Here is a 57541-nt window from a genome sequence, read left to right as displayed (position 1 = left end):
GCCCGGACGTCGAGTTCGCGCATGCCGTCGACGGGGTCGCCGCAGCGGACCGTGACGTTCGGGGTGGCGCCGACCAGGCGTACGGCCAGCGCCGTGTGCACGACCCCCGCGGCGCCGTAGTGGTCGCCCGCCACGGCGGCCGCGTCGACCAGCGGGCCGCGTGGTGTGCCGTCGACGGGTACGCCCGACCGCACCGGCCCCAGCAGGGCCAACGGGTGCGGCTCGGCGTCGACCCGGCCGAGCAGCAGGCAGGCCGCCCCGGCGCGCAGCGGGCGGGCGGCGGTGGCGCCGTCCCGGGCGGCGTGCAGGGCCTGGGCCTGCGGGTCGTCCGGCTCGGTGCCGACCACGACGGCCCGGTCGGCGCGGCCGGTACGCAGCAGCAGCCCGGCCAGCCAGATCGCGTCCAGGCCGGCGGTGGCCCCGGAACAGACGGTGAGGTTGGGGCCTCCGAAGCGGAACCAGATGGCGATCGCGCCGGCGATGACGTTGCTGGAGGCGTTCGGCGCCTCCAACGGGCCGACCTCGCGCGGGCCGCCCTCGCGCAGTCGGCGGGCGATGTCGCCGACGGTGGCGACGTTGCCCAGGTTGGAGCTGACCACCACGGCGGTACGCGGATCCGCCGGCCCGCTCGGGCGGGGCGCCTTCGGCGCGCGGCCCAGCGCCCGGTGCACGGCGCAGAGGGCGAGCCGGGTGGCCGGCTCCTTGGCCAGCAGACCCTTGCGTCCCAGCAGGTCGGCGGCCCGCTCGGGTGGGCAGGCGGGTTCCTCGTCGGCGACCCACGCCCCGCCGACACCCGCCGGCAGGTCGACTCCGCGCAGGCTTGCTCCCGGCAGGTGCAGTGCCGCCGCGAGAACGGCGGCCACCGGTCGATCCGGGTCGGCCCCGGGCGGCGTGTCCGCCGTGGACCGTCCCGGCCGGGTCACCTGGCCCGGCCGGCGGGACGCGGGCGGCGGCACGCTGCGATCCGGCGTCGGGGCGAGGTGCCCGGCGTGGGCGCGGCCGGTCATCGCACCGCCTCCAGGAGGGTGACGGCGTTGAGACCGCCGAAGCCGAACGCGTCCACCTGCGCCACCCGGACGTCCGCCCGCACGGCCGCGTCGCGGACCAGGCGCAGCGCGGCCGCCTCGGGCGCCGGCCGGGTCAGCCCGACCACCGGCGGCACCCGGCCGGTGCGCAGGATCTCGACGGCGACAGCGACGCTGAGCAGCGCCGATCCTCCCGACGTGTGGCCGACGGCGCCCTTGAGGGCGGTGACCAGGGGGCCGGGCTCGCAACCGGCGAACACCTCGGCGATGACCCGCGCCTCGGTCTCGTCGTTCAGCGTCGTGCCGGTGCCGTGCGCCAGCACCAGGTCGACCTGGTCGGGCCGGCGCGCGGCGCGGTGGTGAGCGTCGTGGACCGCCCGCAGGATGCCCGCCGGATCGGGCGCTGTCTCGTGTCCGGCGTCGCAGGACAGCCCGGTGGCGAGCAGCCGGGCCAGCCCGCCGGGTCGTTCCGGCTCGACCACCAGCACCGCCGCGCCGTCGCCGAGCAGCACACCGGCCCGGTCGGCGTCGAAGGGCTGCACCCGGCTGGTCGGGCGGGCGGCCACCCGGCCGATCATCGCGAGCATGGAGGCGCTGCTGCCGTCGGTGCCGCCGACCAGCACGGCGTCCGCCTCGCCGGTCTCCACCAGGTCCTGTGCCAGGGCGAGGGCGGAACCGCCGGCGCTGCACGCGTTGGCCAGGGTGACCACCTGCCGCACGCCGGACGCCGCGCTGGCGACGGCGTCGGCGAAGTGCAGCCGCTCGGCGGGGAAGTCGACCGTGCCCGCCAGCGCCGCCCGTTCCACCTCGGCCGACTCGCGCAGCCCGGTGCCGACGAGACCGACCACCCGCTGTCGACGGGGATCGAGGCCGGCGGCGGCGACGGCCTCGGCCACGCAGTCGGTCAGCCAGCGGCTCGGGCCGAACGGCGCGTCGTCGTCGATCGGGTAGCCGTGGCCGACCCCCACCCGGGCCGGGTCCGACCGCCGCAGCCCGGCGGCGCCGCACGCGCCGCGCAGCAGCGCCGCGACGGTGGCCGGGCCGTCGCCGAAGCAGGTACGGACCGCTGTGGCGGTGATGGTGGCGGACATGTCCTACCCCCGCACCACGGCCGCGGCGACCGCGCCGTCGCGGGACCGCCCGACGATCAGCGCGGGCCGACCGCGCGCGTCCGGGTCCTCGGCGTAGCGGCCCAGCAGCACGCCCAGCGCCAGCGCGCCGGTGGCGGACTGACAGTCACCGAGCGCCGGACGCACCGACAACCGCTGCGCGGCCGCCGGCACCACCTCGGACAGGCTGTCGGCGTCGAGATCGCCGCTGGCGATCGCCCACACGTCGGCCGGGCGGACCTTCGCCGTGGCCAGCGCCCGACGTACGCAGCCGGCGAGCCCGTCGACGCTGGGCTCCGGCTGGAAACCGGTGGCCACCGCGAGCACCTGGGCGCGCGGCGCCCCGGTGCGGCCGGGCGTCGGGCGGCAGAGCAGGTAGACCGCCGCGGCCTCACCGGCCGGGCCGGCGCCGGTCAGCTGCGCCGCCCACGCCGTGTTCGGCGTGTACTCCTCGACCCCGCCGACCAGCAGGGCGTCGACGTACCCCCGGCGCAGGGCGTTGAGCGCGTAGCGCAGCGCGTACAGGAAGGCGAGCGGGCCGCCGGCCACTGTGGCGTTGACGCCGCGCAGCCCGTAGCGGATCGCGGCCTGGCCGCTGGCGCAGTTCATCACCGTGTTCGGAAACAACACCGGGTTGACCAGGTACGGCTTGTCCTGCACCAGCGTCTCGCGGGAGAAGTCCATCGTCGACTTCAGGCTGCCGGTGGTGGTGCCCAGCACCACGCCGACGCGGTGCCGGTTGTCGTCGTCGGGGGTGAGGCCCCCGTCGGCCAGCGCCCGCCCGCAGGCCACCATGGCCAGCGCGGTCGCCCGGTCCAGGAAGCTGGTGCCCTTGCGGCCCAGCAGCCGGCGTACGTCGAAGTCGGCGATCGCCGGCGCCTGCTCGGTGGGCAGCGGCTCGTCGAAGCGGTCGCGCACGTCGACGCCGACGACCGTGCCGGCGCGGACGGCGGCCAGCAGCTCGGTGACCGAGTCCCCGGCCGCGCTGAGCACTCCCCAGCCGGTCACCAGGCCGGTCACCGGATCGCCCCGAAGATCGTGATGGCGTTGTTGCCGCCGAACGCGAAGCCGTTGTTCTGCGCGACCCGCACCGTGGCCGGCCGGGCCGTGTTCGGCACCGGGTCGATCCACGACAGCTCCGGGTCGGGGGTGGCCCAGTTGATGGTCGGGGGCAGGAACCCGTGCCGGATGCCCAGCGTGGTGGCGATCGCGCCGAACCCGCTCGCCGCGCCCATCGTGTGGCCGAGCATCGACTTGATCGAGCTGACCGGCGGCACCCGGTCGCCGAACACCGCCCGGATGGCCCGCGCCTCGCACAGGTCGTTGGCGGGTGTGCCGGTGCCGTGCGTGCTGATGTAGTCGATGTCCTCCGGTTTGACGCCGGCGTTCTCCTGGGCCAGCCGCATGCACGCCGCGACGCTCTCCTCGTTGGGCGCGACCATGTGGTGGGCGTCGCAGTTGACGCCGTACCCGAGCACCTCGGCGTAGATCCGGGCGCCCCGGTCCTGCGCGTGCTCCAGGGTCTCCAGCACCAGGGCCGCGCCGCCCTCACCGGTGAGGATGCCGGAGCGGTCCCGGTCGAACGGCCGGCAGGCCCGCTCGGTCAGTGCGCCGAGCCGGTAGAAGCCGGCGTGCGCCCACCGGCACACCGAATCGGCGCCGCCGGCCACCATCACGTCCGCCTCACCCCAGCACAACAGGTCGTACGCGTACCCGATGGCGTAGTTGCTGGCCGAACAGGCGGTGGTGAGGGTGACCGACTCCCCGGCCAGCCCCAGCTCCGCGCTCACCGCATAGGACAGCCGCTCGGCCGGCGCCTGCCGCAGCGCCTCGGCGGACATGGCCGGGTAGCCGCCGGCCACCAGCTCGGCGGTCAGCTGCTCCACCACCGTGGACTCACCGCTGGTGGTGCCGACGACCGCGCCGACGCGCGCCGGGTCGGTGGCCGGCAGCGACAGACCCGCGTCCATCGCGGCCAGCCGGGCAGCCGCCGCCGCGAACAGCGCCGAGCGGCCCCAGTCGGCGACCCGCAGCCTCCGCAGCAGCGCCTCCGGCCGGAACGCGGGCACCTCACCGGCGAAGTGGTGCGGGAATCCGCTCGCGTCGAAGCTCGTGATGGGCGCGGCGGCCGACCGGCCGGAGCGCAGCCCGGCGGTGAACTCGTTCACGCCGATGCCGATGCCGGACACCGGCCCGAGCCCGGTGACGACCACGCGGTGCACGGTCAGTCCTGCCAGCCGGCGTGTCGCGCCACCACCTCGTGGACGGCCTTGAGGCTGCGCATCTCGTTCAACTCGGCCTGCGGGATCTCCACCTTGTACTTCTTCTCGATCCGGGCCAGGATCTCGATCGCCCGCAACGAGTCCGCCTCGTACTCCTCGACGAAGTCGGCGGTGTCGGCGACCTCCTCGGGTTCCAACTCGAGCACCTCCGCCACGATCTCCCGCAGCTCCGCCATGTGCTTGTCGCGTTCACTCATCGGGGTTCCCTCTTCCTCTCATCGTTTCCGCTCCGCGATGGCGTCGACCGGTCGGACGACCGCCATCATCGAGCCGAACTCCGCCACCTGGTCGGTCCCCACCCAGCTGGATCCGGCGGCGAACGCGGCACCGTGCACGACCTGTTCCAGTCGAACCCGGTGCCGGATCACGTCGCCCGGGTACACCGGGCGCAGCAGCACGCAGTCCCGGGCCGCGGTGAACATCGGCAGCCCGGTCGTGCCCGGCCCGCGCGACAGCAGCCAGAGCACCGCCGCGCCCTGACCGAACGACTCGATCAGCAGCGAGGCCGGGTAGGCGTACCGGTCGGGGGCCTGCCCCTCGGCGATCCCCCGATAGCAGGGCTCGCAGCCGGTGACCGCCTTCACGGCCTCCAGGCTCACTCCCGGCTCGACGCTGTCGACCCGGTCGAGCAGCAGCATCGGGTACCGGTGCGGCAGCAGGGCCCGCAGCTCGCCATGGTCGAGTCTCATCAGGCGTTCCCGCCGTCCGCGCTCGGCCAGCGGTAGACGGCGCGCACCGTCGCCGCGTGGACCCCGTCGCCGCGTACGCACCGGGCGGCGACGTCGAAGGACTGGTCGTCGCCGACCGGGCCGACCGACGCCTCGACGATGAGCGTGTCGCCGGCCAGCAGCGGGGCGAGGAACCGGGCGGATCGCAACCGGTGCAGCTGGGGCAGCCGGCCGGCGCAGTAGCCGACCGCCGACGTCACGGCCTGCCCGATCGTCTCCAGGGTGAACACGCCCGGATAGACGGTCAGCTCGGGGAAGTGCCCGGCCAGGTAGACGTCCGCGGCGTCGACGGTGGTGCCGGCGCGCAGGCTGATCCCGCCACGCGGCCCGGCGGACACCTCGACCCAGTCGATGGCCGGCAGAGGCGCCGCCGCGGCCTCGTACGTGTCGACGGGGCGGGTCGCGGCGCTGAACGCGGGTGCGGCGGTCACAGCACGATCCCCCCGTCCACCCGGATCACCTGGCCGGTGACGTAGCCGGCGCGGTCGGAGAGCAGGAACTCGACCAGGTCGGCGACGTCGGCGGGCGCACCGAAGCGGCCCAGCGGGATCTGCCCCAACGCCTGCTCGCGCAGCTTCGCCGGCAGCGCGGCGGTCATGTCGGTCTCGATGAAACCGGGGGCGACGACGTTGACCCGTACGCCGTACCCGGCGACCTCCTTGGCCAGCGACAGGCTGAGCCCGATGATGCCGGCCTTGCTGGCGGCGTAGTTGGTCTGCCCGGTGTTGCCGGTGATCCCGGCCACCGAGGACAGGTTGACGATGGCGCCGCGGCGTCGCTTGAGGAAGCGGAACGCGACGGTCCGGCAGGTGTTCCAGGTGCCGGTGAGGTTGGTGCCGATCACGTCGTGCCACTCGTCCGGGGCCATCAGCACCAGCGGCCGGTCCCGGGTGATGCCGGCGTTGTTGACCAGCGCGGTGAGCGGCCCGAGGTGCTGCTCGGCGGCGGTGACGAACGCGTCGACCGCGTTCGGGTCGGTCACGTCGCACGGCCCGAACCACGACCCGACCCCGTACGCCTCGACCTCCGCCCGGGTCTTGTCCGCGGCCTCGCTCGGCGCGCTGTAGCAGCCCGCCACCGCATACCCCTGCGCCGCGAGTCGCAGCGCGACGGCCCGGCCGATTCCCCGGGACACCCCGGTCACCAGCGCGCAGCGCGGCGCGTCGCCTGCCGTTGTCATGTCACCCCCTGCTCATCCGATGGCCCGTTGCGCGCGCAGCCGGTCACGCGTGGCCGCGTCGACGCCCACCTCGTCGAGAACCCGGTCGGTGTCCGCGCCGGGCTCGGGGGCGCCGGAGCGGACGGCGGTCGGTGTCCGGGAGAACTTGACCGCCGGCCCGGTCAGCGGCGCGGTGCTGCCGTTGGACAGCACCGTCTCCTGCACCATGGCCCGGGCGTGCACCTGCGGGTCGGTCGCGGCCTCGGCGAAGGTCCGCACCCGCTCGGCGGTGATCCCGTTGGCGTCGAGGATGTCGACCACCTCGGCGCAACTCCGCCCGGCGCACCAGTCGGCGAGGACCGCGTTGACCGTGGCGCGGTTGTCGCGGCGTTCCTCGTTCGTCGCGTACCCCGGCGCGCGGGCCAGTTCCGGGCGGCCGACGACCTCGGCCAGGCGACGCCAGGAGCGGTCCAGGGCGACCGCCACGTAGACGTGGCCGTCGGCGCACCGGAAGCAGCCGGCCGGCACCACGAAGTCGGCCTGGTCGCCCCAGCGGCGCAGCGGCACCCCGGTCGCGCCGAGGGTGAGGTAGCCGTTGCTGGAGAACAGCAGCGAGTCGAGCATGCTCACGTCGACGTGCTGACCCTCGCCGGTGCGGTCGCGGTGGCGCAGCGCGGCGAGCGCGCCGATCACCGCGTGCAGCCCGGCGAGGTCGTCGGCGAGGAAGGTGGGCGCCTTCAGCGGAGCGCCGTCGGGGTCGCCGTTGAGCGCCATCCAGCCGGCGGCCGCCTGGGTGGTCGGGTCGTACCCGGGTCGCTGCGCGTCGGGGCCGTACTGGCCGTAGCCGGAGACGGAGACCAGCACCACGTCCGGCCGGACCGCACGGCACGCCTGGTAGCCGACGCCCCAGGCGTCCAGCGTGCCGGGCTTGTAGTTCTCCACCACCACGTCCGCGGTGGCGACGAGCCGCAGGAAGACCGCGGCCGCGCCGGGGCGGCGCAGGTCGAGCCCGATGCTGCGCTTGTTGCGGTGCACGCTCTGCCGGAACCAGGACAGGCCGGTGCCGGGAATGTCCGGGGGCATCAACCCCTCCCGGTTGCCGGGCATCTCCACGCGCAGGACGTCCGCGCCGAGGTCGGCCAGGACGCAACTCGCGATCGGGCCGGACCAGACCTTCGTGACGTCCAGGACCCGTACGCCGTGCAACGGCCCGGTCAGGTCGTGGCGGGCGTCGGCGTAGAAGGCCGCGGCGTCGCGGGCCGGCGCGGTGCGCGTCTCGGTGTCCATGCCGCCTACTCCCGCACCAGCAGCGACGCCGTGCCGAGCGAGCCGCCGCAGCACATGGTGACCAGGGCGGCCTCGCCGTCGGCGCGTTCCAGCTCGTGCAGGGCGGTCACCAGCAGCCGGGTGCCGCTGCTGCCCAGCGGGTGCCCGAGCGAGATGGCGCCGCCGTTGACGTTGACCCGGTCCAGGTCGGCGTCGTGGTGCGCGGCCCAGGACAGCACGACCGCGGCGAACGCCTCGTTGACCTCCACGACGTCGATGTCGTCGAGGGTCCTGCCGGCGCGCTTGAGCAGCTTGCGGGTGGCCACCGTGGGGCCGTCGAGCAGGTAGTAGGGGTCGGCGCCGGTGACGACCTGGTGCGCCAGCCGGGCCCGGGGCCGCAGGCCGTGCGCGTCGGCCCGCTCCCGCGACATCCACAGGATCGCCGCGGCGCCGTCGGAGATCTGCGAGGTGGTGCCGGCGGTGTGGATGCCGTCCGGGAGCACCGGACGCAGGGCGGCCAGCCCGTCGGCGGTGGTGTCGCGGATGCCCTCGTCGGCGTCGACCGACCTGCCGTCGGGCAGCGGCACGGGCGTGATCTCCCGGTCGAAGCGGCCCTCGTCGCGGGCCCGCGCCGCGCGCTGCTGCGAGCGCAGCCCGTAGGCGTCGGCGTCCGCGCGGGTCAGCCCCTGCCGGGCCGCGATCCGCTCGGCGCCGCCGAACTGCGCCTTCGGCGGATCGTCGTACGGGTAGTCGGGTGTCTTGTAGTGGCCGGGCCCCTGGTAGAGGTTGGTGCCGACGGGCACCCGGCTCATCGATTCCACGCCGCAGGCGATGCCCACGTCGATGGCGCCGGCGGTGATGAGCGCCGCGACCAGGTGGTTGGCCTGCTGCGCGGAGCCGCAGGAGGCGTCGACGGTGCTCGCCGCGACCTCGTAGTCGAGTCCACTGTTGAGCCAGGCGTTGCGGGTGACGTTGAGGCTCTGCTCGCCGACCTGCGTGACGCAACCGCCGATGATCTGCTCCACCTCGCCGGGTGCGATGCCGGAGCGGCGCAGCACCTCGACCTGCACGTGCCGCAGCAGCTGCACGGCCTTGAGGCCGGACAGCGCACCCTCGCGCCGGCCGATCGGCGTCCGCACCGCCTCGACGATCACCGCCTCCGGCATGGACTCCCCCTCCTGGTCGGCGCGTGGTGGTTCGCTGGTGCTCAGGCCGGGACGAGCCGGACGCGCAGCTCCTCCAGGCCCCGGAACGTGCTGCTGTGCCGCCATTCGAGGTCGATCTCGTCGGCGTCCGGGTCGGCCAGCTCGATGACCGCGAACCGGTCCACCAGGCGGCGGAAGGCGATCTGCCCCTCGGCGCGGGCGAGCTGCGCGCCGAGGCAGTGGTGCGGGCCCCAGGCGAACGACAGCGGCGTCTCCGGCGGTTCGGCGCCGGCGAAACGGGCGATGTCGAGCCGGTCCGGGTCGGCGTAGCGGGCCGGGTCACGGTTGGCCGCGCCGATCAGGGTGATGACGTGTTCGCCGCTCTTGAGCGGGGTGCCGTCGACGAAGGTGGTGTCCTCGAAGGCGGCCCGGCCCAGCACGTGCACCGGGGAGTCGAAACGCAGCAGCTCCTCGACCGCGGAGCGGGTCAGCTCCGGTTCGGTGCGCAGCCGCTGCAACTGGTCGGGGTTGCGGCACAGCGCGTGCGTGCCGAGCCCGATCAGGTCGGTCATGGTCTGGAAGCCGGCGCCGAAGAGCAGCACGATCACCTGGATCAGCTCGTCGACCGAGAGCCGGTCACCGTCGATCTCGACCTGGCCGAGCGCGGAGGCGAGGTCGTCGCGGGGATCCTCGCGGCGCTTGCGGACCAGGTCGGCGAAGTACTCCTCCATCTCGCCGAGCGCCTGATCGGATGCCTTGAGCACCTCCTCCGGGGCGAAGATCTCCAGCCCGCCGGACGCGGCGCGGGTGAGCCGGCGCAGCAGCGGCCAGTCCTCCGGCGGCACGCCGACCAGCTCGCCGATCACCATGACCGGCAGCGGGAAGCCGAACGAGCCGACGATGTCGACCTCGCCGCCGCCGGGGCCGATGCGGGCGGTGATGTCGTCGAGCAGCCCGTCGACGAAGGCGGTCAGTCGGGGGCGCAGGGTCTCGGTACGCCGCGGGGTGAACACCCGGCTGACCAGCCCGCGCAGCCGGGTGTGCTCCGGCCCGTCGAGGAACAGCAGGGTGCGGGCGCCCTCGCGGCCACGGGAGTCGCCCATCCGGGGGCGTTGCGCGGACTTGTCCAGCGACGGGTTGCGCAGCGCGGCCCGGCAGTCGTCGTACGCGGTGAGCACCCAACCCACACCCTGACCGGGCTGTTCCATCCGGTACTTGGGCGCTGCGGTCCGCAGCGCGTGGTAGTGCGGGTACGGGCTGCTGACGGTGGCCGGGGCCTTCATCAGCAACTCCATCGCGATGATCCGGGGGTCAGCGCTCACCACGGTCTCGGTCATGGCTCGGAAGCCTAATAGTGTTTCGCGTATCTCGGAAGTACTTGTTTCTCGTATCTTTGGTTGAGCATACTGGCGGGCATGACCTCGGCCCGTACCGGCATGCCGCCGAGATTCGACGCCCGTGATCCCGCGGTGGTGGCCGACCCCTATCCCACCTACGCGGCGCTGCGGGCGGCCGGCCCGCTGTGCCGGATGGGCCCCGGCAGCTGGGGTGTCACCCGCTACGCCGACGTCGCCCGGCTGGTCCGCGACCCGCGCCTGGGCAGCGAGTTCCCGGTCGCCTACCACCGGATGTCGGCCGGCGACGGCGCGGCCGGCGACTTCTTCGGCAGCATCATCCTCTACCGCGACCCGCCCGAGCACGGCCGGCTGCGGCGGCTGATGGCCAAGGCGTTCAGCCCCGCCCTGGTCCGCCGGCTGCGCCCCCGCATCGAGCAGATGGTCACCGAGCTGCTGGCCCCGGCGACCCGCACCGGACGTTTCGACGCGGTCTCGGATCTCGCTTTTCCCCTGCCGGTGATGGTGGTCTGCGCCCTGATGGGCATCCCGCCGGCCGACCACGAGCGCATCCGCCCGTACGCGCTGGACCTGAGCAAGGCGTTCGCCGCGATCGTGCCCGACGACGACCGCCCGGCCGCCGACCGGGCGGTCGAGTGGCTGCGCGGCTACCTCGGTGAGATCCTTCAGCGGCGTCGCGCCGAACCCGGTGAGGACCTGCTGTCCCGGATGCTGGCCGCGACCGACGACGACGGCGCCATGCTCGGCGACGACGAGATCGTGGACAACGCGGTGTTCGCCTTCTTCGCCGGCTTCGAGACCACCACCAACCTGATCGCCACCGGGGTGGCCGCCCTGCTCGATCACCCCGACCAGCTCGCCCTGCTCCGGTCGGACCCGACCCTGACCCCCCGGGCCGTCGAGGAGTTCCTGCGCTACGACGCCCCGATCCAGGGCGTCGCCCGCCTCGCCCGGGAGGATCTGGACGTCGGCGAGCGCACCATCCGCGCCGGCCGGGTGCTGATCCTGCTGCTGGGCAGCGCCAACCGCGACCCCGACCAGTTCGCCGCCCCGGACCGCCTCGACATCACCCGCGCGGAGAACCCGCACCTGTCCTTCGGCGGCGGCATCCACCACTGCCTCGGCGGCTACCTGGCCCGGGTGGAGGCGCAGGTCGCGTTCGAGACCCTGCTGCGCACCTTCGGCACGCTGACCCCGGCCGGCCCGGCCCGCCGGCAGACCGACGGGACGCTGCGCTCGTACGCCAGCGTGCCCGTGGCGGTGCGGCCGTGAGCCCCGCCGGCCGCGTCCTGCCGGCGCGGATGGACCCGCTCGCGCCCGAGGTCGTCGCCGACCCCTACCCGACGTACGCGCGGATGCGGGCGGCCGGCCCGCTGTGCCGCTTCGGGCCGGCGAGCTGGGGCGTGACCCGGCACCGGGACGTGGCCGCGCTGCTGCGCGACCGCCGGCTGAGCAACACCTTCCCGGAGGACGACCCGCAGTTCCGGATGGCACAGGATCTCTCCCGCGAGGTGTTCCGCCGCATCATTCCCACCCGCGATCCGGACGACCACAGCCGGCTGCACCAGCAGATCGTCCGCGCGTTCAGCCCCGGCGTGGCCCGGCGCACCGCGAGCCGCGTCGGTGACCTCGTCGACGAGCTGCTCGCCCCGGCGCTGGACGCCGGCCGCCTGGACGCCGTCGCCGACCTGGCGTTCCCGGTCGCCGCGACAGTCGTGTGCGAACTCATCGGCCTGCCGGCGGCGCGGACCCGGGCCGAGGTCTGGCCCCGCTCGGCGGCGCTGGGCCGGGCCTTCACGCCGTTCCTGCCCGAGGCCGACCGCGCGGCGGCCGACGAGGCCCTCGCGTGGCTGCGCGGGTACGTCCGCGACCTGCTCGCCGACCGGCACGCCGATCCGAACGGCGACCTGCTCGACCGGATGCTCGCCGTGGCGGACCCCGCCGAGGGGATCGACGAGGTCGTCGACAACATCGTCTTCCTCTGCTTCACCGGCTACGAGACGACCATGAACATGGTCTGCACCGGCAGCATCGCCCTGGCCGACCGGCCCGACGAGTGGCGTCGGCTGCGCGCCGACCCGTCGCTGGCCGCCACCGCGGCCGAGGAGTTCGTCCGGTTCGACGCCCCGATCCAGTACACCGCGCGGCTGGCGTTGGCCCCGATCCCGGTCGGCGACCGGGTGATCCGGCCCGGCCGGTCGGTCTTCCTCCTGCTCGGCTGCGCCAACCACGACGAGGACGTCTTCGCCGACCCCGCTCGCGTCGACATCGGCCGGCACCCCAACCCGCACGTCGGCTTCGGCGGGGGCGTACGCGGCTGCCTCGGCGCCGCGCTGGCCCGCATCGAGGGAGCTGTCGTCTTCGAGCGGCTCGCGCACCGGCTCACCGACATCGACCTGGCCGCCGACCCGGTCCGCGAGCCCAGCGCCCTCTTCCGGTCGTACGCGTCGATCCCGCTCGCCGTCACCCCCGCCTGAGCGGGCGCCGGGCCGCAGCAACCAGGAGTCGCAGATGTCACTGATCGGCCGACCGGTCCGGCGTACCGAGGACCGCGCCCTGCTCACCACCGGCGGCACGTACGTCGACGACGTGCGGGTGCCCGACTCGCTGGAGCTGGTCGTCGTCCGCTCGACGGTGGCCCACGGCCGGTTGCGGGGCGTGGACACCGACGCCGCCCGCCGGGCGCCCGGCGTGGTCGCGGTGTTCACGGCGGCGGACGTGGACCTGCCGCCGCTGCCCCCCGAGGCCGGGGTGTTGAACCAGAAGATGACCACCCCGGTGCTCGCCGACGGCGTGGTGCGCTTCGTCGGCGAACCCGTCGCCGCGGTGCTGGCGACCAGCCGCGCCGAGGCGGTCGACGCCGCCGCCCTCGTCGCGGCCGACATCGCGCCCCTGCCGGTGCTGGTCGACGTCGAGGAGGCCCTCGCCGACGAGCTGGTGCTGCACCCCGAGGCCGGCACGAACATGGTGCTCAAACTGGGCTTTCGGCGCCCGGCCGGACGCGCCGAGCTGCACGAGGGCGCCGAGGTGGTCGTCCGGCAGCGGATGCGCAACCCCCGGGTCGCGCCCTGCCCCCTGGAGGCCCGCGCCGGGCAGGCCGAGTGGGGGCCGGACGGGCTGCGCTACCGCGCCGGCAGTCAGGCCGTGCACCTGTGGCGCGGCCAGCTCGCGGCGGCCCTCGGTGAGCCGGAGGACCGGGTCCAGGTCGTCAACGGCGACGTCGGCGGGGCGTTCGGCTCCAAGGCGTTCGCCAGCCGGGAGGACGTCCTCGTCGCCTGGGCCAGCCGTCGGCTCGGCCGCCCGGTGCGCTGGGCGGAGACCCGCAGCGAGAGCATGACCGCCGCCGGGCACGGCCGGGCCCAGCACCAGAGCGCCGAGCTGGGCGGCACCCGCGACGGGCGGATCGTGTCGTACGCGCTGGAGGTCGTGCAGGACGCCGGGGCGTACCCGCGCATCGGCGCGATCCTGCCGTTCTGGACCCGGACGATGCTCACCGGCCCGTACGCGATCAGCCGGGCGAAGTTCAGCTCGTCCAGCGTCACCACCACGACCACACCCGTGGTGTCGTACCGGGGCGCCGGGCAGCCGGAGGCCGTCGCCGCGCTGGAGCGGATGGTCGACGTGTACGCGGCGGAGATCGGCCTGGACCCGGCCGAGGTGCGTCGGCGCAACCTGCTGCCGCCGGAGAGCTTCCCGGTCACCACGATCACCCGTGCCCGCTACGACACCGGCGACTACCCGGCGGCGCTGGAGCGGGTGCTCGCCGAGGCCGACTACCCGGCGTTACGCGCCGAGCAGGCGGCCCGCCGCGAGCGCGGCGACGTCCAGCAGCTCGGCATCGGCCTGTCCACCTTCGTGGAGATCACCGGCGCGGACACCCGCAGCGAGTACGCCTCGATCCGCGTCGACACCACCGGTCGGTTCACCGTCGGATCAGGCACCTGCCCGCACGGGCAGGGTCATGTCACCGCGTGGGCGATGCTCGCCGCCGACGTGCTCGCCGTGGCGCTGGACCGCGTCGACGTACGCCACTCCGACACCGCGACGATCCCCGCAGGCGGCGGCACCGGAGGGTCCCGGTCGTTGCAGACCGGCGGCATGGCGGTCCGCGAAGCGGCCCTGGCCCTGGTGGAGCGGGGCCGGGACGCGGCGGCCGGACACCTGGGCGTGGCCCGCGACGAGGTGGAGTACACCGAGGGACGGTTCCGCTCGACCACCGGGCACGTCGTCCACTGGACCGAGCTGGCCACCGCCGACGGGCCTGGCGGTGGGCTGTCGGCCGAGGCGACCTTCCAGCCGACGGCGGCGACCTGCCCGTTCGGCGCGCACCTGGCGGTGGTGCTGGTCGACACCGAGACCGGTCAGGTGACCCTGCGCCGGGTGGTGGCCGTCGACGACGCGGGCGTGCTGCTCAACCCGCTGCTGGCCGAGGGGCAGGTGCACGGCGGCCTGGCGCAGGGCGCCGGTCAGGCGCTGGTGGAGGAGGTCCGCTTCGCCGCCGACGGCACGCCCCTGCACGGTGACCTGCACCGGTACGCCATGATCGGCGCGGCCGAGCTGCCCTCGTTCGAGACGGTGGCGACGCAGACCCCCACTCCGGTGAACGCGCTGGGCGCCAAGGGCCTGGGCGAGTCGGGGGCTGTCGGGTTCCCGCCGGCGGTGCAGAACGCCGTGGTCGACGCCGTCCGCCACCTCGGCGTGCGGCACATCGACATGCCGGTCACCGCCGAGCGGGTCTGGACGGCCATCCGGGAGGCGTACGCCGTCCGCTAGCTCCGACGCCACCGCGCTCCGCGGGCGGCGGGCGGCGGGGGATGTTTAGGCCCGTCCTTTGCTCTGCTTCAACCCACGCAACACCACGCGTCCGTTATCCGGACACCGGGTGTTGCCTCCGTTGAAGCAGAGCAAAGGATCCGATGCGCAGGCGTAGCCCCTACGTCCTCGACCCGGTGCAGGCACGGGCGTGCCGGGATCGGGTACGTCGTCAGTCGTCCACGACGGACAGCGCCTGCTTCGGGCAGCGGCGGGCGGCCTCGCGCACCCGGTTGGCCAGCGAGCCTTCCAACGGCTGTTCGGTGATGTGCAGACGGTCGTCCTCACCGACGTCGAACACCTCCGGCGCCTGCCCCACACAGACCGCGTTGCTCTCGCAGCGGGAGAAGTCCACGACCAGTCGCATCGCTCACGCCTCCGTCTTCGCGACGATCTCGAGGATGGGGAACATCATGGTGGGCACGCTGCGCGCCAGCCGCAGGTCGGCGGCGTCCAGCAGCCGTTCGATGTGCTCGCGGGAGCGGGCGCCGCCGCCGACCATGGCCAGCAGGAGCAGGTCGTAGAGGCGGCCCACGTCGAAGCGGTCGCCGGCCTCGACCACCGGCTCCAGCACCAGCAGCCGACTGTCGGGCCGCATCGCCGCCCGCACGGCGCTCAGCAGTCGTACGGCGTTGTCGTCGTCCCAGCCGTAGAGGATCCGCTTGAGCAGGTACGCGTCCGCGCCGGCCGGGATGGTCTCGAAGAAGCTGCCGCCGGTCACCGTGCACCGCTGGGCCACGCCGAGCTTCTGCAGCACCGGTTCGGCCTCGGCGACCACGTGCGGCAGGTCGAACAGGGTGCCCTGCAACTGCGAAAAGCGGGCCATGATGCCGCCGAGGAAGGCGCCGTTGCCGCCGCCGACGTCGACGACTGTGGTCAGCTCACCCCACGGGTACGCGGGCAGCGCGGCCCGCAGCTCCAGCCGCGTGGCCGCCTGCTGGGAGGCGTCGAAGCGGGCGCTGTCGTGCGGATGGGCGGCCATGTACGGCCAGTAGCCCTCGGGGTGGACCTGGTCGAACGACGCCTCTCCGGTGCGGATGCTGTGGTCGAAGTGGGCCCACGCCTCGATGTCGGGCTCCAGCAGCGGGTACGCGTCGCGCAGCGACAGCGGGTGGTCGGTGCGCAGCGGCTCGGCGAGCTTGGTCAGGCCGAACACCTCGGGTTCGACCTCGGTGAAGATGCCCTTGCCGGCGAGCGCCCGCAGGGCGCGCAGCAGCGACGGGGCGTGCGCGCCGGTGGCCTCGGCCAGTTCGGCCACCGGCCGTGGCCCGTCGACGAGCTGGTCGGCGACGCCCAGCTCGGCGACCGCGCGCACGGTGAACGGCACGATGTAGTCGGCCAGCTCGGTCAGTCGGAACACCGACTCGATGTCGATCCGGGGTCGGCTCGGGGCCATCGATACCTCCTAGGGGGATGTCAGCTGCGGCCCGGCGGGACCGGCGGCGATCACGGTGAGCGTGGGCGTGGCGACGACCCGGTCCAGCCGCAGGCCGGCGCCGGCCAACAGGTCGACGAGGTCGTCGCGGGTGCGGTGCCGACCGCCGGTGAGCACCAGGGTGTGCAGGTCGACGAGCTTCGCGACGTCGAAGACATCGCCGGTGGGGATGATCGCTTCCAGCAGCAGCAGCCGGCTCCGCGGGCCCATCGCCGCGGCGATGCGGCGCAGGATGGCCGTGGCGTCGGCGTCCTCCCAGCCGGGCAGGATCGTCTTGAGCACGTACAGGTCGGCGCCGGCCGGCAGCGGGTCGAAGAAGCTGCCGGCCACGATCCGGCACCGGTCGGCCACCCCGGCCCGGGCGAGCAGAGCCGGCGCGGCGGCCACCACGTGGGGCAGGTCGAGCAGCGTGCCGTGCAGCTGCGGGCAGCGGCTGAGCAGGCCGGCCAGGAACGCGCCGTCACCGCCGCCGACGTCGACGACGTGGCCGGCCTGCGCCCACGGCCACGCCGGCAGCACGGTGCGCAGGTGCAGCCGGGTGAGGCTCGACATCCAGCGGTCGACGGCGAGGCTGTCGGCGGGGTGCCCGGCCAGGTAGGTCCAGTAGTCGGCGCCGTGGACGCGGGGGAAGGCGGCCTCCCCGGTGCGCAGGCACCGGGTGAGCCCGGCCCAGGCGCGCACGTCCGCGGCCATCAGGGGGTACGCGTCGCGCAGCGACAGCGGGTGGTCGGTGCGCAGCGGCTCGGCGAGCTTGGTCAGGCCGAACACCTCGGGTTCGACCTCGGTGAAGATGCCCTTGCCGGCGAGCGCCCGCAGGGCGCGCAGCAGCGACGGGGCGTGCGCGCCGGTGGCCTCGGCCAGCTCGGCCACCGGGCGCGGCCCGTTGACGAGCTGGTCGGCGACGCCGAGCTGGGCGATCACCCGGATGGTGAACGGCACGATGTAGTCGGCGAGTTCGGTGAGCCGGGTCAGCGCACCGAGGTCGGTACGGGGCCGCGCCGCCAGCATCAACCGCCTCCACTATCACGTGTCTTGTATCTCGTGTATCTGCACACTAGCTTGTGAGCGGGTCGCTGTCACCGTCGTTCACGGGAGGCACGGGATGCTGGACGGATGTGTGAGCTGGCCGCGGGAGCTGGCCGAGCGCTACCGCGCGCAGGGCTACTGGCGCGGCGAATCCCTCGCTGACCTGGGCCGGGAGTGGGCACGGACCGACCCGGAGCGCGCCGCGCTGGTCACCGACGGGCAGCGGGTGAGCTACGGCGACCTCGACCGCCGGGCCGACCGGATGGCCGCCGGGCTGCGCGCCCACGGCATCGGCCGGCACGACCGGGTGGTGGTCCAACTGCCCAACAGCGTCGAGTTCGTAGTGCTGTGCCTGGCCCTGTTCCGCCTGGGCGCGCTGCCCGTCCTGGCCCTGCCGGCGCACCGGCGCGCGGAGATCGGCCACCTGTGCGCGCACACCGAGGCGGTCGCGTACGCGACCGTCGACCAGGTCCAGGGCTACGACCTGCGCAAACTCGCCGCCGACGTACGGGCCGAGACGCCGTCGCTGCGGGAGGTGTTCGTCGTCGGCGACCCCGGCGAGTTCACCGCCCTGTCCGACGTGGACGCAGACCCGGTGCCGCTGCCCGCCCCGGACCCGTCGGACGTCGCGTTCTTCCTGCTCTCCGGCGGCTCGACCGGCCTGCCGAAGCTGATCCCCCGCACCCACGACGACTACGCGTACCAGCTGCGGGCGACCGCGGCCGCGATGGGGTTCGGGCCGGACGGGGTCTATCTCGCCGCGCTGCCGGTCGCCCACAACGCGGCGCTCGGCTGCCCCGGCGTCCTCGGCGCGCTGCGGGTCGGCGCCACCGCCGTGCTGGCCGGCAGTCCCAGCCCCGACGAGGCGTTCCGGCTGATCGCCCGCGAGCGAGTCACCCTGACCACGCTGATGCCGCCCTTCCTGCCGCTGTGGGCCGACCTCGCGCCGATGCTCGGCGCCGACCTGAACGGCCTGGTGGTCGAGGTCGGTGGCGCCAACCTCAGCCCGGCGGTGGCCGAGCGGGTGACCCGGGAGCTGGGGATCCGACTGGCGCACTTCTTCGGCATGGCCGAGGGCCCGATCTGCTGCACCCGCCCGGACGACCCGCCGGAGCTGGCCGCGCACACCCAGGGCCGTCCGCTGTCCGACGCCGACGAGTTCCAGGTGGTCGACGACGCCGGCCGGCAGGTCGTGCCCGGCGAGGTGGGTGAGTTGATCGTGCTCGGTCCGACCACCCTGCGCGGCTACTACCGGGTGCCGGAGTACAACGCGCGCACCTTCACCCCGGACGGCTTCCTGCGCACCGGGGACCTGGTCCGCTGGACCCCGACCGGCGAGCTGGTCGTGGTCGGCCGGATCAAGGAGGTGGTCAACCGGGGTGGCGAGAAGGTCCCGGCCGGCGAGGTCGAGGAGCACCTGCTCGCCCACCCGGGGGTCCGCGAGGTCGCCGTGCTCGCCGTCCCCGACCGGGTGCTGGGCGAGAAGACCTGCGCGGTGGTGGTGCCCCGCGCCGACGCCCCCACCCTGGGGCAGTTGCGGGACTTCCTCACCGGGCGGGGGCTGGCCGCGTACAAGCTGCCGGACCGGTTGGAGCTGCGCACGGCGCTGCCGCACACTCCGGTGGGCAAGGTGGACAAGCGGACGCTCGGCGCCGAGCTGGCGGGCTGAGCCGGCGCGGGGGACGGCGTCGCCGCCCTCCCCCGCCCCCTCTCAGCCGGTCAGGTGGTACAGCCGGTGGAACCGGTCGTCCACCGGCACGATCTGCACGTCGGTGAAGCCCGCCTCGGTGGCGAACCGGCGGACCTGCGCGGGCCGCAGGACCGTGCCGCTGGCCGTCGAGTCGGGCCCGGCCAGACCGGCCGGCAGGCAGTGCAGCACGCTTGTGGCGTACTGGAAACGCTCGATCTCGTCGCCGGGTGCGACGAACCGGTGTGCCACCTTGGCGTCGAGCACAAGCACCGCGCCGGCGTCGGCGCGCAGCCGCCGGCACGCCCGCAGCACCGACACCGGCTGGCTCATCTCGTGCAGCGCGTCGAAGACGCAGACCAGGTCGTACCGGCCGGCCAGCTCCGGGTCCACGGCGTCGCGCCGGTGGAACCGCACGCGGTCGGCCACACCGGCGGCCGCGGCGTTCGCCTGCGCCGCGGCCACCGTCGGCGCGTCCAGGTCGTAGCCGTCGACCTCGGCGAGGGGGTACGCCCCGGCCAGCGCGATCGCCGCCCAACCCGCGCCGCAGCCGATGTCGGCGATCCGGCTCGGCGCGGCGGCGAGCCGCTGGTGAAGGTGCGGCAGCGCCGAGGAGAGCCAACCGGGCAGGGAGTACGTGAACAGCGCCCGGTTGGCGCCCGAGTGCCCGTGCCGCCAGTCGTCGCCGTACATCTCGTCGGGCACCCCGGCGCCGGTGCGGTACGCGTCGAGCAGCGCCGGCAACGCGCCGGCCACCCCGCCCAGCGGCAGCATGGTCAGCGACACCAGCGACAGCGGGCTGTCCGAGGCGAGCAGCACCTCGGCGTGCCCCGGCGGCAGCCGGTAGACCCGCCGCTCGGGGGCGGCCGTCACGTCGTCCACCTCGATGAACCCGGCGACGGCCTGCTGTTCCAGCCACTCCCGCGCGTACCGGCTGTCGATCCCGGTACGCGCGCACAGCTCGGCCACGTCGGCCGGGCCCCGGTCGAGCGCCTCGTACAGCCCCAGCCGGGCGCCGAGGTAGCCGGCCAGCAGCTCCTGGGTGTGCAGCATGGCCAGGAACAGCCGCAGCGACAACGCCCGGGCCCGCTGGTCCGACTCGCCGGGCGTCGGGCCGCGCAGTGTCGCCGCGCCCGGTGCGTTCCCCGGGCGGCCGGTCAACTGGCCAGCTCGCCGCGCGAGCGCAGGATGTCCTTCACGTGCTCCACCACCGCGTCGATCGTGACGATCTTGCGGGCCGTCGTCTCGTCGATCGGCGGCAGCTCGAACTCGTCCTCCAGGGTGAAGGCCAACTCCAGCAGCGCGAGGGAGTGGAAACCGAGGTCCTCGACCAGCCGCGAGTCACCCGCCCCCTCGGTCTGCTCCGGGTTGGGCGCCAGTTCGGTGACGATCGCCGTCACCGAGTCCCGCACCTCCGCCTCGGTCCGCACCTCGGCTGTCGTCGACCTGGTCGCGTCGGTCATTCCCGCCTCCTGTCCGAACGTCCCTCAGGACGCCGTCGTCGTCTGCTCGGTCTGGTCCCGCTGACCGGCCGCTCCCGTGGTGACCACGGTGCCGGGCAGCCGGTCATCGACGAACGCCTGCCACAGCTGGCGCCGTTTGGGTTTGCCGCTGGAGGTGCGGGCGATGGTGCCGCGTGGGGCGTCCACGATGACGACCTGCGCGCCCTCCGCCCGGCGGCGCAGCTCGCGCTCCGCCTGGGCTAGCCACTCCGGCTGGGCCTGCTCGAACACGGCCACGACTGTCGCGGTGCCGCCCCGGTGGCCCAGCAGCGCGGCCATCCGCTGCGCCGGCACCCCGGGGCGGCAGATGGCCCATTCGAGGTCCTCGGCGAAGACCGCCCGGCCGCGGACCTTCATGCTGTCGCCGAGCCGGCCCAGCACGTGCAACTGCCCGTCGTGCAGGAACCCGGCGTCGGCGGTGCGCAGCACCCCTGCGCCCAGCGCGGTCTGCGACGCCGAGTCGTCGGCGTTGACGTACCCCTGGGCGACGGACGGGCCGTGCACCTCGATCTCGCCGACCACCCCGTCCGGCAGCGGTGTGCCGGCCTCGTCCACGATCCGCACCCGTACCCCGGTCAGCGGCCGGCCGCAGCCCACCACCGGGTACGCCTCGACGCCGCCGTCGACGCCCTCGGCCGGGTCCGGGACGGCCCGCGCGCCCAGCCGCAGCCGGTCGGGGCGCAGCTCGACGGCGTGGTACAGCTCGTCGAGCGGCAGCCCGGTGACGGCCAGGGTCGCCTCCGCCAGCCCGTACGCGGGCAGCAGCGCGCGGGGGTCGAAGCCGTGCGGGCCGAGCAGCGCGCAGAAGCGGCGCAGTGCCTCGGCGTCGACGCGTTCGGCGCCGACGATGACCGCGCGCCAGGCGGAGAAGTCCAGCCCGGTCAGCGCCTCGGGGCGCACGCGGCGGGCGATGTACTCCAACCCGAAGTTCGGCATCGAGGTCAGCCGCGCGCCGCGTGCCCCGAAGCAGCGCAGGTAGCGCCCGGGGTTGCGGACGAACTCCTCCGGCGGCATCAGCCACAGGTCGCTGGTGTTGACCACCGGGGTGACGAGGCAGCCGATGAGGCCCATGTCGTGGTGCACCGGGAGCCAGGACGCGGTCGGGTCGTCGGGGGTCATCGCCAGCCACCGCCGGATCGCCGCGACGTTGGCGGCCAGCGCGGCGTGCGGCACCTGCACGCCCCGGGCGCGGCCGCTGGAGCCGGACGTGAACTGCAGCAGCGCGAGCGGGCCGGGCGCCGCGACCGCTCCCCGGGAGCCGCCGGCGGCGTCGGCCAGCTCGTCGGCGCTCAGCACCCGCCGGACCCCGGCGGTGGCGGCCAGCGGCGCGATGGCCGCGGTGAGGGTGGACGCGCAGACCACCACCCGTGGCGCGGCGGCGCGCAGGAGGCCCAGGACGTGTTCGCCGTAGACCGCGCGGTCCTGGAAGTTCAGCGGCGGGGCGATCGGTGAGGGCGCCGCCCCGGCGGCCATCGCGGCGAACAGCGTGGCGACGAAGTCGGGGCCGGCGGGCTCGACGATGGACACCACGTCGCCCGGGACCACCCCGACCGCCCGCAGGCCGGCCAGGATCACCCGGGTCCGCTCGGCCAGCTCGGCGTACGACAGGAAGGTCCAGTCGTCGCCCGCGGCGGCGAAGTGCACGCCCCGGTCCTGCCGGGGATGCTCCAGCCAGCTCAGCAGCGGCGATTCCGCAACGGCGCGTTCGGTCATCGGCCCGTCACCTCCTCCCCCAGTACGTCTATCCGAGATTGATAGCAGATACAAGGCTAAACAAGATACGAGGAAGGCGATAGAGTCCAACCGTGACCAGTACGCTTCCCCGCGTCGACGGACTGCTCCCCGCGCTCGCCGAGCGGGCGGCCGAGATTGACCGGGCGGGCCGGGTCCCCGAGGACGTTCTCGCCGAGCTGAGCGCCGCGGGCTGCCTGCGGATGCTGGTGCCGGCCGCGTACGGTGGCGCGGACCTGCCGCTGGGCGAGGCGCTGCGCGTCATCGAGCAGCTCTCCACGGCGGACGCCTCCACCGGCTGGCTGATCGGGCAGGTCGGCCTGGCCCACCTGCTGTTCGCCTGCTTTCCCGAGGCCGCCCGCGACGAGATCTACGCGCACGGCCCGGACGTGCTGGGCGCCGGCGCGGTCGCGCCGAAGGGCCGGGCCGCCCCGGACGGCGCGGGCGGCTGGCGGGTCAACGGCCAGTGGCCGTTCGTGACCGGCAGCCCGCAGGCGAGCTGGATCTACCTGAACTGCATCGTGCTCGACGGCCGGACCCCCCGCACCCTGCCCAACGGGGCTCCGCTGACCCGGATGGTGCTCTTCCCCGCCAGTGAGCTGGAGCAGGTCGACACCTGGCAGGTGCTGGGCCTGCGTGGCACGGCCAGCCAGGACGTGCGGGCGGCCAGCCGAATCTGCCCCGAGCACCGCGGCTTCAGCCTGGTCGGCGACGGCGACGACGTGCGCCGCACGGTCTTTCGCATCGCCCAGGCCGGGCTGCTCATCGCCGCCGTCGACCTCGGCATCGCGCAGGGGGCCGTGCACGACGCGGCGGCCCACGCCGCCGCCGGCCGCCGGCGGACGTTCAGCACCCGCTCACTGGCGGACTCCCCGGTGTTCCACGACCGGCTCGGCGAGGCCCACGTGGCCCTGCGCGCGGCCCGGGCGCTGCTGCACCGCGAGGCGGCCACCGCCTGGGAGACCGCGCGGCGCGGCGAGGTGCTCAGCGCGCTGGACCGCGCCTGCCTGCGGGCCACCGCGACGCAGGTCACGGCCACCGCGCTACAGGCGGTGCAGACGGCGTACGCGCTGGCCGGCGCGTCGACGGTGTTCGACTCGTCGCCGCTGCAACGGCGGCTGCGCGACATCAACACCGCGACGCAGCACTTCGTCAACAGCCGCGACAGCTACGCCACGGTCGGCGCGCTGCTGGCCGGCGCGGACGTCGACACCACGATGTTCTGACCGCACGGCGCCGGCATTTCAGCCAGCCGTGCGAGCCGGCCGTGGGCTCAGCGGGTCAGCCGCGCGCGGCGGCGGGTTCGGCCGGCGCCTGCGTATCCCGGGCCGGCACCCGGGCCGGCCCGGACGCGCCGGCGCCGAAGTAGCGCTCCCGCAGCGTCCGCTCCGCCGGGTCGTACGCGGTGCGGAACAGGCCACGGCGCTGCAACTCCGGCACGAGCAGGTCGCAGATGTCGTCGATGCCCTGGGTCGTCGGGCAGGGGATCAGGTTGAAACCGTCCACGTCGGCCACCGCGCACCACTCCTCCATCCGGTCGGCGACCTGCTCGACCGTGCCGAAGAGGGTCACCGGCGCTCCGGTGCGGGGCCGGCGGGCGGTCGCCACCAGATAGCGCACGTCGCCGACCGTCCAGGTGCGCTCGGGCCCGAGCCGGCGCAGGAAACCCACGAAGCTCTGGCTGCCCTGCCCGGCGATCTCCGCCACCGGCGTCTCGTCCGGGTACGCCGCGAGGTCCACGTCCATCCAGCCGCACCACTTGGCGAGCTGGCCCTCGCCGCTCCACAGCGCCACGTACTCCTCGGCACGTCGGCGGGCCTCCGCCCGGGTCGGGGCGACCATCACCATGCTGCCCTGCAACGCCTTCACCGAGCGCGGGTCGCGCCCGTGTGCGGCCACCTCGGCGCGCAGCCGGGCCACCTGCGACGCGCCGCTGGCCGGGTCCGCCATGGTCAGGAAGACCACCTCGGCGTGCCGGGCCGCGAAGGTCATCCCCCGTCCGGACGCCCCGGCCTGGTAGAGCACGGGGGTGCGCTGTGGCGACGGCTCGCACTGGTGCGGGCCCCGCACGGAGAACCAGCGCCCCTCGTGGCCGATCTCGCACACCCGGTCCGGGTCGGTGAAGACGTTCGCGGCGACGTCGCGCCGGACCGCGTCGTCGTCCCAGCTCTCCTCCCACAGCCGCCGGGCCACCTCGACGTACTCGTCGGCCCGGTCGTAGCGCTCGTCGTGGTCCAGGTACGAGCCGAGCCCGTTCGCCGACGCGGACCGCAGATACGAGGTGACGATGTTCCAGGCGACCCGTCCGCCGGTGAGGTGGTCCAGCGAGCTGAACACCCGGGCGCACTCGTACGGGGCGTGGTAGGTCGTCGAGTAGGTGACGGCGAGGCCCAGCCGGGAGGTGGTGGCCGCGATCGCCGGCAGCACGAGCAGCGGGTCGATCGACGGGATCTGCACGGCGTGCCGCACGGCGGCCCGCCAGGAGCCCTGGTAGACGTCGTAGGTGCCGTGCACGTCGGCGAAGAAGAGCGCGTCCAGGCAGGCGGCCTCCAGCCGGCGACCCAGCTCGACCCAGTAGCCGAGATCGCGGTAGCCGGTGGCGCTGCGGTCAGCGGGGTGCCGCCAGAACCCCTTGAACTGCGGCGACGGCGAGCACTGGGTGAACAGGTTCAGATGCACGTATCAAGTGTCTCGTATGCTATCTGGTATCGCAACGCTCGACCGGATACCGTACGGACATGTCCGTGACGCCTCGCATCGACCTCGCGTCGGTCACCCGCCTCACCGAACTGGCCGACTACATCGTTCCGTTCACCATCCGGGTCATGTGTGACCTCGCGGTCGCCGACCAGCTCATCGAGGGTCCGTTGCCGGTGGACGTGCTGGCCGGGCGCGTCGGCGCCGACCCCGGCGCGTTGACCCGTGGCCTGCGCGCGCTGGCCGGGCGGGGCATCTTCACCGAGGTCACGCCCGAGGTCTTCGGGCTCACTCCGCTGGCCGAACCGCTGCGCAGCGACCACCCCTTCTCGGTCCGCGAGTGCTTCCCCCTCATGCCGCCGGACATCTACTCGTGGGCGCGGCTGACGCACAGCCTGCGTACCGGCGAGACCGCGTTCGGGCACGTGCACGGCGGCACGCGCTACTACGACCACTTCGCCGACCACCGGCACGAGTGCGTCCGGTTCGAGCGGTCGGCCGAGAGCGTCAACCCGTTCGTGCTGCGCACCGTCGCGCCGGCGCTGGATCTGAGCACGGCCCGGACGCTTGTGGACGTGGGCAGCGGGCACGGCACCTTCGTCGCCGGCCTGCTCGCCCGCCACCGCGAGCTGCGCGCGATCCTGCTCGACCTGCCGCACGTGGTGACCGAGGCGCCGGACGTGCTGGCCCGCACGGGTGTCGCGGACCGGTGCGAGGTCCGCGGCGGCAGCTTCTTCGACCCGCTGCCCGAGGGCGCCGACGTGTACCTGCTCAAGACGATCATCCACGACTGGCCGGACGAGCAGGCCGCCGCGATCCTGCGCAACGTCCGCGCCGCCGCCCGGCCCGACAGTCGACTGGTCATCGTCGAGTCGGTGAGCCGCTACGGCAACCACGACGACACCGGCAAGGTGATGGACGTCAAGGCGCTCGCGCTGTTCGGCGGGCGGACCCGGACCGAGCCGGAGTTCCGGGCGCTGCTCGACGACGCCGGGTTCCGGCTGTCGCGGATCACGCCGACCTCGTCGATGTCGGTCCTGGAGGCCGTGCCGGCGGTGCCCGCGCCCGACGGCGGCCAGCCCCTGGGCAGACCGGCCGTCGCGGCGGCCGGCCGGACGGCCTGAGGAGACCGGCGATGCCACGCCTGGACGGTCGCAACCACATCAACCTCACCGTCGTCGACCTGGAACGCAGCACCGCGTTCTACTGCTCGGTCTTCGAGATGGTGGTGGTCAACGACGTCGCGCCACCCGAGTCCGGCTTCCGCTTCCGTACCCTGCTGCACACGGCGTCGTTCGCCTCGGTGGTGCTGGGCTGCCTCGTGGACCCGCCCGACGGCGGCGTCGACGGCGACCGCTTCGACGAGCGGCGCCCGGGGCTGCACCACCTGGCCTACCACGTGCCCGAGCGCGCCGACCTGGACGAGTGGGTGACCCACCTGGACGCCGTCGGCGTCACGCACTCCGGCATCACCACCTCCAAGCACGAGGCGGGCTCACAGATCTGGCTGCGCGACCCGGACAACATCTGGCTGGAGTTCTACTGGGTGAACCGGGACTTCTTCGTCGACCGGCTCCGCCAGGTGTGGCGGCGCGACCGCCGAACGACCCGCGTCTGAGGCGCTCGACGCGAGGGAGCCGCCCGACCGGGCGGCCCCCTCGCAGGTCAGGCCGGCAGGTCGGCCTTGCTGCGGGCCACCACCGCGTCCCCGAGCACCAACAGGTCGATCTCCTTGGCCCGTACGAAGGTGTCGACCGCGTCGGCGGCCGAGTTCACGATCGGGTCACCGGCCAGGTTGAACGACGTGTTGACCACCGCCGGCACGCCGGTGAGCTGCCGGAACTGCTCGATCAGCGCCCAGTAGCCGGGGTTGGTGTCGCGGTGCACGGTCTGCGGGCGGGCGGAGCCGTCCACGTGGGTCACCGCCGGAACCCGCAGCCGGGCGTCCGGGCGCAGCGACGCGGCGGCCAGCATGAACCTCGACGGTTCGCCGACCGGCCCCTCGATCAGCTCCGACACGTGCTCGGCGAGGATGCTGGGCGCCACCGGACGCCACATCTCCCGGCCCTTGAGCACGTTGAGCCGTTCCAGGTTGCGCCGGGATCGCGGATCGGCCAGCAGGCTGCGCGCGCCGAGCGCCCGCTGCCCGATCTCACCCCGGCCGCGCGCCCAGCCCACGATCCGACCCCGGGCGAGTTCACCCGCGACGCAGCGGGCCAACTCGTCGTCGCCGAGGCGGCGGTGCACCATGCCGGCGCGCGCGGCCGCCGCCTCGCCGGCCTCCGTGGTGATCGGCTGACCCCAGTACGCGTGGTCGAGGCGGGTGGGCGTGAACTCCCCGCACTCCCGCGCCGCGACCAGCGCCGCCCCCAGGGACACCCCCGCGTCGGTGGGCACCGGCGGGACGTAGACGCGGTCGAAGAGTCCACTGCGGACCAGCACCCCGATCATCGTGCAGTTCATCGCCACCCCGCCGGCGAGCGCCAGCACCGGGGTGTCCACCCGCCGACGCAGATCGGCGGCCAGGGACAGCACCGTCTCCTCCAGCCCCTGCTGGATCGTCGCGGCGAAGTCCGCGTACGCGATGGGTTCCTCGCCGGTGCGCGGCGCGTACGGGAACAGCTTGCCGAACTCGGGTTTGAGCGACTCGGCGACCGCCGGGTAGTAGGCCATCAGCGGGCCGAGCGTCGCGGCGCGTCGGGTGGGGACCTCGGCGGTGGGCGTGCCGCGGACCAGCTCGTACCCGCCGGGAACTCCTCGCACCGGCGCTCCGGGACCGGGTCTGCCGTAGGCGGCGAGGCCCATCAGCTTGCCGGTGCCCCAGTAGCCCAGCCCGGCCCACTCGGCGGCGGCGTTGTAGTAGAAGCCCAGCGACTGCTCCACGGGCCACTCCCGCAGGATCTCGATCTCGCCGTCGGCGTACCTGCCGAACGAGGTCGACTGCGTCTCGCCGGCGCCGTCGAGGACCAGGACCGCGGCCTCGTCGCAGTCGCAGCTGTACGCCGCGCTGGCGGCGTGCGCGACGTGGTGCGGCACCCAGCGGACCGCCGGCATGCTCAGGTCCTCGTCGTCGGGGAAGAGCATCGCCCGCAGCCCCTCGGTGGTGAACCGTCGGTTGCGGCCCAGCGGGATGTCCCGGAAGTCCCAGCCGATGGCGACGGTGTCCACCTCCTGCGGGGCGATGCCCGCCATCGCCAGGCACGCGGCAACCGCCTCGGCGGGCGGCTGGCCCACCGCGTGCTTGCGGCGGCTGACCCGCTCCTGCTCGACCAGGGCGCAGAGCGCGCCGTCGCGGACCAGCGCGGCGCTGGAGTCGTGGAAGCCGATGTTCACCCCGAGTACGTAACGCGCCGACATGGTCGGCCTCCCTTCCGATCTCTGGCGGTCATCCGGCCTGTCGGGCCTCGTCGAGGGCGAGCACGGCGCGGACGATGTTGTGGTAGCCGGTGCAGCGGCACAGGTTGCCCTTGAGGGCGTGCCGCACGTCGTGCTCGGTGAGCGGCCCCGGGTTCTCCTGGAGCAGGCTCACCACCGCGAGGACCATTCCCGGGGTGCAGAAGCCGCACTGCAGGGCGTGGTGCTCCCGGAACGCCTCCTGCACCGGGTGCAGCCGGTCGCCGTCGGCAAGCCCCTCGGCGGTGCGGATGTCGGCGCCGTCGGCCTGCGCGGCCAGCAGAGTGCACGACTTGACCGACCGACCGTCGAACAGCACGGTGCAGGCACCGCAGGAGGAGGTGTCGCAGCCCACCGTCGCGGCCGTCAGCCCCAACTCCTCGCGCAGCAGGTGGACCAGCAGGGTGCGCGCCGGCACCCGGCGGCTCTCCGGGCGGCCGTTGACGGTGGCGGTGACGGCGACGGTCGTCGTACCGGGCCGGGCGTCGATGCTCATCGTGGTTCCTCCACAGTGGCGCCGGAATCGGTCAGGGCACGGGCCACCAGCACCCGGCTGAGGTGCCGCCGGTACGCGACCGAGGCCCGCCCGTCGTCGGGCGGGTCGCACCCCTCGTCGGCCCGCGCCGCCGCGACCGTGACACCGGCGCCTTGCGCGAGGGCCGACTCGACCCCGTACGCCCGCCGGATGGTCGGGCCCATCCCGGCCAGCGCCACCCGGGAGTCGGCGACGGCGACGGCCACCAGGGACCACTCCAACGCCGGCCGGGCGAACGTCCGGTAGCGCCACCGCGCCGGGCCGGGCAGCGGCACCCGGACCTCGGTGACGAGTTCGTCGGGCCGGCAGACCGTCACACCCGGCGCGACGGCCAGCTCGGCGACGGGCACCTGTCGTACGCCGGTAGCGCTGCGCAGCACCACCACGGCGTCCAGCGCGACCAGGGCCAGCGGCACGTCCGCGGCCGGGTCGGCCTGCGCGAGCGCCCCACCCACGGTGCCCAGGTGTCGCACCTGCGGATCACCGACCGCCGCGGCTGCGGCCGCCAGCAGCGGGGCGTGCCGGTCGACGAGCGGGTCGTCGAGCAGCCGGTGGTAGCGGGTCAGCGCGCCGACGGCCAGGTGGTCGTCGCGGTGCGCCACGTACGACAGTTCGGTGACCCGGCCGAGGTCCAGCAGGGTGTCAACGCGGTCACGGCGCAGCTTGAGCGCCGGCAGCAGCGACTGCCCGCCGGCCAGCGGCCGCAGCTGGTCGCCGTACGCCTGGCGCAGCTCCAGCGCCTCGGTGAGGTCCCGGGCCCGGTGGTAGTGCACGCTCGCCGGGATCACGGGCCGGCCGCCGACCAGGTGGGCACCGGGCTGCGGTGCGTGGTCCGCAGGATGGTGTCGATGAGCTGGTTGCGGCGTGCCAGCAGGTAGAAGTGCCCGCCGGGGAAGGTGTGCAGGGTGAACCCGCCCCGGGTGCGCGTCGCCCAGTCGCCGGCCTCGTCGGCGGTGACCTCGGGGTCGTCCGCGCCGACGCAAGCCAGCACCGGCGCTCGCAGCGGCACGGGTGGTTGCGGGCGGTACGTCTCGGCGATCCGGTAGTCGGCGCGCAGCACCGGTAGTGCGATGGCGCGTACGCCCTCGTGGTCGAGAGCCTCGCGGCCGGTGCCGCCGAGGCGGCCGGTCTCCGCCCACAGCGTGTCGTCGTCGGCCAGGTGCACGCTGGTGGCGCGCAGCCGGCCCGGCCCGGGGCGACCGGAGACGACCAGCGCCCGCAGCACGCTGCCGGGCCCGTCCAACCGGCGTGCCGTCTCGTACGCCACCGACGCGCCGAGGCTGTGCCCGAACAGGACGACCGGCGCGTCGGCCGGCAGCGCCCGCACCGCCTGCGCGACACCCTCGGCCAGGCTCGGCAGGTCGGCCGCGAACGGCTCCGCCGACCGGTCCATCCGGCCCGGGTACTGCACGCCGTGCACCTCGACGTCGTCGGGCACCTGCGCCGACCACGACCGGTAGAACGCGGCGTTGCCGCCGGCGTGCGGGAAGCAGACCAGGCGCAGCCCGGGCCAGCGCAGCGGCCGGAAGCAGCGCAGCCACGTCCGCGCGACGGGGGTCACGGACGCGCTCCGATCTGCTGCGGTTCCGCGCCGACCGGCGGGTCGACCGCCCCGGCCGCGGCGTCGGCCAGCTCGGCCACGTCGGACGCCACGAACATCCGCGGCGGTACGGAGTGCACCAGCTCGGGTGGCCCCAGCCGGGCGGTGACGTCCTGCCACAGCTGGCACAGGCTCAGGTGGTACTGGCCGTGGCGGGCCAGCTTCCTTCCGCCCAGCGCCGCGGCGTGCAGGTTGCCCAACGCGTACCCGACACCGGCCGGCCAGACCTCCTCGAAAACCCTGCGATAGCTGGGCGCGACCGCGTCGGCCAGCGGCTGCGCGCTCGGCACGTCCAGGTGGTCCGGTTCGTCGCCGTCGCCGTCGGCGAAGTGCGGTCGGCCCACACCCCGGTCCTGCACCTGCTGCGGGAAGTCCGGCCGAGGGCTCCACACCGTGGGCCCGTGCGTGCCGACCAGGGTCAGGTTGCCGGCCTCGGTGCCGATGGTCACCCGGTGCAGCAGGTGCGCGTAGTTGTCCGGGTCCGCCGGGTCCATCTGGTTCTGCACCCGCAGGGTCAGCGGCACACCGGCGAGCACCCCGTCGAGGCTGCGGAACGGCACGTCCACCCGGGACAGCCGGCGTACCTGCTCGGGCAGGTCGACCGCCGGGCCGAGGCCCCACGGTCGGACGCCGCCGAGGGCCTGACCGAGGATGTCCAGCAGCGCGTACGCGACCTGGAAGCCGCAGGCCGCGTCGACGTAACGGGCCGGCTGCCGGGCCAGCAGCGCCCGGGCGGCGGCGAGGAACCGGCGCACCGGCGCGGTGTGCACGTAGAACGAGTTCAGGTGGTAGACGACCCCGGCCCGGCCGGCGGTGCGCAGGCACTCGACCAGCTCGTCGTGGTGCAGCGGATGCTCCTGCAGCACGTGCAGGCCGCGCCGCATCAGCGCCCGGGCCACCTCGCCGCCCGGCCCGCCCAGCAGGCCACCGCGGATGACCACGCAGGCCAGCGTCACGTCCTCGGGCACCTGGGCGACGTCGGTCCACAGCGGCACCCCGTAGTGCCGGGCACAGGCCACCGACCGCGCGCTGCCCCCGGCGAGGATCCCGGCCAGCTCGAACGGGAAGTCCGGCTGCCGGAACGCCTGCAGGTACACCTGGCCGAACTTGGTGCCGGCGACCAGCACTCTCGGTTTCACGCCACCCCCTCCTCGATCAGGTCGTACGACCCCAGCGGGCCGTCCTCGACGCGCAGTGACGTGACCGCCGGACTCGTACGCAGCACGTCCACCGCCCAGGCCGGGTCCACCGCCTCGGCCAGGTGGTGCACGCCCGGTGGCACGTCGCCGGCGGCGACCGCGAGGGCGCCGATGGCGACCGCCGCGCCGGTGAGCGCGTTCGCGCCGGTTCCCCGGCAGGCCAGCACGCGGGCGCCCGCCGGGCCGGTCAGCTCGACGACCAGCAGCTGGTAGCGCGGCCGACCGAAGGTGTCCAGGTCGGCCGCCCGGCACAGCTCGGCGGCCGCGTCGGCGAGCTGCGCCGCCGTCGCGCCGTCGCGCGCTCGGCGGGCGCCCGCGGCGAGCGCCGCCGGCAGCCGGCTTCCGGCGAACGCCGACCACCAGTCCACGTCGGTCAGGCCGAGCCGGCGGGCGACCCGCTCGGTCTCGGTGCTGAGGTACGGCTGCACCAGCACCGGCTCGTCGAAGAAGGGCACCGGCACATCCGTCCGGGCGGCGAGGGCGTGGCTGCGACGCGCGCCGTCGCGCCACGCGGCGGACGGCTCGCCGTACTCGGCGGTGCCGGCGGCGAGGAAGTCCAGGGCGGCGCCGGGCGTGAACCCGTCGCGGCCTCCGACGTACCCGGTCATCCGCCGCGCCCCCGGCGTCTGCGCGGCGAGGTGGGCGGGGAGCAGCCCGGACAGGCCGGGCATCAGACCGGCGGAGAGCACCGCGACCCGGTCGGCGGCCCCGGGCAGGGCGGACACCGCCGCGTGCAGCGGGTCGTCGCCGGCCGCGTCGACGTAGCCGGCGCCGCAGCGGGCCGCCGCACGGGCCACCGCGTCACCGATCGAGGCCGCCGGCCCGGCGCAGTTGACGACTGTGTGGCAGCCGGCGCAGAACGCGTCCAGGCTCGCCGGGTCGGTGACGTCCACCGCCCGCAGCTGGACCCGCGGGTTGTCGCCGTCGAGTCGGCCCGGGTCGCGGGCGCCGGCGCGTACGACGTCCACGCCCCAGGCCAGCAGGTGAGCCAGGGCGTGCCGGCCCACCCCGCCGGTGGCGCCCACCAGGGCGACCGTCGCGGCCACGTCAGCCGTCCCCGGCGATCGGACCGGCCCACTCGCCCGGATCGTCCGGCACCCGTCGCACGGTCAGCTCGCCCAGGCACACGTCGCGCCACCAGTCGACGCTCGTCGGGTCCGGCTCCGCCGCGCACAGCACCGTGACGTCACCCGCGTACGGGGAACTGCCGTAGCCGTCGCCGTCGACCGGGTCGGCGATCACCAGGGTGGCGACGTCCACCCCGGACTCGGTGAGCTGCCGGGCCAGCTCCAACGCCAGGACCCCGGCCGCACCCCGCCCCACCAGCACCAGCTCCCCGGCCGACACGTGCCCGGCCAGCGCGGTCGTGTAGTCGGCGGCGAGGCGTTGCACCAGCGGCGCCGGGTCGAGACCCGCGTAGCGGTGCAGGCCACCATCGACGATCCCGCACACGGCCCCGCTGGCGGCCAGCCGCTCGGCCAGCCCGGCGTACCCGTCGAGGCCGCCGCTGCCGTCGTGCACCAGCACGTAGCGGGGTGGGCCCTCGCCGGCCAGCGTCACCACCTCGCCGGTGTCGCTGACGGCCGGCTCCTCGTCGGGCCGGACGCCGCCGACGGCGGCCAGGTGATCGGCCAGGTCGGCGACGGTCGGGTGCTCCAGGATTCGGCGCAGCAACTCGTCGAAGAACACGTCGGCGGCGGCCGGCACCCGCTCGGCGAGCTGACCGGCGAGTTTCGCGGCGAGCAGCGAGTCACCGCCGAGGGCGAAGAAGTCCGCGTCCCGCCCGACCCGTTCCACCCGCAGCACGTCGGCCCAGACGGCCGCGAGCTGCTCCTCCACCTCGGTGAGCGGGGCCGCGGCGGTCGCCTCGGGACCGGCCGTCGTGGCCGCCACCAGCCGGCGTACGGCCGCCCGGTCGAGCTTGCCGTTGGCCGTGCGGGGCAGCTCGTCGACCACCTGCAGCACGCTCGGGATCATGTAGTCGGGCAGCCGGTCGGTCAGGTGCGCCCGCAGCTCGTCGGGCACCACCCGCCGCCGGTCGGCCTTCACCCGCGCGGCGATGATGCGCATGCCGAGCCCGGCCATCGGGTCGGCGGCCGGCGGCAGGTCGAGTACGGGCGACGCCCCGGCGGCGGCGAGCAGGCCGCGCCACTCGTCGCCGGTGAGAAACGTGCGGTCGGTGCCGTGGCGCAGGTCGGCGAAGTCGCCCAGGTCGTCGTCGAGCCGCACCAGCAGCTCCAGCGACGTCATGATCTGGTAGTGCTCCCGGGTCATCTCCAGCAGCACCAGGTGGCCGCCGGGGGCGAGCAGTCCGCGCAGCCGGGCCAGCGTGGCCGGTACGTCCCGGGTGGCGTGCAGGACGTCGCCGGCGATCACGATGTCGGCGCTGTTCGGCGCCATTCCCTGCCCGGCCAGGTCGGCGTCGAGGTCGAGCTGCGCGAAACGCAGCCCCGGCCGGTCGGCGAAGCGTTGCCGGCCGGCGCCGAGGAAGAACGCCGACAGGTCGGTGTAGAGGTAGTCGACGTCGAGGCCGTCCAGTGCGTCGAGCACCGCAGCGGTCGTACCGCCGGACCCGGCGCCGACCTCGACGATCCGCACCGGCCCGGTCAGCCGCTCGGCCAGCGACCGGACGGTCGCCGCCGCGACGGCGTTGGCCCACCTGTTGAACAGGGCGTCGGCGTAGAGGTTGTCCGACACCTCCAGCTCACCACCGGGAAAGAGCAGCGCGAGTGGGTCCTCGTCGCCGCGCAGCAGCGCCGGCAGCGCCGCGGCGCTGGCCTGGAAGTAGCGGACCAGCTCGGGAGACTCCCCGACCGCCGCCGCCCGCTCGGCCACCGCGTCCCAGGCCCGCGCGGCCGGCGGTGGCCCGCTGACCAGCCGGTAACCGTCATCGTCGTGGCGCAGCACCCCGCTGTCGGTCAGCGCCCGCAGCCAGCGGCGCAGCAGCCGGCGGTGCCGGGGTGCGACGCGGGTGGCCGCGTACACCTCGGCCAGGCGGTGCGGGCGGTCGTCGAGCGCGAGACCTGCGGCGCGCAGCGTGTCCAGCATGGCGGCGAGGCCGAGCTGGTCCAGCTCGTGCAGGTACGCCTCGTACGCGCCCAGGTCGGTCCCGGCGACGAGCGCCGACCCGGCCGCGGTGGGTCCGGCCGGGTCGACCGGCTGCCCGGGGCCGGGCTCGACGGCGGCAGGCTGCACGACGGCGGCGAGCCGCCGCTCCAGTGGACGGTCGCCGTCGACCACCGCGATCGCCCCGCCCACGCCCGGGTGCGCCAGCAACGCCGACTCGACCTCGGCCAGCTCGATCCGGTGGCCGCGGATCTTGACCTGGAAGTCCTCCCGGCCGAGGAACTCGATCGTGCCGTCGGGCAGGTAGCGGCCCAGGTCACCGGTGCGGTACAACCGCTCGCCGCTGGACGGGTCGGTGACGAACCGCTCGGCGGTGCGCGCCTCGTCGCCGAGGTAGCCCAGCGCCAGCCCGGCCCCGCCGATGTACAGCTCGCCGGCGACCCAGTCCGGGCGAGGCCGCAGCGCCGCGTCCCGGACGTGCCAGGTCTGGTTGGTCAGCGGCACCCCGTACGGGATGCTGCGCCAGGATGGGTCGACCCGGCCGATCGGGTGGATGATCGACCAGATGGCGGCCTCGGTCGCGCCGCCGAGGCTGACCACCGCCAGACCGGGGACGAGGTCGCGGATCTGGTCCGGCAGGGTGACCGGGATCCAGTCGCCGCTGAGCAGGGCCAGCCGCAAGGACGGGATCCGGACCATCGGCGCGGCCGCGAGATAGTCGGCGAGCATCTGCACCTGCGCCGGCACCGAGTTCCAGATGGTGACCTCGTTCTCGGCCACCAGCTCCGCCCAGTGGGTCGGGTCGCCCCGGCGCTGCGGCGTGGGCAGCACCAGCGCCGCGCCGACCGCCGGCGGGCCGAACAGGTCGTAGACGGACAGGTCGAAGCCCAGACTGGCCAGGCCGAGGACGCGGTCGTCCGGCGTCACGTCGAACCGGGTGTTGATGTCGGCCACGGTGTTCAGGGCCGCCCGGTGGGTGATCACCACGCCCTTCGGGGTGCCGGTCGACCCGGAGGTGTGGATGACGTACGCGCGGTCGTCCGGGCCGACCGCGCGGGCCGGCACTGCCGTCGGCGCGGGCCCGTCGAGGTCGTCCACCGCGATCGGCGTCACCCGCGCCGGCCAGTGGCCGTCCACCCGGTCGGCCTCGGTGAGGACGTGCCGGACACCTGCGCCCTCGAGGATCAGGTCGCGGCGCACGGGCGGCTGGTTCGTGTCGACCGGCACGTACGCCCCGCCGGCCAGCAGGACGCCGAACACCGCGACCACCTGCCGCCAGCCCTTGTCGGCGACCACCGCGACCAGGTCACCGGGCCGGCAGCCGGCCTCGGCCAGCCGTGCGGCCACCGCCGTGGCACGGCCGGTGAGCTGCCGGTAGGTGAGGGCGCCGTCGGCGGCCACCACGGCCACCCGGTCCGGGGTCCGCAGCGCCTGGGCGAGCACCCCCTCGTGCAGCAGCCCATCGGGCAGCGGCGCGGCGGTGTCGTTGACCTCGGCGCGGCGGCGGGCGCTCGCCTCGGGCAGCGCCACCGGGGCCAGCTCCTCCCACGCCTCGTCGGTGGCTGCCAGCCGGCGCAGCAACGCGGCGTACGCGGCGAACATCTCGTCGACCACACCGTCGGGGAAGACGCCCTCGCGGACGTCCCAGTTGGTGGCCAGCCCACCCGAGCGTTCGATGTTCTGGCAGTCGATCCAGACCTGCGGGGTCTGGCTGATGCCGTACCCCAGCTCGCCGAAGCCCTCCACGCCGGTGTCGCCGCCCAGCCCGATGGCGCTGGTGAAGACGATGGGCATCAGCGCGGCGTCGGCGCCCCGACGGCGGGCCAGCTCGCGGACGACGTCGACGCCGGAGAACCGGCGGTGGTCCAGGTCGGACCAGAGCTGCGCCTGGATGCGCTTGGCCCGCTCCTGCACCGGCGCGTCCGGGCTCTGCTCCACGGCGAGCAGGCTGACCGAGGTGAAGTCGCCGACGATCCGATCCACCTGCGGGTGCGTCGGCGACCGGTTGAGCAGGGTGACGTCGACGGTGAAGCGCGGGTGCACGCTCCACGCGGCGATCACCTCGACGTACGCGGCGAGCACCGCGCCCGACGGGCTGATGCCGTGCTGCCCGGCGCGCTGGCGCAACCCGGCCCACTCGGTCGGGTCGAGCCGCAGGTCGAGGCGACGGAAGCGGGGCGGCGCGGCCGTGGCGTCACCGCGCAGCGGCAGCTCCGGCGCCGCAGGCAGGTCGTCGAGCCGGGCCAGCCACCAGTCCCGGTCCGAGTCGTGGCGGGGGCCGCCGCGCAGCGGTTCGGTGGCCAGCAGGTGATCGCGGAACGTCAGCGTCAGCTCGTCGGTGGGCGGCTCACCGGCGTAGCGGCGGCCCAGCTCGTCGAGCAGGATGTTGATGCTGACGAAGTCGCAGATCAGGAAGTCGATCGAGAAGTGCAGGACGCTGCGGTGCGGGCCGCGGGTCACCCGCAACGCGAACAGCGGCCACTGCTGCGGGTCGTAGCGGCGGTGGTCCAGCTCCGCCCGGGTGGCGGCCACCGCCTCGGCGAAGCCGGCCGCGTCGGCGTCGCGCACCTCGATGCGGTACGCCGGCACGTCGGGACGTACCTGCTGGGAGCCGTCGCGGTTGACGACGGCCCGCAGCATGTCGTGCCGGGCGACGACCTCGTGCCAGGCGCGTTCCAGCCGGTCCACGTCCAGCTCGGGAAACGTCAGTTCGCCGTAGCCGTGGCAGCCGACCCCGCCGTAGGCGAACGAGTCGCCCCGCCCGAGCAGGTACGCGCTCTGCACGTCGGTGAGCGGAAACGGCTCGTACCGCTGCTCGGGGTGCGGCACGGCAGTGGGCGCGGCGGCGTCGCGCAGCACGGCCAGCACCTGCTCCCTGTGCTCGCGTAGGGCGGCGCGGCGCTGCTCGGTGAGAACGCCGGTGGGGGCCCGGAAGCGGAGCTGGCCGTCTTCCTCCCAGAGCTGCACACCGAACTGCGCCAGCTCGGCGATGAGGTCCTGCCCGTTCATATGGCCGACCCCGAGTAGCTCCCGGCGTGGGCGGTGGTGAGGTTAGGGATCACTTTCGGCGTTATGTTGGTTTCCCTCATAGCGCTTGACCACCTCCGAGGTCGCGGCACCGTTTGTGGCGATGAAGTAGCCCTTGATCCAGAAATCCGGAAGCCTGACTTTGAAATGCGGAGATTCCTGCCGCAGAAGTCGCGATGACTTGACCTCGACATGCTTGACGAGTCAATCGATGCCGTACTGCGCGTCGTGGACAACCCGCAGGTGGATGGCATTGTCGCTGGATCTGACCTCATCCACACCGGCACCAGGCGACGTCGTGTTCTAGAGTGAATTCCGTGCTGGAGGTAGTGCGTTATACTTACCGGCTGCGTCCCGGCGCGACCGCGACGGCCGCGCTGCTCGCCGAATGGGGTCGCTGCCGATTCCTGTGGAACGAGGCAGTGCACCAGCAGAAGATCGGCGCGAAGCCCACCTTCGGCGGCCTGTCCAAGATGCTCACTGAAGCCCGCGCGCGAAACGCGTGGCTGCGCGACGGCTCGCAGGTCGCCCAGCAACAGACCCTTCGTACCTACGCGGCCTCGTTGCGCCAGTCGTTCAGTGTCAAAGGGCGTGGGCTGCCGACGGTGAAGACCCGCAAACGGTCGTTGCCCAGCATGGAATACACCCTGCGCGGCTTCACCATCGCCGACGGGCGGTTGCGCCTTGCCCGTGGTGTCACCGTGCCAGTCGTTTGGTCGCGGGATCTGCCGTCTCCGCCGACCAGCGTGCGCGTCTACCAAGACAGCCTGGGGCACTGGTACGCGTCGTTCGTCGTCCGCCGCGAGGCCGCCGCCGCGCCCGAGGCGTCCGGGGTAATCGGGGTTGACTGGGGCGTGAAGACCACCGCCACAACCACCGATGCGCGATTCGACCTGCCGCACCTCGGGCATCGCAGGCGGTGCGCCGCCGAACTGGCCAAAGCGCAGCGGAAGATGTCCCGTCGCCGCCGATCCGGTGGGCACGGACAGTCCAACGGCTACCGCAGGGCCAAGCGCGCGGCGGCGAAGCTGCACAAGAAGGCCGCCCGGCAGAACAGCCACGACTCCCGGCAGTGGGCGAAACGGGTCGTCGACCACCATCAGGTGATCGCCGTGGAGGATTTCAAACCGACGTTCCTGGCCAGGTCCACGATGGCACGTAAGGCCGCTGACGCCGCGATCGGCGCGGCAAAGCGGGAACTGATCCAGCAGGGCACGCGGGCGGGCCGGAAGGTGGTGCTCGTTCCGCCCGCCTACACGACCATGACGTGCTCCTCGTGCGCGGCGAGAGCCAAGCAGCGCATCGGGTTGAACGTCAGAGTCTTCGAGTGCGCGGCCTGCGGTTTCACCGCTTGCCGCGACGCGAACGCCGCGAGGACGATCCTCGCCACGGTAGAGCGCGACCGTGCCGGTGCTGACGACGTCAGACATGCGATCACCTCCTTTCGAGGTACGGGGTCGAATGCGGTCTGAGCCGGGAATCCCCTGGATTCATCCTTGGGGAAGCGTTAAATCGCGCCTTCCTCGTACGTGCCGGCGGCGTGGTGCACGGCGGTGGCCAGGTCCGCGATGGTTGGTCGGTCGAGCAGCCCCCGCATCGGCAGGTCGACGCCGTAGCGTTCGCGCAGCACCGCCAGCAGCCGGGTGGCGAGCAGGCTGTCCCCGCCGAGGCTGAAGAAGTTGCGGGTGCGGCCGGGAACGGGGCAGCTCAGCAGCTCGGCCCAGAGCGCGCCGAGGTCGCTCTCCAGGCCGGCGTGGGGTGGCTCGTCGGCCGGTCCGTTGTCTCCGCTGGCGAGCAGGGTGGCCACCGCCGACCGGTCGATCTTGCCGTTGCCGCTCAGGGGCAGCGCGTCGAGCACGGCGACGTGCTCGGGCACCATGTACGCGGGCAGCCGGTCGACGACGAACGCGCCGGTGGCGTCCGGGTCGAGGGTGACGCCCGGCTCGGGTACGACGGCGGCGGCGAGCCGGCGGGTGCTGGTGCCTACGGCCACCACGACGGCCTCGCGCACGCCGGGGCAGTCGGTCAGCGCGGCCTCGACCTCACCCAACTCGATGCGATGACCGCGGATCTTGACCTGGAAGTCCGCCCGGCCCAGGAACTCCAGGGTCCCGTCCGGCCAGTACCGGCCCAGGTCACCCGTGCGATACCAGCGCACCCCGTCATACGTCACGAACCGCTGCGCGGTGCGCTCCGGATCCCCCCGGTAGCCGGCCGCCACCCCGGCCCCACCGATCCACAACTCCCCGACCACCCAGTCGGGACAGTCGCGCCCCCGCCCGTCGACGACCCGGTAGCGCTGGTTGGGCAGCGGGAAGCCGTACGGGATGGACCGCCAGTGCGCCGGCACCTCGCCGACCTCGAAGGCGTTGGACCAGATGCCCGCCTCGGTGGCGCCGCCGAGGGCGGTCAGCCGGGCGTCCGGTCGGCGGGCGACCAGCCGGTCGCGCAGGTCCAGGCCGACCCAGTCGCCGGAGACCAGGGCGTGCCGCAACGCGTCGAGCGGTTCGTCGCCGGCCGCGGTGAGCAGCATGTCGAGCAGGGCGGGCACGGTGTTCCAGATGGTGACGTCGTGCTCGCGGACGAGCCGCAGCCAGGCGCGGGCGTCGCGTCGCTGCCCCTCCTCGACGAGCACCACCGCGCCGCCGACGCCGAGCGGGGCGAAGATGTCGTACACCGAGAGGTCGAAGTCCAGCGCCGACACGGCGAGGACCCGGTCGTCCGGGCCGAGGCGCAGCCGTTCGTTGACCGCCGCGATGGTGTTTCCGGCCGCCGCGTGGGACACCTCCACGCCCTTGGGCTCGCCGGTCGAGCCGGAGGTGAAGATGACGTACGCCAGCGACGCCGGCTCCACCGGGACGCAGCCGTAGAGGGCCGGGCCGCCGTCGCCGGCGGGGTCGAGCCCGTCCGCGCCGACGACCGTCTTCACGTCGGCGCGGGTGAGGATCCGCTCCCGCCGGACCACCGGCTGGTCGACGCCGACCGGCACGTACACGCCACCGGCGGCCAGCACCGCCAGCACCGCGACGATCTGGTCGACGCCCTTGGGCAGGCACACCCCCACCGCGTCACCGGGCGCGACCCCGGCCCGCGCCAGCGCCCCGGCCAGCGTCAACGCCCGAGCGGCCAGCTCCCCGTAGGACACCGCCACCCCGTCACCGCACAACGCCACCCGAGCCGGCTCCCGGGCCGCGGTGTCGAAGAACCCGTCGTGCAGCAGACCGGGCGTGATCGGCGCGGCCGTCGCGTTCACCCGCTCACGCACCGCCCGCTGCCCGGCGGGGAGCCCGACCGGCACGGGCCGCGCCCAGTTCCCGGCCGCGAGGGCGGTCAGCAGCTCGACGTACGCGGCGAACATCGTCTCCACCACGTCGGGCGGGAACAGCTCCGCCACCACGTCCCAGTTGATGCTCAGGCCACCGTCGCGTTCCATGACCTGGTTGTCCAGCCACACCTGCGGGGTCTGCGAGGCGCCCCAGATCTGCTCGCCGAACGGCAGGGACATGCTCACCAGCTCGTCGCTGATGCCCAGCGCGCTGGTGAAGACGACAGGCATGGCGGCGGGGGCGCCGGTGCGCCGCGCGATCTCCCGCAGCACCCAGATGGCGGAGACGGCGTTGTGCTCCAGGCCGTCCCACATGCGCTCCTGCAGGCGGCGTACCACGGTCAGGAAGTCGTCGGCCGCGCCGGGGCGGTGCGGGACGAGCAGCAGCGAGGTGAAGTCGCCGAGCACGTGGTCGATGTCGGGGTGCACCTCGCGGCGGTCGAAGAGGGTCAGGTTGAGGGTGAGGTCCGGCCGCGCGCTGAAGGCCGACAGCACCTCGGCGTACGCGGTGGCGAGCACGGCGGCCGGGCTCACCCCGTGGGCGCGGGCGGCGCCGACCAGGGCGGTCCACTCGGCGGGACCGAGCCGCGCCGCGTGGCGGACGAAGCGGGGGGCGCGCACCCGGTCCGGGTCGACGGCGAGCGGCAACCGCGGCGCGGGGGGCAGCTCCGCGGCCTGCGCCGACCAGTAGCGCCTGTCGGCCTCGACTGTCGCCTCGTCGGGCCGGGCGGTGAGGACGTAGTCGCGAAACGACACGCCGATCGGGCGCAGCGGCGCGTCGAGGTCGACGTAGAGGGCGGACAGCTCGGCGAAGACGGTCACGATGCTGAGCGCGTCGAGCACGATGTAGTCGAAGCTGAACGCCAGCCGGACGCGGCGCTCGCCGTACCGGACGGCCTCGATGGCCACCAGCGGCCAGCGGGTCGGGTCGGCGACCCGGTGTGACAGCCGCTCGCGCAGGTCGGCGAGCGCGGCCTCGCCCTCGCCGACGTCGATGCTCACCTCGGGCACCTCGGGCTGGACGCGTTGGCGTCCGTCGGGGTCGAAGACGGCCCGCAGCATCTCGTGCCGGCGAACGAGGCGGTTCCAGGCCGCGGTGAGCCGGTCGAGGTCCACGTCCTCGCCGTCGAATTCCCAGTACCAGTGGGAGCCGACCTCACCGAGGGCGAAGTCGCCGCTGCGACCCATCCAGTACGCCCGCTGCACGTCGGTCGCCGGGAACGGCTCGTGGCGGTGCGCCGGGTCGGCCACGAAGGTCCCGGTCAGCGTGGCGCCCGTGTCGAGGCGTACCCCGGCGGCGAACCCGGCGAGCGTCGGCTCGGCGAAGAGGCGGCGCAGTTGTCCGCCGGCCAGGCCGGCCGAGCGCATCCGCCCGAGCAGGCGGGTGGCGAGCAGGCTGTCCCCGCCGAGGGTGAAGAAGCTGTCGGCGCGGCCGACGGTCGGTACGCCGAGCAGCTCGGCCCAGAGGGTGGCCAACGCCGTCTCGACCGGTCCGACGGGCGACTCGACAGCCGTGGACCGGCCGGCGCCCTCGGCGAGCCGTCGTGCCAACGCCGGGCGGTCGATCTTGCCGTTGCCGCTCAGGAGCAGCGCGTCGAGCACGGCGACGTGCTCGGGCACCATGTACGCGGGCAGCCGGTCCACGACGAACGCCCGTACGGCCTCCGGGTCCACGTCGGACGCCTCGGCTACGACCGCGGCGGCGAGCCGGCGGGTGCTGGTGCCCACGGCCACCACCACGGCCTCGCGCACGCCGGGGCAGTCGGTCAGCGCGGCCTCGACCTCACCCAACTCGATGCGATGACCCCGGATCTTGACCTGGAAGTCCGCCCGGCCCAGGAACTCCAGCGTCCCGTCCGGCCAGTACCGGCCCAGGTCACCCGTGCGATACCAGCGCACCCCGTCATGGGTCACGAACCGCTGCGCGGTGCGCTCCGGATCCCCCCGGTAGCCGGCCGCCACCCCCGCGCCACCGATCCACAACTCCCCCACCACCCAGTCCGGGCAGTCCCGCCCCCGCCCGTCCACCACGCGACAGCGCTGGTTGGGCAGCGGAACCCCGTACGGGATGGACCGCCAGTGCGCCGGCACCGCACCGACCTCGAAGACGGTCGAGTGGATGGCGGTCTCGGTGGTGCCGCCCAGGGCGACGAGCCGGGCGTCCGGGCGCAGCGCCACCAGGCGGTCGCGCAGATCCAGGCCGACCCAGTCACCGCCGAGCAGGGCGAGCCGGAGATGGTCCAGCCCGCCGTCGGCCTCGGCGGCGGTCAGCAGCATGTCCAGCAGCGCGGGGACCGACTGCCAGACGGTGACCCGGTGCGTGTCGACGAGCCGACGCCAGGCGTTCGCGTCGCGTCGCTGCTCCTCGCCGATCAGCACCACCGCGCCGCCGACGCCGAGCGGGGCGAAGATGTCGAACACCGACAGGTCGAAGTCCAGCGCCGACACGGCGAGGACCCGGTCGTCCGCGCTGATGTCGAACCGCTGGCGGATGGCCTCGATGGTGGTGCCGGCGGCGGAGTGCGGCACCTCGACGCCCTTGGGCTCGCCCGTGGAGCCGGAGGTGAAGATGACGTACGCCAGCGACGCCGCGTCCCCGGGAACGCAGCCGTCCAGGGGCGGGCCGCCGTCGCCGGCCGGGTCGAGCCCGTCCGCGCCGACGACCGTCTTCACGCCAGCCCGCTGCCAGATCCGGCCCCGCCGGGCGGCGGGTTGGTCGATGCCGACCGGCACGTACACGCCACCGGCGGCCAGCACTCCCAGCACCGCGACGATCTGGTCGACGCCCTTGGGCAGGCACACCCCCACCGCGTCACCCGACGCGACCCCGGCCCGCGCCAGAGCCCCCGCCAGCGTCAACGCTCTTCCCGCCAGGTCCCCGTAGGACACCGCCACCCCGTCACCGCACAACGCCACCCGAGCCGGCTCCCGGGCCGCGGTGTCGAAGAACCCGTCGTGCAGCAGGCCAGGCGTGATCGGCGCGGCCGTCGCGTTCACCCGCTCACGCACCGCCCGCTGCTCCTGCGGCAGCAGGTCGCCCGGCGACGCGGCCCAGTCGCCGTCGATCAGGCCGGCCAGCAGCCGGACGTACGCGGCGAACATCGCCTCCGACACACCCGGCGGGAACAGCTCCGCCACCACGTCCCAGTTGAGGTACAGGCCCCCCTCACGCTCGGTGACCTGGTTGTCCAGCCACACCTGCGGGGTCTGCGACGACGTCCACACCGGGTCGCCGAAGCACTCCCGCACGTCCGCGCCGAAGAGGTCGCCGAGGCTGAGCGCGCTGGTGAACACCACCGGGGCGAGCACGGCCCGGTCGGAGCGGGCGCGGGCCAGGTCGCGCAGCACGTCCACTCCGGAGTACGCGCTGTGCGCCACGTCCCGGGCGAACTGGTCGCCCAGGCGGCGGGCCCGGTCGACGAACGGCACCTCGTCGGTGGCGTCGACCTCCAGCAGCAGCAGGTTGGTGAAGTCCCCACTGAGCAACGGCACGTCCGCGTGGTACGGCGTCCGGTCGTACAGCGGCAGGTTGAGCAGGAAGCGTTGCCGGCTGCTCCAGGCGGCCAGGGCCTCGGCGAAGGCCGTCAGGAACACCATCGACAGGGTGACGCCGTGCTCGCGCGCGCGGGCGGCGAGCCGGTCCCGGTCGGCGCCGGAGAGCCAGTGGTGGTGGCGGATGACCCGGTGCCCGCTGACCCGCTCCGGGGCCACTGCCACCGGCAGGTCGGGCCCGCCGGGCAGGTCGGGCACCCGTTGGCGCCAGTAGCCGGCCGCGGCCTCGCGGGCGTCGGCCCGACGCCGCTCGTGGGTGGCCAGGTACTGGGGATAGCTGTAGCCGATGGGCGGCAGCGGTTCGTCGGGCCGGCGGTAGAGATGGGCGAGGTCGCCGAGGAGCACCCGGAAGCTGTGCGCGTCGGCGACCAGCATCTCGATCTCCACGTGCACCCGGCTCGCCCCGTCGGGCAGCAGGCAGAGCTGGACGTCGAACACCTCGCCCCGGTCCACCCGCAGGGTGCGGTGCGAGAGGGCGGCGCGCAGATCGGCGAGCCGCCGGTCCCGCTCGTACGCCGGCAGGTCACGCAGGTCGTGCACGGTCAGGCCGGGCCACGCGCCGTCCGGGGTGATCTGCTGCCGGCCGTCGTCGAGGAAGCGGGCGCGCAGCATGTCGTGGCGGCGCACCAGGGCTCGGACGGCCCGGTCCAGCCGGTCCGGGTCCACCTGACGGCCGTCGAACTCGTTGTAGAAGTGCGCCCCCACCCCGCCGAGGGCCTGCTCACCGGCCCGCCCGACCCAGTACGCGTGCTGCATGGTCGCCAGGGCGAACGGCTCGTCCGGGTCGACCGTCACCTCGTCGTCGGCGACGGCGGCCGGCTCGTCGGCGGGCGACGCCGGGTGGGCCAGCGCGTGCCACTGCCGGACGGTGCGCAGCTCGATGAGTTGGGCGAAGGTGAGACCCGCGCCGGCCCAGCGGGCGGCGAGCCGCATCAGCCCGATCGAGTCGAGGCCGCGCTCCAGCAGATCCTCGTCGGGTGACACCGGCTCGTCGAGCAGCGACGCGACGTCGTCGCACATGCCGTCGAGGGTCAGCGTGGTCGGCACTGGCATGTCTCCTCCCGACTCCTCAGGCGCGGGGAACGCGGATCGAGCGGTCGGCGAACCCGATGAGGTCCAGCCGCTCCAGGCCGTCGCGGACCCGGGGAGTCAGCAGGCCGATGTTGGCCAGCGCGGTGACCACGCGGGCGAAGATGGCCTGCCGATACTTGATCATCAGCTCGTTGTGCGCGGCGAAGTCGACGCCCTCGCCGCGGTCGACCTCGATGCGGTCCCAGACGTCCTCGAGCAGGAACCGGCGGCGCATGAGACTCGCCGAGTCGAGCACCATCTCCTCGCGGTCGGCCAGTTCGGCGCTGGTCATCTCGCGGTAGATGCCCTCCAGCGACAGCACCCCGAACGACACGTGCCGGGCCTCGTCGCGGGCTACGAGGCGGGTGATGTCGCAGATGAGGCGGTCGTGGAAGGTGCTGTTGGCGAGCCGGAACGCGGCCATCGCCAGGGCCTCGACCACGATCTGCATGCCCAGCGCGGTGATGTCCCACCGGGAGTCGGAGAGCAGGTCCTCGATCAGCTCGGACAGCGCCGGGTTGATCGGGTACGGATGCGGCACCTTCTCGCGCAGGTAGCGGGAGAACGCCTCGACGTGCCGGGCCTCGTCGGCGGCCTGACTCGCGGCGTAGTACTTGCTGTCGAGGTCGGGCACCACCTCGACCAGGCGCGCGGCGACCACCAGCGCGCCCTGCTCACCGTGCAGGAACTGGCTCACCATCCACGACTGGAGCTCCCAGCGGAACGTGTCCCACATGGGACGACCGCGCCGCGCCAGCGGGGACGCCTCGAACGACGCCATGGCGAACGCGGAGTCGTCGGGCAGCGGCTCACCGAACGGCACCTCGATCGACCAGTCGACATCCGTGCTGGCGTTCCACTGTGCGCTCTTGGCCCGTTCGTACAGGGAGAGGACCCGGGGCATCTCGGACTCGTAGTGCCACGTCAGCTGCGCACGCACGGGGGTGGTCACCGACAGACCAGACATGCGCCCAAGGTACCGAGATAGAACACAAGATGCCAGACCCTTGATGACAGATACAACGACGGGCGGTACCGTCGTGGTGTGGCCCCCCGACCCGTACCGGCCTCCGTGGGACAGCGGCTGCTCGGCATCATCGAGCACTACCGGGCGGACCACGGGGCGTTGAACTGCCCGCTGCTGTGCCGCCTCAGCGGCGGCGCGGTCGACCTGACCGCGCTGGAACGGGCGCTCACCGCGTTGACCGCGCGGCACGAGGCGCTGCGGACCACGGTCGTGGGTCGCGGACCACGGCTGTCCCAGCTCGTGCACGATCCGCGACCCGTCGAGCTGAGGGTGGTCGACCTGCGCGGCGAGCCGGATCCGCACACCGCCGCCGACGACGCCGTCACCACCGAGCTGGCCACCCGGGTGGACGTCACACAGTGGCCGACCCGGGCCACCGCCTGGCGGGTCAGCGACCGCGAGGTGACCGTGTGCTTCACCATGCACCATCTGGTCACCGACGCGTGGTCGTGCGGGCTGCTCTTCGAGGAGCTGCGCACCCTCTACGCTGACGCCCAGGCCGCGCTGCCCCCGGTGCGCTGGCAGTACCCGCAGTTCGTGGCCTGGCAGGAGGGTCGGCTGGCCGGCACGGAGCTGGACCGGCAACGCGAGTTCTGGCGCGGTCAGCTGACCGGGCTGCGGTTGCCGCGCCTGCCGTATCGCGAGCCGCCCCCGGACGCCACCCCCGGCGTGCTGGCCCGGGACCTCGACGCCGACGTCGCCGACGGGCTGCGCGCCCTGGCCCGGCGACACCGCACGACGCTGTTCACCGTGGCCCTGGCCGTCTACTACGCCGTCCTGCACCGGGTCACCGGGCAGGGTGACCTCGCCGTCGCCTCGCTGTTCGCCAACCGTGCCCGGCCGGAGAGCCAACGCACCGTCGGGTTCTGCGCCAACATGGTGGTGCTGCGCACCCGGCTGCCGCCGTTCGCCACCTTCGCGGCCCTGCTCCAGGCGACCCACGCGACCACCGCCGCCGCGTTCGCCAACCAGGAGCAGCCCTACCAGGCCGTCGCCACCGGCAGCGCCAACCTGGGCGGCCGGGTCGACGACGTGGTGTTCCAGATGATGGCCGAGCTGTCACACCGCGTACGCGTCGGTGACACCGAGTTCGAGTTGCTCGTCCCCGAGGCGATCGGAAGCCGCTTCGGCACCGAGCTGGCGCTCGCCCCGCGCGGCGACGGCCTGCGGGTGGTGCTGTTCCACACGCCACGGCTGGCCCCGGCCGACGCCGTACGCCTGCTCGACGGCTACGTCTCCGTGGCGCGGGCGGTGGTGGGCAACCCCGCCGTCGCGCTGTCGGCGCTGCCGCGACGCTAGCCCGCGATCAGCTCGGCCCCGCGTTCGCCGATCATGATGCTGGTCAACGCGGCCGGAGCGCGCAGCGGCACCGGAACGATGCTGGCGTCGACGACCCGCAGGTTGGCCACGCCGCGTACCCGGCACCGCCCGTCGACGACCGCGCCCGGGTCGTCCGCCGCGCCCATCCGCGCGCCGCCGACCAGGTTCAACCGGCTGTACGTGGTGGCGCGCAGCAGATGGTCGAGCTGCTCGTCGTCGCCCACCACCGCGTCGTCGACGAGCGCGAACCGGGCGACGGTCTTGGTGAAGGCGGCCTGGTTGGCGATCTCCCACGCGTGCCGGTACGCGTCGCGCATCCGGGCCAGGTCACCCTCGGCGGTGTAGAACCCGAGGTCGACCACGGGTGGGCTCGCCCCGTCGGCGTCGCGCACCGAGATGCGTCCGCGCGAGGCCATCGCCATGTCGCCGATCATCACGGTGTTGACCTGGTCGACGCCGATGATCCGGTCCAGACCCGCGCCGGCGCCCCGCGACGTGCTCATGCCGGTGAACAGGCTCAGGTAGAACGCCTGGTCGGCCGCGTGGCCCGGGATGCCGGCGAGCCGCGCGATGAGCTGCGTACGCGGCCAGTCGCCGCCGATCGTCTCCGGCTCGGGGACCACCAGGATGATCGCGCCGGGCTGATCGATCACGTCCGCGCCCACGCCGGGCAGGTCGACGAACGGCGTGACGCCGGCGGCGCGCAGCTCGTCGGCGGGGCCGATCCCCGAGCGCAGCAGCAGAGCCGGAGTGTACGGCGAGCCGGCGCAGAGAATGACCTCCCCGGCGTCGATCCGCTCCCCCGCGACCTGCACACCCACCGCCCGCCCGTCGTCGAGCAGCACCCGCTCGACCTCGGCGTCGCCGCGAATCACCAGATTGGACCGCGACCGGGCCGGGTCGAGGTGGGTGAGGGCGGTGGACATCCGCAGCCGGTCGCGCCGGTTCTGCGGGTACATCCCGATGCCCACGGCGTCGGGGGCGTTCATGTCCTCCTGGTAGTCGTGGCCCAGGCCGAGCGTGGCCTGCAGGAAGCCGTCCATCGCCGGCGTCAGCTCACCGCGCGGCCACCGGGTGATCGGTACGGGCCCGTCGGCGCCGTGGTGGTCACGGTCGCCGAACTGCTGGTCGGCCTCCAACCGGCGAAACGCCGGCAGCACCGCCGGCCAGTCCCACTCCGGCAGGCCGCGGGCGCCCCAGGAGACGAAGTCGGCGGCTGGGGCCCGCATCGCGCCCCGGTCGTTGATCTGCGTGGAGCCGCCGACCACCCGGCCGCGCCGCAGCGGCGCCTCCCGCCCGGCGGCGACGGTCGCCCGCAGGGGCCAGTCGAAGCCGTCCTCGGCCTCCACCGAGCCGGTCCGCAACGCCTCGGGCACCGCGGCCCCGACGAGGTCGGGGCCGGCCTCCAGCAGCAACACCGAGCGGCCCGGGTCCTCGCTCAGGCGGGCCGCGAGCACCGCGCCGGCCGCGCCCGCGCCGACGACCACGAAATCGTAGCGAAGCATGGGCTCAGCGTAGCCGAACACACGACATGCCAGGACGCATCACATGTGCTATCCGCGATTCTTCATTAGACTCTCGGGTATGAGCAGAGGCCCGGAAGTCATCCCCACCCTGCGCTACCGAGACGCGCCGGCCGCCATCCGGTGGCTGGTCGACGTCCTCGGTTTCCGCGCGGAGCTGGTCGTCCCCGGCCCGGACGACTCCATCAGTCACGCGCAACTGACCTGGGGCAACGGCATGGTCATGCTCGGTTCGCAGACGGACGGCAGTGACGGCCGGCTCGTTCTGGACACCGGGCCCGCCGCGACCTACGTGGTGCTCGACGACGTGGCGGCGCACTATGAACGGGTCGTCGCCGCCGGCGCCGAGGTCGTGCAGAAGCTCCGCGACGAGGACTACGGCGGCCAGGGCTATTCGGTCCGCGACGCCGAGGGCAACCTGTGGAGCTTCGGCTCCTACCGACCCGGCTCGTCCTGACCACCGACGGCTGATCCCCGACGCGCGGGCGGCGTGGGCCGGACCCGCGCGCCTGCGGCCGGGTCAGTCGTCCAGCAACAGGCCGGCCAGTTCGGCCCGGGTGTCGGCGACCGTGCCGTCGAAGGTCGCCAGCCACCACGCCCGGCGGTACCAGTGGTGCAGCGGCTGCTCCCACGTGAAGCCGCTGCCGCCGTAGGTCTGGATGGCCACCTCGCAGGCGGTCATCGCGGCCTCCCGGGCGGCCACGCTGGCCGTGAGCACGGCCTGGTCGGCGACCCGGCCCGGCTCGGCGTCGACCGCCCACGCGGCCCGGTAGGCCAGCGACCGGGCCGTCTCGACCTGGCCGTAACACTCCGCGAGGGGGTGCGCGACCGCCTGGTTGGCGCCGATCGGCGCTCCGAACTGGGTGCGAGTGGCGGCGTACCCGCTGGCCCAGGTCAGCGCCCTCGCCGCCACGCCGACGGCCTCGGCGGCGAGCAGCGCCAGGGCCCGCCGCCGGGTCAGCGCGAGCACGTCGGCGGCGGCGTCCGCGGCCACGAGGAGCGTCGAGGGTACGCAGGTCAGCTCCACCGTCGAGACGGTGCGGCTCTCATCGAGCGCCTGCCCGCCCGCACCGGCCGGCGTCGCCCGCACCGCCGACGCGTCGACCAGGCGCAGCTCCACGCCGTACGCCCCGGTCGCGGCCACCACCAGGTCCACCGCGTCGAGCGCGTGTGGCACGCGGACCGCGCGGCCGGTCAGCGTGCCGTCGGCCGCGACGGCGCAGCCGACACCCGGGGCGTCCGTCGACGAGCGTGCGCCTGTTGGTCGGCGGGCGGCGGCAACCGCCTCGGCGAGGGTGCCGGGGCCGTTCGCCCACGCCCAGGCCAGCGTCGCTGCAGCGGCGATCGGCCGGCCCGCCGCCCGCAGCGCCGGGCCGGCCAGGCCCACGGTGGCCCACCAGGGTGCCGGGCTGCGCGCCCAGCCCATCCGTTCGGCGAGCAGCGCCAACTCGACGGTGCCCAGCTCCGCGTCGAGCCAGCCCAGGTCGGTGACCTCGGCCCACGCCTGGCCGTCGTCGGCGGCCCGGTCATCGGCGAGGTACTTCGCCGCGGTGTCCCGCAGCGCCTCCTGCTCACCGGTCAGTGCGAAGTCCATGAGGTCTCCCCTCGTCGTGGGCGAGTCGGCGGTCAGTACGACCGGGGCAGGCCCAGTACGCGCTCGGCGACCAGGTTGCGCAGCACCTCGGAGGTGCCGCCCTCGATGGTGTTGGCGCGGCTGCGCAACATCTGGTGCCGCCAGTAGTGGTCCCAGCCGTCCGGTTCGGCGTCGTCGCCGAGCAGCTGCACGGCGAGGGTGGTGAGCCGTTGGTGCGCCTGCGACCAGCGCAGCTTGATCACCGACGTCTCCGGGCCGGGCACCCCGGTACGCGCCAGCGCGGCCAACCCCCGCCGGTTGGTCCAACGCAGACCCTCCAACTCGACGTAGCGGGCGGCGAGCTGGTCGCGTACGACCGGGTCGGTGTCGCGGCCGCGGGCCTTCGCGGTCGCGACCAGCCGGCGGAACGCCACGTCCAGCCGAGCGGTCAGGGTGAACCCGAAGGTGCCCCGCTCGTGGGCGAGGGTGGTCATCGCGACCCGCCACCCGTCGTCGACCGCACCGACCACCGCGTCGAGCGGCACCCGCACCTCGTCGAACTCGATCTCGGCGAACTCGGCCTCGCCGGTCATCTGGCGGATCGGGCGCACCGTGACGCCGGCCGAGCGCAGGTCCACCAGCAGGCAGGTCAGCCCGCGGTGGCGGCGCTGCTCGGGGTCGGTGCGCGCCAGCAGCAGGCAGTGGTCGGCGAGGTGCGCGTACGACGACCACACCTTGCGCCCGGTCACCACCAGCTCGTCGCCGTCGCGGCGCGCGAGCGTCCGCACGGCGGACAGGTCGCTGCCGGCCTCCGGCTCGGAGAAGCCCTGACAGAAGATGATGTCCCCGGTGAGGATGCGCGGCAGGTACCAGGCGCGCTGCTCGGGCGACCCGCAGGCGATGATGGTCGGCCCGACCATGCCCAGGCCGATGACTCCGATGTGCTCGGCGGCCTCGGCCCGGGCTGTCTCCTCCAGGTAGATCGCCTGGTAGGCCGGGGACAACCCGCGCCCGCCGTGCTCGGCCGGCCAGGTCAGGCCCGCGTACCCGGCGGCGTGCAGCGCGCGGGTGAACGACCGCACCGCCTCGATGTCGCCCCACCGGCCCTGCGGCGGCGCCCCGTCCGGGCCGGCGGTCACCGGCACCGCGCCCGCCAACCAGGCACGCAGGCCCGCCCGGAACTCGGCCTCCTCGGCGCTGTCACGCAGATCCATGCGCCGCATCGTACTCGTATCTGGTTTTGATCTGCAGTATCTTGTTTCCACGCGTCCCGACGCCGGAAGGGGTCCTCGATGGCCAGTCTCGCGGACGACGCCGCGGTACGGCAGACCGCGCCCGGCCACTACCAGGCCCACCTGTCGGAGGACTGGTCGGTCTGGGGGCCCAACGGCGGTTACCTGGCCGCGATCGCGCTGCGCGCGGCGGGCGAGGAGGCCGGCGCCATGCTGCCGGTGAGCCTGAGCTGCCAGTTCCTCGCGCCGCCGCGCTACGGCGAGGTCGACGTCGAGGTCACCCGCGTGCACGGCACCCGACGCGCCGCCGCCCTGCACGTCACCCTGCGCCAGCGCGGCCGGATCCTGCTCGCCGCGTACGTCTGGACCATCGCCGCCGGCCTGCTCGGCCCCGAACGGCGCTGGATGCCGCCACCGGACCTGCCCAAACCCGACGAGCTGCCCACCCTGGTCGAGCTGATGCGCCGCGACGGCCTGCCGGTGCTGCCGATCTGGGAGCGGTGCTACGAGGTACGCCTGGCCGGCTGGCCGGCCGGCGGCTGGCAGCCGCAACGCGACGGCGTGCCCACCATCCGGGGCTGGCTACGGCTGCAGGAGGAGCTGCCGGCCGACGCGGACCCCTGGCTGGCGGCGGCCCGACTGGTCTTCGCCGTCGACGTGGTGCAGTTCCCGGCGGTGGTGCAGGCGTTCGAGCGGACCACGTTCATGGCCCCGAGCATGGACCTGTACGTGGGCTTCCAGGGCGGCGACGACGGCACGGGCTGGCTGCTGGTGGAGGGCGAGGCCGCCGCCGCCACCGGTGGAGTGCTCGGCGCCCGCGCCCGCGTCTGGTCCGACAGCGGGCTGTTGCTGGCCACCGGCGGGCAGCAGATGCTCTACCGGATGGCCAGCCCCGTCTGACGAGGGCTCAGCCGTCGGCGCGGCGGCCGAACCGGCGCACCGCCACCAGCAGGCAGACCGTGCCCAACCCGAGCACCCACGCGAGGGTCTGCAGCACCGGCCACAGCACCGGCCCGCCACTGGACAGGCCGACCAGCGCCTCGGTGGCGACCGAGAACGGGTTGGCCCGCACCACCGGCTGCACCACCGAGGGGAACGCCGACACCGGCACGAACCCCGAGGAGAAGATGAACAGAAGGGTCGCCGGGCCGGTCAGCGACGGCGGCAGCGACTCCTCGTCACCGGGACCGGAGCCCCGCCACAACGCGATCGCCGCCCACAGCAGGCCGAACAGCGCGATCACCGCGAAGAAGCCGACGACGGCCAGCGGCCCCTCCCGGAACCGGAAGCCCAGCAGCATCGCCACGCCCGTGGTGAGCGCTCCGATTCCGACGATGCGCAGCACGTCACCGACGACCCGACCGGCCAGCAGCGCCCCCGGCGCCACCGGCATGGTGCGCAGCCGGTCGGCCAGCCCGCCGCGCAGGTCGCGCAGGAAACCGACGGCGCTCGACGGCGACCCGAACGCGGCGGTGGACAGCACCACCAGCGGGGCCAACCGCTCCAGGTAGTGCTGCCGGTCGCCGTCACCGACGATCCGGCCGAAGACCGCGTACTGGGTGAGCAGGAGCAGCACCGGGAACGCGAACGCGTAGACCAGCGCGGGCGGCGCCCGGAAGAACCGGCGAAGGTTACGCCCGGCGAACAGCGAGGCCTGCGTGACGGTACTCATCGGCTCCTCCGAAACGAACGTGCCGCGGCCGCGCCGAACAGCAGCCCCAGGACCAGCAGCCAGACGAGCGCCGGCCACACCTGCTCGTCGGCGCCCTCGGTGGACAGCGCGCGCAACGCGTCGACCTGGGCGGAGAACGGTGACACCTCGACCACCGGTTGCAGCCAACCCGGAAACGCGTCGACCGGGACGAAGGCGGTGGAGACCGTGGTGAGCACCAGGTACGGCAGGGTCAGCGCCGAGTACACCTGCTCGGGGTCGCGGGCCCCCAGCCCCAGGGCCGCGCAGCCCGCCGCGAGCACCACCGCGAAGCCGACCGCCAGCGCGACGAAGCCCGCGGCGCGGGCCGCCCCGGCGGTGAACCGGAAACCGACGAGCACCGCGGCGACGAGGATCACCGCCACCGCGACGGCGGCGCGGGCCGCGTCCACCACGAGCCGGGCCAGCGGCACCACGACCGCGCTCATCGGCAGCGTCCGGTACCGGGCGATCAGCCCGCTGCGCGCGTCGCCGGCGATCAGGTAGCAGGCCGACATGGCGACCAGGGCGGTGGTCTGCACGACGATCGCGGGCGGAAGGAACTGCTCGTAGGCGATCCCGTAGTCGGACATCAGCCGCTGGAAGACCACCATGAAACCGGCGAAGAACGTCAGCGGAAACACGACGGTCAGGCCGACCGACCGGCCCGCGCGAGCCTGCCGCAGGTTGCGGGCGGCCAGGACGGCGAACTGCCGCGGCCCGCTGGCCGCCACCGCCGTCGTGGTGCTCACCGGCCGGCTCCCGCCGCGTCCGCACCGACCGCCTTCTCGGCGTCGACGGGCCCGGTCAGGGAGAGGAACACCTCGTCCAGGGTGGGCCGCCGCACGGTGACGTCGTCGGCCTCCACACCCGCCGACTCCAGCCGCCGCACCACCTCGGTCAGCGTGCCGGAGCCGGCGGCCAGCCGCAGCACGTCCTCGTCCTCGGTCAGCCCCTCGAACGCCGCCCGTAGCTGCCCGGCCGCGACCGCCCGGGCCCGCGGGTCCTCGATCCGCACCTCGCAGACCGCGCCGCCGAGCTGACGCTTGAGCTCGTCGGGGGTGCCCTCGGCAGCGACCCGGCCGTGGTCGATGAGCAGGACCCGCCCGGCCAACTGGTCGGCCTCCTCCAGGTACTGCGTGGTGAGCAGCACGGCCGTGCCGCCGTCGCGCAGCTCCCGGACGACCTCCCACAGGGCCCGCCGGCTGCGCGGGTCGAGGCCGGTGGTCGGCTCGTCGAGGATCAGCACGGGTCGGTCGACCACCAGGCTCGCGGCCAGGTCGAGGCGGCGGCGCAGGCCACCCGAGTAGGTGCGCACCGCCTTGCCCGCCACCTCGTCCAGGTCGAAGTGGTCGACCAGCTCGTCCGCGCGGGCGGCAGCCGCCTGCCGGCCCAGCCCGAGCAGCCGGCCGAACAGCACCAGGTTCTCCCGGCCGGTCAGCAGCTCGTCGAGGGCCGCGAACTGGCCGGTGACCGCGATGCTGCGGCGCACCTCGGCGCCCTGGGCGACGACGTCGAAGCCGGCGACGCGGGCGGTGCCGGAGTCCGGCTTCAGCAGCGTGGTGAGACAGTGGATCGTGGTGGTCTTTCCCGCGCCGTTGGGCCCGAGCAGGCCGACCACCTCGCCCGCGGCCACCTCGAAGCTCACCCCGTCGACCGCCGTCGTCGCGCCGAACGACCGGCGCAGATCGCTGACCTGGATCAACTGTTGTGACATCGCACCACCCTCATGCCAGGAATCCCGGAACCATATCAACGCTTGTCTGTGTAAAGCCAGATACGAGAACGGATAACTCATCCGTCGACAGGGCTGCGCCGGCTACGTAGTCGCTGGCGCGACGAGGCCGCGAAGGCGGCGGCGATCCGCTCGACCACACCCGAGCGGACGCACTCCCCGGCGATACGCACGCTCGCCTCGACGTCGACCGCGGTGGCCGTTCCGTGGCAGATCACGCACACACCGCGTACGCCGAGCAGCGCTCCCCCCGGCTCGGCCGCGAGCCCGTCGCGCACCGCCCGGGTCACCCGCCGCCGCCGCTCACGCGCCAGCGCCCCGATGGGTGAGAACGCCCGCACCGCGTCCAGCGCCAGGCCGACTGTGGCGTCCAACGTCCGCTCGTACATCTTCAACGCCACGTCGCCGGTGAACCCGTCGGTCACCGCCACGTCGACCCGACCTCCGAGCACGTCGTACGCCTCGATCTGACCGCTGTAACCGGGCATCGTGGCCAGCAGGAGGTGCGCGTCGCGGCGGACCGGCCCGCCCTTGACCGCCTCGTGTCCGTTGGACAGCAGGCCGATCCGCGGCCGCGCCAGCCCCAGCCTCCCGCGCGCGTACTCCGCGCCCAGCACCGCGAACTCGACCAGCCACTCCGGTACGGCCGCCGCCGTCGCGCCGATGTCCAGCAGCACGGTCGGACCGGCGCCCGGCACCGGCAGCACCGTCGCCAAAGCCGGGTTGCTCACCCCCGGCACCCGACCCAGCCGGACGGCGGCCGCGAGCACCGCCGCGCCGGTGTTGCCCGGCGTCACCATGGCATCCGCCCGACCCGCCGCCACCTCCCCGGCGGCGACCAGGAGCGAGGAGCGCCGCTTGGCGTATGTCGCGGCCACCGGATCCTCACCCATGCCGACCACGTCCGGGGCGTGCACCACTCGTACGCCCGCCGGCGCGACACCGCCGGGCAGCAGCGGTCGGATGAGCGCCTGCGGGCCGACCAGCGCGATGTCCACCGTGGCGGCCGCGGCCAGCGCGCCGGCGACGACGGGCTCCGGCCCGAGATCCGCGCCGGCGACGTCGACCGCCACCCGCAGCCGCCGCTCCGGCGATGCTTCCTGTCCCGCCACCCGCAACCGCCGGTCCGGTGACGCGCCCTGACTCGCCATCACCGCATCCCGGCGCTGAGCCGGTCCGCCGTCGCGGATCTGCCGGGCACGCCGTCGCCGTCGGGTACGTCCGGTGTCGATGGTCCTGCGACCGCGTCCGTCGCCGCCCGCTCGGCGGGTGGCGATGTCAGCCAGTGGCGCAGCGCGGCACGGGCCGGCGCCAGCTCGCCCGCGAACGCGCCGACCAGGTCCCGGTGACCGGGTGCCGTGTCGGCCGGGCGGTCGACGCGCAGGTCGGCGGCGAGCACCTGGACCCGGGCGGCGAGGTCGGCGCCGCGCCAGCCCAGCGCGTAACCCAGCGCCGCCTCGTCCCGGGCGGCGGCCCGCCCGGGCAGGCCGGCGACGGCACGGCACTCGGGGTCGATCAGCTCGACGGCGGCGAGCAGCGCCTCGGCCTCGGCGAGGACGCCGGCGGCGGCGAACCGCCAGGCCTGGTCGGCGGCCCACCGCCCGTCGCGGCGGGCCTCCCCGACCAGGTCGACCAGGCGGGTGAGAAGCGCGCCGAGCGCGGCCGCCGCCGGACGACCGGTCCGCGCGGCGAGCGTCGCGGCGCGGGCCGCCGG

Annotated in this window: 45 protein-coding genes and 2 pseudogenes (1 of these 47 cut by a window edge); 11 read left to right on the top strand and 36 right to left on the bottom strand. The window is 74.3% G+C overall.

The genetic code is table 11. The features are described 5' to 3' along the window. The 11 genes in view from ABZU53_RS23745 to ABZU53_RS23695 are tightly spaced (at most 41 nt apart) and all read right to left on the bottom strand, a layout consistent with a single transcriptional unit that may run on beyond the window. Positions 1-1007, bottom strand: partial view of a beta-ketoacyl synthase N-terminal-like domain-containing protein gene (locus ABZU53_RS23745; protein WP_355067548.1) — the 5' portion only. It extends 13 nt beyond the left edge of the window; only the first 1007 of its 1020 coding nucleotides appear in the window; it begins with the start codon at positions 1005-1007; its stop codon lies off the left edge, out of view. Beyond that, positions 1004-2116, bottom strand: coding sequence for a beta-ketoacyl synthase N-terminal-like domain-containing protein (locus ABZU53_RS23740; protein ID WP_355067546.1), 1113 nt, complete (start codon positions 2114-2116; stop codon positions 1004-1006). The genes ABZU53_RS23745 and ABZU53_RS23740 overlap by 4 nt, the downstream gene beginning before the upstream one ends. A gap of 3 nt (positions 2117-2119) precedes the next feature. After that, on the bottom strand, positions 2120-3154 hold the full coding sequence (locus tag ABZU53_RS23735; protein ID WP_355067545.1) for a beta-ketoacyl synthase N-terminal-like domain-containing protein: 1035 nt from the start codon (positions 3152-3154) through the stop codon (positions 2120-2122). Further along, positions 3151-4356 (bottom strand): beta-ketoacyl-[acyl-carrier-protein] synthase family protein, encoded by a 1206-nt coding sequence (locus ABZU53_RS23730; RefSeq protein ID WP_355067543.1) that lies wholly within the window; start codon positions 4354-4356, stop codon positions 3151-3153. The genes ABZU53_RS23735 and ABZU53_RS23730 overlap by 4 nt, the downstream gene beginning before the upstream one ends. Before the next feature lie 2 nt (positions 4357-4358). Next, a complete protein-coding gene (locus tag ABZU53_RS23725) occupies positions 4359-4613 on the bottom strand; it encodes an acyl carrier protein (RefSeq protein WP_355067542.1) in 255 nt (84 codons plus the stop codon). Between the two features lie 18 nt (positions 4614-4631). Then, positions 4632-5105 carry a beta-hydroxyacyl-ACP dehydratase gene (locus tag ABZU53_RS23720; protein WP_355067541.1) on the bottom strand — a complete coding sequence of 158 codons (474 nt, stop codon included), beginning with the start codon at positions 5103-5105 and terminating at the stop codon, positions 4632-4634. Beyond that, positions 5105-5575, bottom strand: a complete 471-nt coding sequence (locus ABZU53_RS23715) for a hypothetical protein (protein WP_355067540.1) — start codon at positions 5573-5575, stop codon at positions 5105-5107. Before ABZU53_RS23715 ends, ABZU53_RS23720 begins: the two co-directional genes overlap by 1 nt. After that, positions 5572-6324, bottom strand: a complete 753-nt coding sequence (fabG, locus tag ABZU53_RS23710; protein WP_355067538.1) for a 3-oxoacyl-[acyl-carrier-protein] reductase — start codon at positions 6322-6324, stop codon at positions 5572-5574. The genes ABZU53_RS23715 and fabG overlap by 4 nt, the downstream gene beginning before the upstream one ends. 12 nt (positions 6325-6336) lie before the next feature. Beyond that, positions 6337-7590 (bottom strand): CoA transferase, encoded by a 1254-nt coding sequence (locus ABZU53_RS23705; RefSeq protein ID WP_355067536.1) that lies wholly within the window; start codon positions 7588-7590, stop codon positions 6337-6339. Positions 7591-7595: 5 nt separating this feature from the next. Then, the gene (locus tag ABZU53_RS23700) at positions 7596-8735 is read right to left on the bottom strand and encodes a steroid 3-ketoacyl-CoA thiolase (protein ID WP_355067534.1); all 1140 of its coding nucleotides are present in this window, start codon (positions 8733-8735) and stop codon (positions 7596-7598) included. Between the two features lie 41 nt (positions 8736-8776). Continuing rightward, complete coding sequence (locus tag ABZU53_RS23695) at positions 8777-10051, bottom strand: cytochrome P450 (protein WP_355067532.1); 1275 nt, start codon at positions 10049-10051, stop codon at positions 8777-8779. 78 nt (positions 10052-10129) lie between these two features. On the opposite strand from ABZU53_RS23695, the gene ABZU53_RS23690 reads away from it, so the two are divergent. Genes ABZU53_RS23690 through ABZU53_RS23680 form a run of 3 tightly spaced genes read left to right on the top strand, consistent with a single transcriptional unit; the run spans position 10130 to position 14842 of the window. Then, positions 10130-11341, top strand: a complete 1212-nt coding sequence (locus tag ABZU53_RS23690; RefSeq protein ID WP_355067530.1) for a cytochrome P450 — start codon at positions 10130-10132, stop codon at positions 11339-11341. Continuing rightward, on the top strand, positions 11338-12546 hold the full coding sequence (locus ABZU53_RS23685; protein ID WP_355067529.1) for a cytochrome P450: 1209 nt from the start codon (positions 11338-11340) through the stop codon (positions 12544-12546). Before ABZU53_RS23690 ends, ABZU53_RS23685 begins: the two co-directional genes overlap by 4 nt. 34 nt (positions 12547-12580) lie before the next feature. Then, positions 12581-14842, top strand: coding sequence for a xanthine dehydrogenase family protein molybdopterin-binding subunit (locus tag ABZU53_RS23680; protein ID WP_355067527.1), 2262 nt, complete (start codon positions 12581-12583; stop codon positions 14840-14842). 211 nt (positions 14843-15053) lie between these two features. On the opposite strand, the gene ABZU53_RS23675 is transcribed toward ABZU53_RS23680, so the two are convergent. The 3 genes from ABZU53_RS23675 to ABZU53_RS23665 are packed head-to-tail and all read right to left on the bottom strand — an operon-like array spanning position 15054 to position 17324. Further along, complete coding sequence (locus ABZU53_RS23675; RefSeq protein WP_234584997.1) at positions 15054-15248, bottom strand: ferredoxin; 195 nt, start codon at positions 15246-15248, stop codon at positions 15054-15056. 3 nt (positions 15249-15251) lie between these two features. Then, positions 15252-16277: a methyltransferase gene (locus ABZU53_RS23670; RefSeq protein WP_355067525.1), complete on the bottom strand. Its 1026-nt coding sequence runs from the start codon at positions 16275-16277 to the stop codon at positions 15252-15254. Positions 16278-16286: 9 nt separating this feature from the next. Further along, on the bottom strand, positions 16287-17324 hold the full coding sequence (locus ABZU53_RS23665; RefSeq protein ID WP_355067523.1) for a methyltransferase: 1038 nt from the start codon (positions 17322-17324) through the stop codon (positions 16287-16289). A gap of 94 nt (positions 17325-17418) precedes the next feature. Between ABZU53_RS23665 and ABZU53_RS23660 the strand changes: the two genes are divergently transcribed. After that, positions 17419-19011, top strand: a complete 1593-nt coding sequence (locus ABZU53_RS23660) for an AMP-binding protein (protein ID WP_354855230.1) — start codon at positions 17419-17421, stop codon at positions 19009-19011. Between the two features lie 42 nt (positions 19012-19053). Here ABZU53_RS23660 and ABZU53_RS23655 read toward each other — a convergent pair whose 3' ends face one another. The 3 genes from ABZU53_RS23655 to ABZU53_RS23645 are packed head-to-tail and all read right to left on the bottom strand — an operon-like array spanning position 19054 to position 22244. Next, on the bottom strand, positions 19054-20190 hold the full coding sequence (locus ABZU53_RS23655; protein WP_354855229.1) for a class I SAM-dependent methyltransferase: 1137 nt from the start codon (positions 20188-20190) through the stop codon (positions 19054-19056). Next, positions 20187-20492, bottom strand: coding sequence for a phosphopantetheine-binding protein (locus ABZU53_RS23650; RefSeq protein WP_007460186.1), 306 nt, complete (start codon positions 20490-20492; stop codon positions 20187-20189). Before ABZU53_RS23650 ends, ABZU53_RS23655 begins: the two co-directional genes overlap by 4 nt. A 24-nt stretch (positions 20493-20516) precedes the next feature. Further along, complete coding sequence (locus ABZU53_RS23645) at positions 20517-22244, bottom strand: AMP-binding protein (protein WP_355067521.1); 1728 nt, start codon at positions 22242-22244, stop codon at positions 20517-20519. Positions 22245-22336: 92 nt separating this feature from the next. Between ABZU53_RS23645 and ABZU53_RS23640 the strand changes: the two genes are divergently transcribed. Continuing rightward, positions 22337-23488: an acyl-CoA dehydrogenase family protein gene (locus ABZU53_RS23640; protein ID WP_355067520.1), complete on the top strand. Its 1152-nt coding sequence runs from the start codon at positions 22337-22339 to the stop codon at positions 23486-23488. Between the two features lie 55 nt (positions 23489-23543). Here ABZU53_RS23640 and ABZU53_RS23635 read toward each other — a convergent pair whose 3' ends face one another. Then, positions 23544-24941 (bottom strand): LLM class flavin-dependent oxidoreductase, encoded by a 1398-nt coding sequence (locus ABZU53_RS23635; RefSeq protein WP_355067519.1) that lies wholly within the window; start codon positions 24939-24941, stop codon positions 23544-23546. 59 nt (positions 24942-25000) lie between these two features. Here ABZU53_RS23635 and ABZU53_RS23630 point away from each other — a divergent pair, with 59 nt between their 5' ends. Together ABZU53_RS23630 and ABZU53_RS23625 are read left to right on the top strand one after the other, a co-directional pair. Beyond that, complete coding sequence (locus ABZU53_RS23630; protein ID WP_355067517.1) at positions 25001-26083, top strand: methyltransferase; 1083 nt, start codon at positions 25001-25003, stop codon at positions 26081-26083. 11 nt (positions 26084-26094) lie between these two features. Next, complete coding sequence (locus ABZU53_RS23625; RefSeq protein ID WP_355067516.1) at positions 26095-26577, top strand: VOC family protein; 483 nt, start codon at positions 26095-26097, stop codon at positions 26575-26577. A 47-nt stretch (positions 26578-26624) separates the two neighbouring features. Here ABZU53_RS23625 and ABZU53_RS23620 read toward each other — a convergent pair whose 3' ends face one another. From ABZU53_RS23620 to ABZU53_RS23585, 8 genes and pseudogenes are all read right to left on the bottom strand, one after another. After that, a complete protein-coding gene (locus tag ABZU53_RS23620) occupies positions 26625-28316 on the bottom strand; it encodes a carbamoyltransferase C-terminal domain-containing protein (protein WP_355067514.1) in 1692 nt (563 codons plus the stop codon). Positions 28317-28344: 28 nt separating this feature from the next. Further along, on the bottom strand, positions 28345-28848 hold the full coding sequence (locus tag ABZU53_RS23615) for a (2Fe-2S)-binding protein (RefSeq protein WP_355067513.1): 504 nt from the start codon (positions 28846-28848) through the stop codon (positions 28345-28347). After that, on the bottom strand, positions 28845-29660 hold the full coding sequence (locus ABZU53_RS23610; protein ID WP_355067511.1) for a xanthine dehydrogenase family protein subunit M: 816 nt from the start codon (positions 29658-29660) through the stop codon (positions 28845-28847). The genes ABZU53_RS23615 and ABZU53_RS23610 overlap by 4 nt, the downstream gene beginning before the upstream one ends. Before the next feature lie 11 nt (positions 29661-29671). Continuing rightward, positions 29672-30448, bottom strand: coding sequence for an alpha/beta fold hydrolase (locus ABZU53_RS23605; RefSeq protein ID WP_354855220.1), 777 nt, complete (start codon positions 30446-30448; stop codon positions 29672-29674). Continuing rightward, a complete protein-coding gene (locus ABZU53_RS23600) occupies positions 30445-31626 on the bottom strand; it encodes a Gfo/Idh/MocA family oxidoreductase (RefSeq protein WP_355067509.1) in 1182 nt (393 codons plus the stop codon). Before ABZU53_RS23600 ends, ABZU53_RS23605 begins: the two co-directional genes overlap by 4 nt. Next, positions 31623-32732 carry an NAD(P)H-binding protein gene (locus tag ABZU53_RS23595; RefSeq protein ID WP_355067508.1) on the bottom strand — a complete coding sequence of 370 codons (1110 nt, stop codon included), beginning with the start codon at positions 32730-32732 and terminating at the stop codon, positions 31623-31625. The genes ABZU53_RS23600 and ABZU53_RS23595 overlap by 4 nt, the downstream gene beginning before the upstream one ends. Before the next feature lies 1 nt (position 32733). Next, positions 32734-37761 carry an amino acid adenylation domain-containing protein gene (locus ABZU53_RS23590; RefSeq protein WP_355067506.1) on the bottom strand — a complete coding sequence of 1676 codons (5028 nt, stop codon included), beginning with the start codon at positions 37759-37761 and terminating at the stop codon, positions 32734-32736. Positions 37762-37803: 42 nt separating this feature from the next. Continuing rightward, positions 37804-37971, bottom strand: a pseudogene (locus ABZU53_RS23585) (transposase); the annotation flags it as partial. A 125-nt stretch (positions 37972-38096) separates the two neighbouring features. Here ABZU53_RS23585 and ABZU53_RS23580 point away from each other — a divergent pair. Beyond that, a complete protein-coding gene (locus ABZU53_RS23580) occupies positions 38097-39251 on the top strand; it encodes a transposase (RefSeq protein WP_354860748.1) in 1155 nt (384 codons plus the stop codon). A 35-nt stretch (positions 39252-39286) separates the two neighbouring features. Here the strand turns inward: ABZU53_RS23580 and ABZU53_RS23575 are convergent, their stop codons facing one another. Both ABZU53_RS23575 and ABZU53_RS23570 read right to left on the bottom strand, forming a co-directional pair. Continuing rightward, on the bottom strand, positions 39287-45709 hold the full coding sequence (locus ABZU53_RS23575; RefSeq protein WP_355067505.1) for an amino acid adenylation domain-containing protein: 6423 nt from the start codon (positions 45707-45709) through the stop codon (positions 39287-39289). 16 nt (positions 45710-45725) lie between these two features. Then, a complete protein-coding gene (locus tag ABZU53_RS23570) occupies positions 45726-46694 on the bottom strand; it encodes a ferritin-like domain-containing protein (protein WP_355067503.1) in 969 nt (322 codons plus the stop codon). Between the two features lie 78 nt (positions 46695-46772). On the opposite strand from ABZU53_RS23570, the gene ABZU53_RS23565 reads away from it, so the two are divergent. Beyond that, positions 46773-48053, top strand: a complete 1281-nt coding sequence (locus tag ABZU53_RS23565) for a condensation domain-containing protein (protein WP_355067502.1) — start codon at positions 46773-46775, stop codon at positions 48051-48053. Here the strand turns inward: ABZU53_RS23565 and ABZU53_RS23560 are convergent. Then, positions 48050-49579: a GMC family oxidoreductase N-terminal domain-containing protein gene (locus ABZU53_RS23560; RefSeq protein WP_355067500.1), complete on the bottom strand. Its 1530-nt coding sequence runs from the start codon at positions 49577-49579 to the stop codon at positions 48050-48052. The genes ABZU53_RS23565 and ABZU53_RS23560 overlap by 4 nt on opposite strands. A 79-nt stretch (positions 49580-49658) precedes the next feature. On the opposite strand from ABZU53_RS23560, the gene ABZU53_RS23555 reads away from it, so the two are divergent. Further along, positions 49659-50054: a VOC family protein gene (locus tag ABZU53_RS23555; protein ID WP_355067498.1), complete on the top strand. Its 396-nt coding sequence runs from the start codon at positions 49659-49661 to the stop codon at positions 50052-50054. 63 nt (positions 50055-50117) lie between these two features. Here ABZU53_RS23555 and ABZU53_RS23550 read toward each other — a convergent pair whose 3' ends face one another. Beyond that, positions 50118-51191, bottom strand: coding sequence for an acyl-CoA dehydrogenase (locus ABZU53_RS23550; protein ID WP_355067497.1), 1074 nt, complete (start codon positions 51189-51191; stop codon positions 50118-50120). Between the two features lie 32 nt (positions 51192-51223). Next, positions 51224-52384 carry an acyl-CoA dehydrogenase family protein gene (locus tag ABZU53_RS23545; RefSeq protein ID WP_355067495.1) on the bottom strand — a complete coding sequence of 387 codons (1161 nt, stop codon included), beginning with the start codon at positions 52382-52384 and terminating at the stop codon, positions 51224-51226. A 78-nt stretch (positions 52385-52462) separates the two neighbouring features. Here ABZU53_RS23545 and ABZU53_RS23540 point away from each other — a divergent pair, with 78 nt between their 5' ends. Beyond that, positions 52463-53302, top strand: a complete 840-nt coding sequence (locus tag ABZU53_RS23540) for a thioesterase family protein (protein ID WP_355067494.1) — start codon at positions 52463-52465, stop codon at positions 53300-53302. Between the two features lie 7 nt (positions 53303-53309). Here the strand turns inward: ABZU53_RS23540 and ABZU53_RS23535 are convergent, their stop codons facing one another. From ABZU53_RS23535 to ABZU53_RS23515, 5 genes and pseudogenes are all read right to left on the bottom strand, one after another. After that, positions 53310-54074 carry an ABC transporter permease gene (locus ABZU53_RS23535; RefSeq protein WP_355067492.1) on the bottom strand — a complete coding sequence of 255 codons (765 nt, stop codon included), beginning with the start codon at positions 54072-54074 and terminating at the stop codon, positions 53310-53312. Beyond that, positions 54071-54844 carry an ABC transporter permease gene (locus tag ABZU53_RS23530; protein WP_355067491.1) on the bottom strand — a complete coding sequence of 258 codons (774 nt, stop codon included), beginning with the start codon at positions 54842-54844 and terminating at the stop codon, positions 54071-54073. Before ABZU53_RS23530 ends, ABZU53_RS23535 begins: the two co-directional genes overlap by 4 nt. Next, positions 54841-55809, bottom strand: coding sequence for an ATP-binding cassette domain-containing protein (locus ABZU53_RS23525; RefSeq protein WP_355067490.1), 969 nt, complete (start codon positions 55807-55809; stop codon positions 54841-54843). The genes ABZU53_RS23530 and ABZU53_RS23525 overlap by 4 nt, the downstream gene beginning before the upstream one ends. Positions 55810-55886: 77 nt before the next feature. After that, entirely contained in the window at positions 55887-56978 is a 1092-nt protein-coding gene (locus tag ABZU53_RS23520) for a phosphate acyltransferase PlsX (RefSeq protein ID WP_355067489.1), read from the bottom strand. Then, a pseudogene (locus ABZU53_RS23515) lies at positions 56978-57541 on the bottom strand (hypothetical protein); the annotation flags it as partial. The gene ABZU53_RS23520 and the pseudogene ABZU53_RS23515, both read right to left, overlap by 1 nt.

The organism is Micromonospora sp. NPDC005194 (genome assembly GCF_040608335.1).
In the GTDB taxonomy this organism is placed as follows: domain Bacteria; phylum Actinomycetota; class Actinomycetes; order Mycobacteriales; family Micromonosporaceae; genus Micromonospora.
Note: the sequence above shows the minus strand (reverse complement) of the source record. Positions and strands in the feature narration are given on the sequence as shown.

Bases quoted from the DNA above. Each gene is read 5' to 3' on its own strand.
- ABZU53_RS23560 (WP_355067500.1), bottom strand. From the start codon at position 49,579: ATGCTTCGCTACGATTTCGTGGTCGTCGGCGCGGGCGCGGCCGGCGCG.
- ABZU53_RS23545 (WP_355067495.1), bottom strand. From the start codon at position 52,384: ATGGATCTGCGTGACAGCGCCGAGGAGGCCGAGTTCCGGGCGGGCCTG.
- ABZU53_RS23615 (WP_355067513.1), bottom strand. From the start codon at position 28,848: ATGAGCATCGACGCCCGGCCCGGTACGACGACCGTCGCCGTCACCGCC.
- ABZU53_RS23645 (WP_355067521.1), bottom strand. From the start codon at position 22,244: ATGACCGAACGCGCCGTTGCGGAATCGCCGCTGCTGAGCTGGCTGGAG.
- fabG (WP_355067538.1), bottom strand. From the start codon at position 6,324: ATGACAACGGCAGGCGACGCGCCGCGCTGCGCGCTGGTGACCGGGGTG.
- ABZU53_RS23520 (WP_355067489.1), bottom strand. From the start codon at position 56,978: ATGGCGAGTCAGGGCGCGTCACCGGACCGGCGGTTGCGGGTGGCGGGA.
- ABZU53_RS23675 (WP_234584997.1), bottom strand. From the start codon at position 15,248: ATGCGACTGGTCGTGGACTTCTCCCGCTGCGAGAGCAACGCGGTCTGT.
- ABZU53_RS23665 (WP_355067523.1), bottom strand. From the start codon at position 17,324: ATGCTGGCGGCGCGGCCCCGTACCGACCTCGGTGCGCTGACCCGGCTC.
- ABZU53_RS23590 (WP_355067506.1), bottom strand. From the start codon at position 37,761: ATGAACGGGCAGGACCTCATCGCCGAGCTGGCGCAGTTCGGTGTGCAG.
- ABZU53_RS23625 (WP_355067516.1), top strand. From the start codon at position 26,095: ATGCCACGCCTGGACGGTCGCAACCACATCAACCTCACCGTCGTCGAC.
- ABZU53_RS23630 (WP_355067517.1), top strand. From the start codon at position 25,001: ATGTCCGTGACGCCTCGCATCGACCTCGCGTCGGTCACCCGCCTCACC.
- ABZU53_RS23725 (WP_355067542.1), bottom strand. From the start codon at position 4,613: ATGAGTGAACGCGACAAGCACATGGCGGAGCTGCGGGAGATCGTGGCG.
- ABZU53_RS23620 (WP_355067514.1), bottom strand. From the start codon at position 28,316: ATGTCGGCGCGTTACGTACTCGGGGTGAACATCGGCTTCCACGACTCC.
- ABZU53_RS23695 (WP_355067532.1), bottom strand. From the start codon at position 10,051: ATGACCGAGACCGTGGTGAGCGCTGACCCCCGGATCATCGCGATGGAG.
- ABZU53_RS23690 (WP_355067530.1), top strand. From the start codon at position 10,130: ATGACCTCGGCCCGTACCGGCATGCCGCCGAGATTCGACGCCCGTGAT.
- ABZU53_RS23535 (WP_355067492.1), bottom strand. From the start codon at position 54,074: ATGAGTACCGTCACGCAGGCCTCGCTGTTCGCCGGGCGTAACCTTCGC.
- ABZU53_RS23700 (WP_355067534.1), bottom strand. From the start codon at position 8,735: ATGCCGGAGGCGGTGATCGTCGAGGCGGTGCGGACGCCGATCGGCCGG.
- ABZU53_RS23740 (WP_355067546.1), bottom strand. From the start codon at position 2,116: ATGTCCGCCACCATCACCGCCACAGCGGTCCGTACCTGCTTCGGCGAC.
- ABZU53_RS23705 (WP_355067536.1), bottom strand. From the start codon at position 7,590: ATGGACACCGAGACGCGCACCGCGCCGGCCCGCGACGCCGCGGCCTTC.
- ABZU53_RS23550 (WP_355067497.1), bottom strand. From the start codon at position 51,191: ATGGACTTCGCACTGACCGGTGAGCAGGAGGCGCTGCGGGACACCGCG.
- ABZU53_RS23555 (WP_355067498.1), top strand. From the start codon at position 49,659: ATGAGCAGAGGCCCGGAAGTCATCCCCACCCTGCGCTACCGAGACGCG.
- ABZU53_RS23660 (WP_354855230.1), top strand. From the start codon at position 17,419: ATGCTGGACGGATGTGTGAGCTGGCCGCGGGAGCTGGCCGAGCGCTAC.
- ABZU53_RS23650 (WP_007460186.1), bottom strand. From the start codon at position 20,492: ATGACCGACGCGACCAGGTCGACGACAGCCGAGGTGCGGACCGAGGCG.
- ABZU53_RS23540 (WP_355067494.1), top strand. From the start codon at position 52,463: ATGGCCAGTCTCGCGGACGACGCCGCGGTACGGCAGACCGCGCCCGGC.
- ABZU53_RS23525 (WP_355067490.1), bottom strand. From the start codon at position 55,809: ATGTCACAACAGTTGATCCAGGTCAGCGATCTGCGCCGGTCGTTCGGC.
- ABZU53_RS23670 (WP_355067525.1), bottom strand. From the start codon at position 16,277: ATGGCCCCGAGCCGACCCCGGATCGACATCGAGTCGGTGTTCCGACTG.
- ABZU53_RS23720 (WP_355067541.1), bottom strand. From the start codon at position 5,105: ATGAGACTCGACCATGGCGAGCTGCGGGCCCTGCTGCCGCACCGGTAC.
- ABZU53_RS23570 (WP_355067503.1), bottom strand. From the start codon at position 46,694: ATGTCTGGTCTGTCGGTGACCACCCCCGTGCGTGCGCAGCTGACGTGG.
- ABZU53_RS23575 (WP_355067505.1), bottom strand. From the start codon at position 45,709: ATGCCAGTGCCGACCACGCTGACCCTCGACGGCATGTGCGACGACGTC.
- ABZU53_RS23680 (WP_355067527.1), top strand. From the start codon at position 12,581: ATGTCACTGATCGGCCGACCGGTCCGGCGTACCGAGGACCGCGCCCTG.